General features: G+C 72.4%; 46 protein-coding genes and 2 pseudogenes (1 of these 48 only partly in view). 27 read left to right on the top strand and 21 right to left on the bottom strand.

Going from position 1 to position 57,671, the window contains the following annotated elements:
* Window positions 1-141: 141 nt before the first annotated feature.
* Window positions 142-750 carry a uridine kinase family protein gene (locus tag ACPT94_RS23340; protein WP_360346934.1) on the bottom strand — a complete coding sequence of 203 codons (609 nt, stop codon included), beginning with the start codon at window positions 748-750 and terminating at the stop codon, window positions 142-144.
* Between the two features lie 253 nt (window positions 751-1,003).
* Between ACPT94_RS23340 and ACPT94_RS23345 the strand changes: the two genes are divergently transcribed.
* The 3 genes from ACPT94_RS23345 (at window position 1,004) to ACPT94_RS23355 (ending at window position 3,427) form a co-directional block, all read left to right on the top strand.
* Entirely contained in the window at window positions 1,004-2,404 is a 1,401-nt protein-coding gene (locus ACPT94_RS23345) for a C39 family peptidase (RefSeq protein WP_425246737.1), read from the top strand.
* Between the two features lie 115 nt (window positions 2,405-2,519).
* Window positions 2,520-2,660 (top strand): SCO1431 family membrane protein, encoded by a 141-nt coding sequence (locus ACPT94_RS23350; RefSeq protein ID WP_360346938.1) that lies wholly within the window; start codon window positions 2,520-2,522, stop codon window positions 2,658-2,660.
* 107 nt (window positions 2,661-2,767) lie between these two features.
* A complete protein-coding gene (locus ACPT94_RS23355) occupies window positions 2,768-3,427 on the top strand; it encodes a TetR/AcrR family transcriptional regulator (protein WP_360346940.1) in 660 nt (219 codons plus the stop codon).
* Between the two features lie 54 nt (window positions 3,428-3,481).
* Here the strand turns inward: ACPT94_RS23355 and ACPT94_RS23360 are convergent, their stop codons facing one another.
* Entirely contained in the window at window positions 3,482-4,723 is a 1,242-nt protein-coding gene (locus ACPT94_RS23360; protein ID WP_425246738.1) for a glycoside hydrolase family 18 protein, read from the bottom strand.
* Between the two features lie 208 nt (window positions 4,724-4,931).
* On the opposite strand from ACPT94_RS23360, the gene ACPT94_RS23365 reads away from it, so the two are divergent.
* The 3 genes from ACPT94_RS23365 (at window position 4,932) to ACPT94_RS23375 (ending at window position 8,691) form a co-directional block, all read left to right on the top strand.
* Window positions 4,932-6,104 (top strand): acyl-CoA dehydrogenase family protein, encoded by a 1,173-nt coding sequence (locus ACPT94_RS23365; RefSeq protein WP_360346944.1) that lies wholly within the window; start codon window positions 4,932-4,934, stop codon window positions 6,102-6,104.
* A 371-nt stretch (window positions 6,105-6,475) separates the two neighbouring features.
* The gene (locus ACPT94_RS23370) at window positions 6,476-7,591 is read left to right on the top strand and encodes an Rv3169 family protein (protein ID WP_360346946.1); all 1,116 of its coding nucleotides are present in this window, start codon (window positions 6,476-6,478) and stop codon (window positions 7,589-7,591) included.
* A gap of 11 nt (window positions 7,592-7,602) precedes the next feature.
* On the top strand, window positions 7,603-8,691 hold the full coding sequence (locus tag ACPT94_RS23375) for a phosphotransferase family protein (protein WP_425246739.1): 1,089 nt from the start codon (window positions 7,603-7,605) through the stop codon (window positions 8,689-8,691).
* 24 nt (window positions 8,692-8,715) lie between these two features.
* Here ACPT94_RS23375 and ACPT94_RS23380 read toward each other — a convergent pair whose 3' ends face one another.
* Window positions 8,716-9,174 carry a hypothetical protein gene (locus ACPT94_RS23380; protein ID WP_425246740.1) on the bottom strand — a complete coding sequence of 153 codons (459 nt, stop codon included), beginning with the start codon at window positions 9,172-9,174 and terminating at the stop codon, window positions 8,716-8,718.
* Between the two features lie 266 nt (window positions 9,175-9,440).
* Between ACPT94_RS23380 and ACPT94_RS23385 the strand changes: the two genes are divergently transcribed.
* The 4 genes from ACPT94_RS23385 to fxsA all read left to right on the top strand — a co-directional run bounded on the left by ACPT94_RS23385 (window position 9,441) and on the right by fxsA (window position 13,570).
* Window positions 9,441-9,881 carry an Lrp/AsnC family transcriptional regulator gene (locus ACPT94_RS23385; RefSeq protein WP_360346952.1) on the top strand — a complete coding sequence of 147 codons (441 nt, stop codon included), beginning with the start codon at window positions 9,441-9,443 and terminating at the stop codon, window positions 9,879-9,881.
* Window positions 9,882-9,928: 47 nt separating this feature from the next.
* Window positions 9,929-11,539, top strand: coding sequence for an amidohydrolase (locus ACPT94_RS23390; RefSeq protein ID WP_360346954.1), 1,611 nt, complete (start codon window positions 9,929-9,931; stop codon window positions 11,537-11,539).
* Window positions 11,540-12,108: 569 nt separating this feature from the next.
* On the top strand, window positions 12,109-12,963 hold the full coding sequence (locus ACPT94_RS23395; RefSeq protein WP_360346956.1) for a polyprenol monophosphomannose synthase: 855 nt from the start codon (window positions 12,109-12,111) through the stop codon (window positions 12,961-12,963).
* 46 nt (window positions 12,964-13,009) lie between these two features.
* Window positions 13,010-13,570 carry an FxsA family membrane protein gene (gene fxsA, locus ACPT94_RS23400; protein WP_360346958.1) on the top strand — a complete coding sequence of 187 codons (561 nt, stop codon included), beginning with the start codon at window positions 13,010-13,012 and terminating at the stop codon, window positions 13,568-13,570.
* A gap of 240 nt (window positions 13,571-13,810) precedes the next feature.
* Here the strand turns inward: fxsA and ACPT94_RS23405 are convergent, their stop codons facing one another.
* The 4 genes from ACPT94_RS23405 to yczE form a co-directional block, all read right to left on the bottom strand.
* Entirely contained in the window at window positions 13,811-14,185 is a 375-nt protein-coding gene (locus ACPT94_RS23405; protein WP_010357981.1) for an RNA polymerase-binding protein RbpA, read from the bottom strand.
* A gap of 278 nt (window positions 14,186-14,463) precedes the next feature.
* Entirely contained in the window at window positions 14,464-15,810 is a 1,347-nt protein-coding gene (locus ACPT94_RS23410) for an MFS transporter (protein WP_425246741.1), read from the bottom strand.
* A gap of 67 nt (window positions 15,811-15,877) precedes the next feature.
* Window positions 15,878-16,645, bottom strand: coding sequence for a glycerophosphodiester phosphodiesterase family protein (locus ACPT94_RS23415; protein ID WP_425246742.1), 768 nt, complete (start codon window positions 16,643-16,645; stop codon window positions 15,878-15,880).
* Window positions 16,642-17,319, bottom strand: coding sequence for a membrane protein YczE (gene yczE / locus ACPT94_RS23420; RefSeq protein ID WP_360346965.1), 678 nt, complete (start codon window positions 17,317-17,319; stop codon window positions 16,642-16,644). Before yczE ends, ACPT94_RS23415 begins: the two co-directional genes overlap by 4 nt.
* Window positions 17,320-17,418: 99 nt before the next feature.
* On the opposite strand from yczE, the gene ACPT94_RS23425 reads away from it, so the two are divergent.
* Entirely contained in the window at window positions 17,419-18,927 is a 1,509-nt protein-coding gene (locus ACPT94_RS23425; protein WP_425246744.1) for an SCO1417 family PLP biosynthesis transcription factor, read from the top strand.
* Between the two features lie 77 nt (window positions 18,928-19,004).
* On the opposite strand, the gene ACPT94_RS23430 is transcribed toward ACPT94_RS23425, so the two are convergent.
* Together ACPT94_RS23430 and ACPT94_RS23435 are read right to left on the bottom strand one after the other, a co-directional pair.
* Window positions 19,005-20,573, bottom strand: a complete 1,569-nt coding sequence (locus ACPT94_RS23430; protein WP_425246745.1) for a hypothetical protein — start codon at window positions 20,571-20,573, stop codon at window positions 19,005-19,007.
* A gap of 58 nt (window positions 20,574-20,631) precedes the next feature.
* On the bottom strand, window positions 20,632-20,826 hold the full coding sequence (locus ACPT94_RS23435) for a hypothetical protein (RefSeq protein ID WP_360346971.1): 195 nt from the start codon (window positions 20,824-20,826) through the stop codon (window positions 20,632-20,634).
* Between the two features lie 262 nt (window positions 20,827-21,088).
* On the opposite strand from ACPT94_RS23435, the gene ACPT94_RS23440 reads away from it, so the two are divergent.
* From ACPT94_RS23440 to ACPT94_RS23460, 5 genes and pseudogenes are all read left to right on the top strand, one after another.
* On the top strand, window positions 21,089-21,481 hold the full coding sequence (locus ACPT94_RS23440) for an ankyrin repeat domain-containing protein (protein WP_360346973.1): 393 nt from the start codon (window positions 21,089-21,091) through the stop codon (window positions 21,479-21,481).
* 325 nt (window positions 21,482-21,806) lie between these two features.
* On the top strand, window positions 21,807-23,225 hold the full coding sequence (locus tag ACPT94_RS23445) for a HEAT repeat domain-containing protein (RefSeq protein WP_360346975.1): 1,419 nt from the start codon (window positions 21,807-21,809) through the stop codon (window positions 23,223-23,225).
* A 170-nt stretch (window positions 23,226-23,395) separates the two neighbouring features.
* Window positions 23,396-24,523 (top strand): glycosyltransferase family 4 protein, encoded by a 1,128-nt coding sequence (locus ACPT94_RS23450; RefSeq protein WP_360346977.1) that lies wholly within the window; start codon window positions 23,396-23,398, stop codon window positions 24,521-24,523.
* A pseudogene (locus ACPT94_RS23455) lies at window positions 24,520-25,683 on the top strand (glycosyltransferase); the annotation flags it as partial. The gene ACPT94_RS23450 and the pseudogene ACPT94_RS23455, both read left to right, overlap by 4 nt.
* Before the next feature lie 302 nt (window positions 25,684-25,985).
* Complete coding sequence (locus ACPT94_RS23460) at window positions 25,986-26,855, top strand: SGNH/GDSL hydrolase family protein (protein WP_425246746.1); 870 nt, start codon at window positions 25,986-25,988, stop codon at window positions 26,853-26,855.
* Window positions 26,856-26,892: 37 nt separating this feature from the next.
* Here ACPT94_RS23460 and ACPT94_RS23465 read toward each other — a convergent pair whose 3' ends face one another.
* Genes ACPT94_RS23465 through ACPT94_RS23485 form a run of 5 tightly spaced genes read right to left on the bottom strand, consistent with a single transcriptional unit; the run spans window position 26,893 to window position 31,280 of the window.
* Window positions 26,893-27,762, bottom strand: a complete 870-nt coding sequence (locus ACPT94_RS23465) for a 5-oxoprolinase subunit C family protein (RefSeq protein WP_360346981.1) — start codon at window positions 27,760-27,762, stop codon at window positions 26,893-26,895.
* Entirely contained in the window at window positions 27,759-28,376 is a 618-nt protein-coding gene (locus tag ACPT94_RS23470) for a 5-oxoprolinase subunit B family protein (RefSeq protein WP_360346983.1), read from the bottom strand. Before ACPT94_RS23470 ends, ACPT94_RS23465 begins: the two co-directional genes overlap by 4 nt.
* Entirely contained in the window at window positions 28,373-29,131 is a 759-nt protein-coding gene (locus tag ACPT94_RS23475) for a LamB/YcsF family protein (RefSeq protein WP_360346985.1), read from the bottom strand. The genes ACPT94_RS23470 and ACPT94_RS23475 overlap by 4 nt, the downstream gene beginning before the upstream one ends.
* Window positions 29,132-29,151: 20 nt before the next feature.
* Complete coding sequence (locus tag ACPT94_RS23480; RefSeq protein WP_425246756.1) at window positions 29,152-29,964, bottom strand: putative hydro-lyase; 813 nt, start codon at window positions 29,962-29,964, stop codon at window positions 29,152-29,154.
* A 14-nt stretch (window positions 29,965-29,978) separates the two neighbouring features.
* Window positions 29,979-31,280 (bottom strand): MFS transporter, encoded by a 1,302-nt coding sequence (locus tag ACPT94_RS23485; RefSeq protein ID WP_425246747.1) that lies wholly within the window; start codon window positions 31,278-31,280, stop codon window positions 29,979-29,981.
* A gap of 205 nt (window positions 31,281-31,485) precedes the next feature.
* Between ACPT94_RS23485 and ACPT94_RS23490 the strand changes: the two genes are divergently transcribed.
* From ACPT94_RS23490 to ACPT94_RS23505, 4 genes are all read left to right on the top strand, one after another.
* Complete coding sequence (locus tag ACPT94_RS23490) at window positions 31,486-32,193, top strand: GntR family transcriptional regulator (protein ID WP_360346991.1); 708 nt, start codon at window positions 31,486-31,488, stop codon at window positions 32,191-32,193.
* A gap of 98 nt (window positions 32,194-32,291) precedes the next feature.
* Window positions 32,292-33,818, top strand: coding sequence for a hypothetical protein (locus ACPT94_RS23495; RefSeq protein ID WP_360346993.1), 1,527 nt, complete (start codon window positions 32,292-32,294; stop codon window positions 33,816-33,818).
* A gap of 52 nt (window positions 33,819-33,870) precedes the next feature.
* Window positions 33,871-34,743: a hypothetical protein gene (locus ACPT94_RS23500; RefSeq protein WP_360346995.1), complete on the top strand. Its 873-nt coding sequence runs from the start codon at window positions 33,871-33,873 to the stop codon at window positions 34,741-34,743.
* Between the two features lie 47 nt (window positions 34,744-34,790).
* Window positions 34,791-39,416 carry a coiled-coil domain-containing protein gene (locus tag ACPT94_RS23505; RefSeq protein ID WP_425246748.1) on the top strand — a complete coding sequence of 1,542 codons (4,626 nt, stop codon included), beginning with the start codon at window positions 34,791-34,793 and terminating at the stop codon, window positions 39,414-39,416.
* A gap of 144 nt (window positions 39,417-39,560) precedes the next feature.
* Here ACPT94_RS23505 and ACPT94_RS23510 read toward each other — a convergent pair whose 3' ends face one another.
* A complete protein-coding gene (locus ACPT94_RS23510) occupies window positions 39,561-40,199 on the bottom strand; it encodes a hypothetical protein (RefSeq protein ID WP_360346999.1) in 639 nt (212 codons plus the stop codon).
* 420 nt (window positions 40,200-40,619) lie between these two features.
* On the opposite strand from ACPT94_RS23510, the gene ACPT94_RS23515 reads away from it, so the two are divergent.
* The 5 genes and pseudogenes from ACPT94_RS23515 to ACPT94_RS23535 all read left to right on the top strand — a co-directional run bounded on the left by ACPT94_RS23515 (window position 40,620) and on the right by ACPT94_RS23535 (window position 48,600).
* Window positions 40,620-43,514: a sensor histidine kinase gene (locus ACPT94_RS23515; RefSeq protein WP_425246757.1), complete on the top strand. Its 2,895-nt coding sequence runs from the start codon at window positions 40,620-40,622 to the stop codon at window positions 43,512-43,514.
* Window positions 43,511-43,945 carry a roadblock/LC7 domain-containing protein gene (locus ACPT94_RS23520; protein WP_360347001.1) on the top strand — a complete coding sequence of 145 codons (435 nt, stop codon included), beginning with the start codon at window positions 43,511-43,513 and terminating at the stop codon, window positions 43,943-43,945. The genes ACPT94_RS23515 and ACPT94_RS23520 overlap by 4 nt, the downstream gene beginning before the upstream one ends.
* Window positions 43,946-43,954: 9 nt before the next feature.
* Complete coding sequence (locus ACPT94_RS23525) at window positions 43,955-44,350, top strand: DUF742 domain-containing protein (protein WP_360347003.1); 396 nt, start codon at window positions 43,955-43,957, stop codon at window positions 44,348-44,350.
* A gap of 24 nt (window positions 44,351-44,374) precedes the next feature.
* Window positions 44,375-48,014, top strand: a pseudogene (locus tag ACPT94_RS23530) (hydantoinase B/oxoprolinase family protein).
* Window positions 47,995-48,600, top strand: coding sequence for a GTP-binding protein (locus ACPT94_RS23535; protein WP_360347005.1), 606 nt, complete (start codon window positions 47,995-47,997; stop codon window positions 48,598-48,600). Before ACPT94_RS23530 ends, ACPT94_RS23535 begins: the two are co-directional and overlap by 20 nt.
* A 123-nt stretch (window positions 48,601-48,723) precedes the next feature.
* Here the strand turns inward: ACPT94_RS23535 and glpK are convergent, their stop codons facing one another.
* The 5 genes from glpK to ACPT94_RS23560 form a co-directional block, all read right to left on the bottom strand.
* Window positions 48,724-50,244: a glycerol kinase GlpK gene (gene glpK, locus ACPT94_RS23540; protein ID WP_360347007.1), complete on the bottom strand. Its 1,521-nt coding sequence runs from the start codon at window positions 50,242-50,244 to the stop codon at window positions 48,724-48,726.
* 20 nt (window positions 50,245-50,264) lie between these two features.
* Window positions 50,265-51,014: an MIP/aquaporin family protein gene (locus tag ACPT94_RS23545; protein ID WP_360347009.1), complete on the bottom strand. Its 750-nt coding sequence runs from the start codon at window positions 51,012-51,014 to the stop codon at window positions 50,265-50,267.
* A 336-nt stretch (window positions 51,015-51,350) separates the two neighbouring features.
* Window positions 51,351-53,006: an EAL domain-containing protein gene (locus ACPT94_RS23550; protein ID WP_425246749.1), complete on the bottom strand. Its 1,656-nt coding sequence runs from the start codon at window positions 53,004-53,006 to the stop codon at window positions 51,351-51,353.
* A 171-nt stretch (window positions 53,007-53,177) separates the two neighbouring features.
* Window positions 53,178-54,368 carry a lipid-transfer protein gene (locus ACPT94_RS23555; RefSeq protein WP_360347013.1) on the bottom strand — a complete coding sequence of 397 codons (1,191 nt, stop codon included), beginning with the start codon at window positions 54,366-54,368 and terminating at the stop codon, window positions 53,178-53,180.
* Window positions 54,365-54,790, bottom strand: coding sequence for a Zn-ribbon domain-containing OB-fold protein (locus ACPT94_RS23560; RefSeq protein ID WP_360347031.1), 426 nt, complete (start codon window positions 54,788-54,790; stop codon window positions 54,365-54,367). The genes ACPT94_RS23555 and ACPT94_RS23560 overlap by 4 nt, the downstream gene beginning before the upstream one ends.
* 161 nt (window positions 54,791-54,951) lie before the next feature.
* On the opposite strand from ACPT94_RS23560, the gene ACPT94_RS23565 reads away from it, so the two are divergent.
* Window positions 54,952-55,761, top strand: coding sequence for a M15 family metallopeptidase (locus ACPT94_RS23565; protein WP_425246750.1), 810 nt, complete (start codon window positions 54,952-54,954; stop codon window positions 55,759-55,761).
* Between the two features lie 46 nt (window positions 55,762-55,807).
* Window positions 55,808-56,344 carry an NUDIX domain-containing protein gene (locus ACPT94_RS23570; protein ID WP_360347017.1) on the top strand — a complete coding sequence of 179 codons (537 nt, stop codon included), beginning with the start codon at window positions 55,808-55,810 and terminating at the stop codon, window positions 56,342-56,344.
* Here ACPT94_RS23570 and ACPT94_RS23575 read toward each other — a convergent pair.
* Window positions 56,335-57,671 carry the 3' portion of a glycoside hydrolase family 31 protein gene (locus ACPT94_RS23575; protein WP_425246751.1) on the bottom strand. 1,042 nt of this gene lie beyond the right edge of the window, so only the last 1,337 of its 2,379 coding nucleotides appear in the window; its start codon lies off the right edge, out of view; it ends in the stop codon at window positions 56,335-56,337. The two genes, ACPT94_RS23570 and ACPT94_RS23575, sit on opposite strands and share 10 nt — an antisense overlap.

Consider the following 57,671-nt stretch of genomic DNA (forward strand, 5'->3'; position numbering starts at 1 on the left):
TGCCGCACATTGAGAACGTAAGACCTGTACGGGGCCCCGGTCAAGCGGAGTTGAAGCACTTGGCGAAGTTCGAGCGCAAGACCCTTCACAGGTTCACCACATCGCGGGTGGTCCCTCACGGTGTGTGACGCCGCGGCGCGGTCAAGGCGTCCCCATCGGCCCCGGCAGCACCTCGTACCCCTCGGTCAACTGCCGTACCAGCAAGTCGGCGTGCGGCCTCGACGGGTCCCCGGCGAAATGTCGCAACTCCGCCTCGACCCATCCCTCCCAGAACTCCCGCTGCTCCTCCCCGTCCCGCGAGCGGCCGCGTGCCCAGGCCTGCTCCCGTGGCACGTCCATCCACAGCAGGTGCGCCAGGTACGGCCGCAGGGCGCGGCGGCCCGCGCCGACGCCCTCCATGAGGATCACGGGCGCCGGAGGGAGCGGCCGGGGCGGGCCGAAGCTGCGGGCGCGCCAGTCGTAGGGGGCGTAGTGGGCGGTCTCGCCGCGGCCGAGGGGCTCGATCACCTGGGTCAGCAGGCGTCCCGTCCACGCGAACAGTTCGTCGTGGCTCGCCAGGTCGTCGAGGTGGAGTACGGGGGCGCCGTCCAGTGCCCCGGCCAACCGCCCCGCGAACGTGGACTTCCCCGAGCCGGCGTGCCCGTCGACGCCGATCAGGCGGACCGGACCGCAGGACGCGGGGAGGCGGCACAGGCGGGAGGCGAGCTGGTGGATGGCGGTTCCTGGGGTGTGCGAAGGTGCGGCGCGCAAGTCTAGGCCCTGTCGTTCGGATCATCCCGGCGTCGGCTGCAAGGCGCCGTTCCTCGCAGCCGGACTGATCCGAAACACACGGCCAGGTGGCGCACGGCCGTCCTCCCGCCGCCGGTCCGTCAGTGGCTCATTCCCGCGTTCCCGGGCGTGGCACGGGCAAAGGTACTGGCAGGTGCGGCCGCTCGCGTCCATAGTGGGCGCACACCACGCACCGGACCCGCCCCGACCCGGACACCCTGGGGGTCTTCCACCCATGAGCACAGCCGAACATCCGTCCTCCGCGGCCGATCGGCGCCCCGGCCGCACCGATGAGCCCTCCCGCAGGAAGGTCCTCGCCTCCGTGGTCGCCGCCGCGGTCGTCGGGGGCTCGGAGCCGGCGGCCGCCGACCCGGCCGACACCGCGGCCTCCGAAGCGGCTCCGGCCCGCACCGTCGACCACCGCTCCTGGACCACGTACACCGACTGGCGGGCCGGCGCCGCCCAGGGCACCCGGCCCGTCTCGGGCGCCCGGCCGGGTCTCGTCATCGGCACCCCGCTCGGGACCGTCGACTACACCGACCCGCACACCGGCCGGACCGCCGTCTGGGAGTACGCGACCTGGACGTCCCCCGTCCACCGGCTCGCCGTCCCCTCGACCGAGGCCATCGCCTCCTGGAACGCGAGCACCCCGGCCGGCACCTGGCTCGGGATCGAGCTGAAGGGCGCCTACTCCGACGGCACGGACACCCCCTGGTACGTGATGGGGCGGTGGGCGGCCGGCGACCAGGACATCAAGCGGACCTCGGTCGACGACCAGACCGACGGCAGGAGCACCGTCCAGACGGACACCTTCGCGATCGACGACGCGTCCACCGGGCTGCGCCTCGCCTCGTACCGGCTGCGTCTGACCCTGTACCGCAGGCCCGGCACCCGGCTCACCCCGACGGTGTGGCGCGTGGGCGCGACGGGCTCGGACGTCCCGGACCGCTTCACCGTCCCGGCCTCCGTGCCCGCCCTCGCGCGGGAGCTAGGCGTCCCGCGCTACTCGCAGGAGATCCACGCGGGCCAGTACCCCGAGTACGACAACGGCGGCGAGGCCTGGTGCAGCCCCACCTCCTCGCAGATGGTCATCGAGTACTGGGGCGGCCGGCTCACCCCGGAGCAACTGGCCTGGGTCGACCCCGCGTACGCCGACCCGCAGGTCTGCCACGCGGCCCGGTCCACGTTCGACCACCAGTACAACGGCTGCGGGAACTGGCCGTTCAACGCCGCCTACGCGGCCACTTTCAAGGACCTTCAGGGCGTGGTGACCCGGCTGACCTCCCTCACCGACCTGGAGACGCTGATCGCGGCCGGGATCCCGGCCATGACGTCCCAGTCCTTCCTGAAGGAGGAGCTGACGGGTGCGGGGTACGGCACCGCCGGGCACCTGATGACGGTGATCGGCTTCACGGCGGAGGGCGACGTGATCGTCAACGATCCGGCCGCGCCGAGCAACGCGGCGGTGCGGCGCGTCTATCTGCGGCGGGAGTTCGAGAACGTCTGGCTGCGGACCAGGCGCCACAACGCGAGCGGCAAGGTCGTCTCCGGCACCGGAGGCGTCTGCTACCTCTACTTCCCGGCGCGTCCGAGCGCGCGTCAGCGCGAGGCGCTCGCGGCGGTGGGGGTGCGCTGAGGAGACGGCGGGGGCTCGGCCCTCCCGTCGTGTGAGCAAGGTCTCGGCGGCAAAAGCCCTGACCGGTGGCAAGGTGGACAGACCGGACCTGTTCGCACGACCTCAGTGAGCCACCATGACCGCACACGCAGCCACCGCCGCCCGCACCCGCACCGGCGGTCCCCAGGACGACGGCCCGAAGATCCTCGAGCACGTCATGGGCTGGGTCCTCGTCGTGGTCGTCGCGATGCTGGTGACCCGGCTCGGCCTGGTGTGAGGGACGGCGCGCGGCGGTCCCCCGGCCTGTGACCCGTGTGACATGACCCACGCTTCGACCTGACATACTGACGTCGTCCCGCCGACCGTTGGAGACCAGGGTCGAAGTTGAATATCAGTCACCAGCGTGAGGCCGCTCGCCCCCGGGCGCGCGGCACCGAGCGCTCTCTGGCACGTCGCGCCGAACTCATCGCCATCGGGCGGAAGTTGTTCGCCGACACCTCCTACGACGCGCTCTCGATGGACGACATCGCCCGGCAGGCGCACGTCGCCAAGGGGCTGATCTACTACTACTTCCAGTCCAAGCGCGGCTACTACCTGGCGATCATCCAGGACTCCGTCGCCGACCTGGTCTCCTTCGCGGCGAGCGGCCTCGAACTGCCCCAGGTGGACCGGGTGCACCGCACCATCGACAGCTATCTGCGCTTCGCCGAGCACCACCAGGCCGCCTACCGCACGATCGTCAGCGGCGGCGTCGGCTTCGACGCCGAGGTGCACGCCATCAGGGACAGTGTGCGCGAGGCGCTCGTGGCGACCATCGCCGAGGGCGCGTACGGCCGCAGCGACATTCCGTCGCTGCCGCGCATGGGCCTGCTGGCCTGGGTGTGCAGCGTGGAGGGCGCCACCCTCGACTGGATCGACCGCCCCGACCTCTCCCGCGACACCATGCGCGACCTCCTGGTGAAGACCCTGGGCGGAGCCCTGCGCGCCATCGAGGAACTGGATCCCGCGTTCCCGGCCCCCAAGCCGGCCCGCCGGGGGTTCTGACGGGCAAGGGGCGGAGGCTCGTGGTCCTCCGCCCCAAGTCTCCCGTCGGCCGGGCTACTTGATCGCCTTGATCAGCTCACCGTCCGTCGTGTCCCCGCTCAGCTCCCAGAAGAACGTCCCGCCCAGCCCCTGCTGGTCCTTGTACTTCATCTTGATCGCGAGGGTCTTCGGGGTGTCGTAACTCCACCACTCCGAGCCGCACTTGGCGTACGCGGTGCCGCCGACCGTGCCGGTCGCCGGGCACTTGGCCTTGAGGACCTTGTAGTCCTCGCTGCCGTCCTCGTACGTCCCCGGCGCCGGACCGGTGGCCGTGCCGCCCGGCTTCGCCTGGGTCACACCGGTCCAGCCGCGCCCGTAGAAGCCGATGCCGAGCAGCAACTTCCGCGACGGGATGCCCAGGCTCTTGAGCTTGGCGATCGTGGTCGCCGTGTCGTAGCCCTGCTGCGGAATGCCGGGGTACGAGTGCAGGGGCGAGTGCGGTGCCGTGGGGCCGGTGGCCGCCCAGGCGCCGAAGTAGTCGTACGTCATCGGGTTGTACCAGTCGACGTAGCGCGCAGCGCCCGCGTAGTCCGCCGCGTCGATCTTGCCGCCGCTGGTGCCGTCGGCCGTGATCGCCGCCGTGACCAGCGCGCGCTTGCCGAACTTGGCGCGCAGGGCCTTCATCAGCTCCGGGAACGCCTCCCGGCCGCTGGTGTCGCAGGTGAGACCGCAGGCGTTCGGGTATTCCCAGTCGATGTCGATGCCGTCGAAGACGTCCGCCCACCTGGAGTTCTCGACCAGGTCGTAGCAGGACTGGGCGAAGGCCGCCGGGTCCTTGGCCGCCTCGCCGAAGCCGCCCGACCAGCTCCAGCCGCCGAAGGACCAGATGACCTTGAGGTCCGGGTGGAGCCTCTTCAGCTCGCGCAGCTGGTTGAAGTTGCCGCTGAGCGGCTGGTCCGCGGTGTCGGCGACGCCGTCCACGGACTCCTCGGCGGTGAACGGCCTGTCGGTGTCGGCCCAGGAGTCGCCGAGGGCGCACTTGCCGCCGGTGACGTTGCCGAAGGCGTAGTTGATGTGGGTGAGCCTGTCCGCCGAGCCGGAGGTCTCGATGTTCCTGACGTAGTACTGGCGGTCGTAGATGCCCCAGTCGGTGAAGTAGCCCACGACCTTGGAGCCGGTCGCGGCGGTCTGGGCGGGGCCGGGCTCGTCGGCGGTGGCGGTGCCCGCGCCGGCGAGCAGGGCGGCGCCGAGGGTCGCGCAACAGCCGGCGGACAGGAGCGTCCGGAGCCGGGCGCGTGGGCGGAGCGGGGTGTGCATCGGGTGTCTCCTCGCAGGGGACAGGGAGGGGAACGCACGCCGATTGGCATGAACGCGGGGAAGCGTTGGAGCGAAACGGTAGGAGGACTAGACCAGTTCGGTCAATGGTTTGGACCAATCCGGTGGCCGGGAGCCCGTGCGGCAACGCCGTGGCGCGGGCATACTCACAGCGCGAAGCCGCTGGTCAGTCAGCGAAGTGAGGGACGCCATGCCCGACCGTGCCCCGCCGCCGGTGGACCGCCTCCTGCCCACGGAGGAGGCCCGCGACCTGCTCGCCCTCGTCCATGACATCGCCCGCCGCGAGATCGCCCCCACGGCCGCCGAGGAGGAGGACGCCGGCCGCTTCCCGCGCGAGCTGTTCACCCTCCTGTCGGAAGCGGGCCTGCTGGGCCTGCCGTACGACTCCGCGTACGGCGGCGGCGACCAGCCCTACGAGGTGTACCTCCAGGTCCTCGAGGAACTCGCCGCCGCCCGCCTCACCGTCGGGCTCGGCGTCAGCGTCCACACCCTCGCCTCCTACGCGCTCGCCACCTACGGCACCGAGGAGCAGCGGGCCGCGCACCTGCCCGGCATGCTCGGCGGCGGCCGACTCGGCGCCTACGGCCTTTCCGAACCGGCCTCCGGATCCGACGCGGCCTCGCTGCGCACGAAGGCGGTGCGGGACGGGCGGCACTGGGTGATCACCGGCACCAAGGCCTGGATCACGCACGGCGGCATCGCCGACTTCTACACGGTCCTGGCCCGCACCGGCGGCGAGGGGCCGCGCGGGATCACCGCGTTCCTGGTGCCGGGCGACGCCGAGGGCCTGAGCGCGGCGCCGCCGGAACGCAAGATGGGGCTGAAGGGCTCACCCACCGCCCAGCTCCACCTCGACGGCGTGCGGATCCCGGACGCGCGGCGTGTCGGCGGCGAGGGGGAAGGCTTCGCGATCGCCCTGGCCGCGCTGGACTCCGGGCGGCTCGGGATCGCCGCCTGCGCGATCGGCCTCGCTCGGGCGGCGCTGGACGAGGCGGTCGCCTACGCGCGGGAACGGCGGCAGTTCGGGCGGCCGATCGCCGACTTCCAGGGGATGCGCTTCCTGCTCGCCGACATGGCGACCCGGATCGAGGCGGGCCGGGCCCTGTACCTGGCCGCGGCACGCCTGCGGGACGCGGGCCGGCCGTTCGCCCCGCAGGCGGCCATGGCCAAGCTGTACTGCACCGACGCCGCGATGCAGGTCACCACCGACGCCGTGCAGGTCCTCGGCGGCTACGGCTACACCGCCGACTTCCCCGTGGAGCGCTATCTGCGCGAGGCGAAGGCGCTGCAGATCGTCGAGGGCACCAACCAGATCCAGCGCCTGGTCATCGCCCGTCACCTCGTGGGTCCGGAGAGCCGCTGAACTGCCCCGGCCGCACCAGCGGGGCCACCAGCCGCACCCACTCCGGGTCGTGCCGGCCCGGCAGGGTGCGGCCCCGGTCGGCCCAGGCGCGCACCATGTCGCGGTAGATCGGCGGGTCCTGCGGGGGAGGCGGGGCCAGCGGAACCGTTCCTGCCGACACGGGGAAGAAGAGCTGGCGGTGACGCCCGGGCGCTGCTGAAGTAGTGGGGGTCATACCGGGGGCAACGCCCACACACCGGTCCAGGTCACCGGCTCGCTCGGTCGGGCGTGCGTTCGGGATGTGCCCCGGTTTTCCGTGCGGCGGACGTCTGGCCGCCGCGCCGCTGTCTGACGTACCGTCAAATCCCGTGCGTCCAGGGAGAGGTGCGCTCATGCCCGACGACCGTCCTGTGCCGCTCGACGAGTACCCCGTCCACCAGGTGCCCCTGTCGATGAAGCACGTCGCGACGGGCGACCGCAACGCCTACGACCGCTGCATCTTCCACGTCCTCGACCACCGGGGCCGCGCCCTGCTGATCGCCGGGCTCGGCGTGTACCCCAACCTCGGTGTGATCGACGCCTTCGCGACCCTGCGCCGGGGCGACACCCTGCACGCCGTCCGCGCCTCCGACGCGCTCGGCGACGACCGGATGCGGCTGGAGGTCGGCCCGCTGCGTGTCCTGGTCGAACGGCCGCTGCGGGACTTCGTGTTGAGCTGCGCGGCCGACCCCGACGACCCGGACGGAATGTCGTACGAGATCCACTGGTCGGCGGACTTCCCGGCGCTGTGGGAGCCGCATCACCAGCAGCGGCGGGGTGGGCGGCTGACGCTGGAGGGGAAGCGGTTCGTGCAGGCGGGACGGTGCGTGGGATGGCTGCGGGCGGGCGGTGAGGAGATCCGGCTGACGGCCGGCGCGTGGACCGGCACCCGCGACCGCAGCTGGGGTGTGCGACCCGTCCCCGGCGAGGACGGCGGGCGGCTCGCACAGGACCACCCGACCGAGGGCTTCCACTGGATCTGGTGCCCCGTCCGCTTCGACGACCGCTTCCTGATGATCATCACCCAGGAGGACGCCGACGGCCACCGCTCCCTGAACGACGCCACCCTCGTCCGCCCCGGCCGCCGCGACCGCCAACTGGGCTGGCCCCAGGCCGAGATCACCTACCGCTCCGGCACCCGCCATCCCGAGCGCGCCCTCATCCACCTGGGGGACATCCGCCGCCCCCTGAAACTGGAGGTCGAGATCCTCACCTCCTCCCCGCTCGCGATCGGCGCCGGCTATCCACCCGCCGACGAATGGCAGCACGGCACCTGGCGCGGCCCCGGCTGGATCGACCGCCGCGCCTACGACCTGACGCGGCCGCACCCCCTGGCCGCCTACGGCGTCACCGACCACGCGGCCCGCTTCCGCCTCGACGGTCAGGTCGGCCACGGCGTCTTCGAACACGGCTCGTTCGGCCGCCACGACCCGAGCGGCTTCACCGGCTTCGACTCGGTCGCGCCGTAGAGGAGTCGACGATGGCACCTCGGCCCCGGACCACCACCCGTGACCCCGATGATCTCGCGCGTCGGCTGACGGCCTGGCTCGGCACCCGGCTGCCCGGTGCCAGGGCCACCGCCGTCACCGTCCCCGCCGCCAACGGCATGTCCAGCGAAACCCTGCTCTTCGACCTCGACCACCCCCAACCCCCGTACCGAGCCTGCGCGTTGAGACTGGCGGCGGACCCGTCGGCGTACACCGTCTTCCCCGTGTACGACATGGCCCGCCAGTACCGCACCATGCGCCTGGTGGCCGAGCACACGGACGTGCCCGTGCCGAGGGTCATGTGGCTGGAGGAGGACCCGGAGCCGCTGGGCGCGCCGTTCCTCGTCATGGAACGGGTCGACGGCCGTGTCCCGCCCGACGTCATGCCCTACACCTACGAGGGCAGCTGGCTGCACGCGGCGAGCGACGCGGAGCGGGAGCGGCTGGAGGCCTCCACCGTCGGTCTCCTGGCCCGACTGCACGACCAAGTACCGCTGGACGACGCCGAGTTCCTCACCCTGCCCGGCGACGGGGACGCCCTGCGGCGGCACGTGCGGGCCCAACGCGCCTACTACGACTGGGTCGTCGACGGCCTCCCCCGCTCACCGCTCATCGAGGACGCCTTCGACCGGCTCACCGACCTGTGGCCCCGCCATCCGGGCACCCCCGTGCTGAATTGGGGCGACGCCCGTATCGGGAACGTGATCTACGACGGCTTCGAGCCCGCTGCCGTCCTCGACTGGGAGATGGCCGCCCTGGCCCCGCGCGAGGTGGACCTCGGCTGGACGGTCTACCTGCACCGCTTCTTCCACGACCTCACGGTCGCCTCCGGGCAGGACGGACTTCCCGGCTTCCTGCGCCGCGACCGCGTCGAGGAGCGGTACGCGCGGCTCACCGGCCACACGCCCCGCGACATGGACTTCTACACGCTGTACGCCGCGCTGCGGCACGCGGTCGTCATGCTGCGCGTCGCCTACCGGCAGGTCCACTTCGGCGAGGTCGCCGTCCCGGCGGATCCGGACACGCTGATCCTGCACCACGGCAGCCTGCGAGCCATGGTGCAGGGCAGCTACTGGAGGTGAGCCGGCTCGGCCGAGCGGAAGCGCTCAGGCGGCGTGGCGGCGCAGCACCGGCACGCGCATCGGGCGCGAGCCCGGGCCGCCGACGTGCGAGAAGGGCTGCATGCGCCAGTCCAGCCCCTGAGGGAGCGTCAGCAGGAGCGCGGTGTCCTGCTCCTGGGGCTCGAAGGACTCGTCCGCGGGACGCGCCTCGGACGCCGCGCGTCCCGTACCGGCGCAGACCGTGAGCCCGAACGGGTTCCACGGCGAGGCGCACAGCGCGTGCTCCGGCAGGACCTCCTCGTCCGCCAGCAGGGCGATGGGCTGCGCGCAGTCCGGGCAGATCACCCGGTACATCTCGAAGGTGTCGTACGCGTCGAACTCGTCGGCGCCGCCGGTGAGGTCGGTGTCGAGGCCGTCGGGTTCGACACCCTCCGGCTCGGGCTCGACGACAACGGGCTGGAACCGCTTGGGCGCGGTGCGACCAGGGCGCTTAAGACTCTGCATGGGATTCTCCCCCTCGGGCTGGGCCGTGAAGGCGCTGCGGCCTCGACCACAGCAAGCACTTCCCAACCCGTCTCTGCGGTAATCACGAGGACATCACGAAGCCCTCACAGGGCTTGTGGCGTTCGTCACATGCCCCGCGCAGATGCCCGTCCGGCCGCCCGACCCCCCATCCGGCTCACAGATGACGCCCAGCCACATCACAAACCGGGTATGACCTGGGCTGCATAGGTATACGAGGAGGTCAGAGGCACTGTAGGTTCTTGCGCATGGAGGAGCTGGACCGGCAGATCGTACAGCTGCTCGTCACGGACGGGCGGATGAGTTACACCGACCTGGGCAAGGCCACGGGCCTGTCCACATCGGCCGTGCACCAGCGGGTGCGCCGACTGGAACAGCGGGGCGTCATCCGCGGATACGCGGCCGTCGTCGACCCCGAGGCCGTCGGGCTGCCCCTGACCGCCTTCATCTCGGTGAAACCGTTCGACCCCAGCGCTCCCGACGACATCGCCGACCGCCTCGCCGGGGTGCCCGAGATCGAGGCCTGCCACAGCGTGGCCGGCGACGAGAACTACATCCTCAAGGTGCGGGTGGCCACTCCGCACGAACTGGAGGAGCTGCTGGGCCGTCTGCGGGCGCTCGCGGGCGTCTCGACACGGACGACGGTCGTCCTGTCCACCCCGTACGAGGCCAGGCCGCCGCGGATCTGAGGGGTCCGCGTGCCGGCCGGCCGGGGTGAGGCGCGAAACTGTTCCCCATGAGTGAGCGCACCCCCGAGCCGAAGACCGTCCTGCTCCGCCGAGGAGAGGTCCACAGCCCCGCCGACCCGTTCGCGACCGCGATGGTCGTCGAGCGCGGCCAGGTCGCCTGGGTCGGCTCCGAGGGCGCGGCCGACGCCTTCGCGGACGGCGTCGACGAGGTGATCGACCTGGACGGCGCCCTGGTCACCCCCGCGTTCACCGACGCGCACGTCCACACGACGTCGACGGGCCTCGCCCTGACCGGCCTCGACCTGTCGACCGCCCCCACCTTGGAGGCGGCCCTCGCCCGCGTACGGGACTTCGCCGCCGCCCGCCCGCAGGACAAGGTCCTGCTCGGCCACGGCTGGGACGCCTCCCGCTGGCCCGGCGGTCGGCCCCCGACCCGTGCGGAGCTGGACGAGGCCACGGCCGGCCGTCCCCTGTACCTGTCCCGCATCGACGTGCACTCGGCGGTCGTCACCACCGCCCTGCTCGATCTGACCCCCGGCCTGGGCCCGGTCGACGGCCCGCTCACCGCCGACGCCCACCACGCCGTACGCGCCGCAGCGTTCGCTGCTGTGACGCCCCGGCAGCGCGCCGAGGCCCAGCGCACCGCCCTCGCGCACGCCGCCTCCCTGGGCATCGGCTCGATCCACGAGTGCGCCGGCCCGGAGATCTCCTCCGAGGACGACCTCACGGAGCTGCTGCGGCTCGCCGCGCGGGAGCCCGCACCGCGTGTCGTCGGCTACTGGGCGGAGCGGGCCGAGGAGGGCGTGGCGAAGGCGCGGGAACTCGGCGCCCTCGGCGCGGCCGGCGACCTCTTCGTCGACGGCGCCCTCGGCTCCCACACCGCCTGCCTGCACGCCCCGTACACCGACGCCGCCCACACCGGAACCGCCTATCTGAGTGCCGACGAGGTCGCCGCCCATGTCACGGCCTGCACCGAGGCCGGACTTCAGGCGGGCTTCCACGCCATCGGCGACGCCGCCGTCGCCGCCGTGGTCGAGGGCGTGCGCGCCGCCGCCGACAAACTCGGCCTGGCCCGCATCCGAGCCGCCCGGCACCGCGTCGAGCACGCCGAGATGCTCACCCCGGAGACGATCGCCGCGTTCGCCGAACTCGGTCTGACCGCCTCCGTCCAGCCCGCCTTCGACGCCCTGTGGGGCGGCGAGGACGGTATGTACGCCCAGCGCCTGGGCGCCGAGCGGGCCCGAGCCCTCAACCCCTTCGCGGCGCTGCTGCGGGCCGGCGTCCCCCTCGCCTTCGGCTCCGACAGCCCCGTCACACCCCTCGACCCGTGGGGCACGGTCCGCGCCGCCGCCTTCCACCGCACTCCCGAGCACCGCGTCTCCGTCCGCGCCGCCTTCACCGCCCACACCCGCGGCGGCTGGCGCGCGATCGGACGCGACGACGCGGGCGTCCTGGTGCCGGGAGCGCCGGCGGACTACGCGGTGTGGCGCACGGACGAGCTGATCGTCCAGGCCCCCGACGACCGGGTCGCCCGCTGGTCCACCGACCCCCGCTCCGGCACCCCCGGCCTGCCCGACCTCACACCGGGCTCCGACCTGCCCGTTTGCCTGCGCACCGTGGTCGCGGGGCGGACGGTGTTCGTACGGCCGGGCGAGTGATCTCCCGGGGCGATGCGGGGCGGATCACCCGTCCGCACGCCGTGCCGCGACCTGTCGCCGATCCCCGCCTGACCTGCGCATTGCCGGAATACCCGCAGGCCAAACAGCTGTTGACAGCCGATGGCCGGGGGCCGGTAGGTTCGGCCGAGTCCACCACAGGACGCCCCGCCGGGAACATCCGCGCACTCGCCGCGGCGCCGCTGGGTCAGGGACGGCCCGCCGCACCGGCGGACCGCCACTGGGAGCCAGGCTCAGCGCCAGCGCCACGGCGAGGGAGCGTTCCGGCCGGTCGGGGAGGTGTGACCCGGGTGGGGCCCGGGCGCTCAGTAGACAACGGCTTCAGGTCGACCCGCAGCCAGCGGGCGCCAGGTCGGCCCGAAGGGCGCCGGGCCCCCATCCGCAGCACCGCGGGAGCTCACTCGTACGCAGTAGGCTCGTCCCCACAGGCCGAAAAGAGCATGTGTACCCCGCTTTTGTGAAAACGACACCACCATACGAACGTCCCGTCACGTCACCGCAGGCGGCGGCCACTATGGTGGTCCCCTGCGTACGGACTTGAAGGGGCAGTAGTGAACGACGGCGACGTGACCTCCGCGGCACAGGACCGGGTGAGGCGGTTCGGTCCGCTCGGTAAGGCCTTGGTGATCATCCCCACCTACAACGAGGCGGAGAACATCAAGGCCATCGTCGGCCGGGTGCGCGAGGCTGTCCCCGAGGCCCATGTTCTCGTGGCCGACGACAACAGCCCCGACGGCACCGGCAAGCTCGCCGACGAGCTCGCCGCCGAGGACGACCAGGTCCAGGTGCTGCACCGCAAGGGCAAGGAGGGGCTCGGCGCCGCCTACCTGGCGGGCTTCCGCTGGGGCCTCGACCGCGGCTACGGCGTGCTGGTCGAGATGGACGCCGACGGCTCCCACCAGCCCGAGGAACTGCCCCGTCTGCTCACCGCCCTCAAGGGCGCGGACCTCGTCCTGGGCTCCCGCTGGGTGCCGGGCGGCCGCGTCGTGAACTGGCCCAGGTCCCGCGAGATCATCTCCCGCGGCGGCAGCCTCTACTCCCGCGTCGCGCTGGATCTGCCCCTGCGCGACATCACCGGCGGCTACCGGGCCTTCCGCCGCGAGACCCTCGAGGGCCTCGGTCTCGACGAGGTCGCCTCCCAGGGCTACTGCTTCCAGGTCGACCTCGCCCGGCGCGCCGTCAAGGCCGGCTTCCACGTCGTCGAGGTGCCCATCACCTTCGTCGAGCGTGAACACGGCGACTCCAAGATGAGCCGCGACATCCTCGTCGAGGCGCTGTGGCGGGTCACGGCATGGGGTGTGGGGGAGCGGGTCGGCAAGATCGCGGGCAAGGGGGGCCGGCCGGACCAGCCGCAGTCCTCGGCCCCTGCCCCGGCGTCGCCGGAACAGCCGCACAGCAACGGCTGATCGACCGCTTATGCCGCACTGAGCCGGGTCCAGGCACACTGGGGGCATGACGACTGGCGCTCCGACTCCCACCTACCCCGCCCGCCCTCGGCGCTCCCGACTGCGGACGTTCCTGCCGCTCGGCCTCGCCGCGTGGCTGGTGCTGGAGATCTGGCTGCTCACCGTGGTCGCGGGCGCGGCCGGGGGGTTCACGGTCTTCCTGCTGCTGGTCGCCGGGGTCGTTCTCGGCTCGGTGGTGATCAAGCGGGCGGGCCGGCGGGCCTTCCAGAACCTGAACGAGGCCCTCCAGCGCGGCACACCCCCGTCCCGGGGCGGCGGCAACGGACTCATGATGCTCGGCGGCCTCCTGCTGATCATCCCGGGCCTGGCCTCCGACGCGCTGGGCCTGCTCCTGCTGCTCCCACCGGTCCAGAAGGCCGTCGGCCGCTACGCGGAACGCACGGTCGACCGCACACTGCGCGAGGCCGCACCGGGTTCCCTGGGCGACGCCTTCCAGCAGGCCCGCATGCACCGCCCCGACGGGAAGGTGGTGCAGGGCGAGGTGATCAGGGACGAGGAGCGGGGGAGGGACGCGGCTGGCGAACCGCGCCCGCCGTTGACGCGCTGAGCCGTCGGCAGCCGTTGGTCGGTACTTCTCGAAAGCCGGCCGGGCATCTCAGCCTGTCCGGCGTCCGAGGACGAGGCCTTCGGGCTCAGACGAGGCCCTCGGGTTCATGGGTGCTGGGGGCGAAGCCCCCACGACCGGCGACCCACTCCGCTCCGGCCCCACACAACGACCGCGGGCGCCGTACGTGAGATCACGTACGGCGCCCGCGGTCATGTGCGTGTGTTGTGTTCCGGCTTCCCGCTACGCGGACTTGCGGCTGTCCCGGGGATGCACCGCCAGGTTCATCGCTCCGGAACGCAGAACCGCCAGCCGCTCCTCGAGGACCTCTTCGAGTTCCTCACGGGTACGCCGCTCCATCAGCATGTCCCAGTGCGTACGCGCGGGCTTGGCCTTCTTCTCCTCAGGGCCGTCGCCGTCCACGAGGAGTGCCTGGGCTCCGCAGACCTTGCACTCCCACTCCGGCGGGATCTCCGCCTCGACCGAGAAGGGCATCTCGAAGCGGTGCCCCTTCTCGCATGCGTACTCCACGGCCTGGCGCGGGGCCAGGTCGATGCCGCGGTCCGTCTCGTAGCTGGTCACCACGAGGCGCGTGCCGCGAAGAGCTCGCTCACTCATGAATCGTGCCTCCCGGGCTTGTCGCCCACAGGACAGGTGTCGCTGTCGTCGTCATCCGGTCAACGTCCGGTCGGCGGTAAAGATTCCCGTTCCGAGTCCCGTTCCGGGTCATGCGTCGCCGTCGTAGCCGCAGCCTTGTCAACCAGTGCAGTACCCACCGGCGCCCGGTTTGTCACATCTGCAAGGAGATGTCACCCAGCGTTTCGGCATCTTTGACGCGCAGTAACGGTACGCCTGGCAGGCCAAACGCGTACACTACCGCCCTTTCCCGTTGAACGCTAAATCCTTTCCGGCACCGGATTACCGGCGTCGGCGATCGCCTGCCGCACCGGAACCCGCGCGAGCAGCGCGAACCCCAGGACGAAGAAGGCCACGAGGGAGATGATCGCGTCGCGATAACTCCCGGTCAGCTGGTAGGTCAGACCGAACAGCAGGGGGCCCAGCCAGCTCATCCCGCGGTCGCTCACCTCGTACGCGGAGAAGTACTCGGCCTCCTTGCCGGGCGGGACGAGGTGGGAGAAGAGGGAGCGGGAGAGGGCCTGGCTGCCGCCCAGGACCAGGCCGATCGCGGCCGCCAGCAGGAAGAAGCCGACCGGTGCTCCGGTGGGCAGGAAGTACCCGGCGCCCAGGGTGAGCGTCCATGCCACGAGCGAGCCGAGGATCGTGCGTTTCGCGCCGTACCGGCGGGCCAGCCGCCCCATCGTCAGGGCGCCCGCGACGGCCAGCACCTGGACGAGGAGGACTGCGCCGATGAGGGTGGACTGGCCGAGGCCGAGTTCCTCGGAGCCGTAGACCGAGGCCTGGGAGATCACGGTCTGGATGCCGTCGTTGTAGACGAGGTACGCGAGGAGGAAGGCGAGCGTCAGGGGGTGGCGGCGCATGTCGCGGATCGTCGCGGCGAGCTGACGCAGGCCGGGAGCGGTCGTCTCGCGCGCGGGCGACGGGCGGTCGCGCAGTCTGAGCAGCGGGACGAGCGTGAATCCGCCCCACCACAGGCCCGCCGAGGCCAGACAGATGCGCACGGCCGTCGACTCGGAGACGCCGAAGGAGTCGTGGGCGAGGTACAGGACCAGGTTCACGACCAGGACCAGCGAGCCGGCCGCGTATCCGAAGGCCCAGCCGCGTGAGGAGACCGCGTCGCGTTCCTCGGGCGGGGCTATCTGGGGCAGGTAGGAGTTGTAGAGCATCATCGCCACCGACTGGGCCGCGTTCGCGACGACGAGCAGCGCTCCGCCGAGGAGATAGCGGTCGCCGGAGAGGAAGAACATGCCCGTCGTGGCCGCGGCTCCGGTGTAGGCGGCGGCCCCGAGCAGGGGCTTCTTGCGGCCCGTGCGGTCGGCCGCGGCGCCCACCAGCGGCATCAGCAGCACGGCCACGATCACCGACAGGGACACCGAGTACGCGAAGAAGGAGCCCGCGCGGACCGGGACGCCCAGGGGGTGGACGTACCCGCCGGCGTCCGCGGCGTCCTCGGCGACCGAGGTCAGATACGGCCCGAGGAACACGGTGAGCACGCTCGTCGAGTAGACGGAGCACGCCCAGTCGTAGAAGTACCAGCCGCGCTGTTCGCGCCGGCGCCCCGAGGCGTCGTCGGACGCCGCCGTCCGCACGGTGTCGGTGCCCACCCGTGCCCTCGCTTCCCCGCTGCAGGTGCGCGCGAGGACCGAAGCGGGTGATCGGGGACGACCGGGGTCAGACCCAGACGCCCCGGTCCTCCAAGACCTTGCGCAACGTGTCGATGTGATCGGTCATGATGCCATCGACCCCGAGGTCCAGGAGCCGGTGCATCCGGTCCGGTTCGTTGATCGTCCACACGTGTACCTGCAACCCGCGCGCGTGGGCGGCGCGGACGAAGCGACGGTCCACGACCTGGATGCCCGACTGGGCCTCGGGCACCTGGGCGGCCACGGCCGACCGGCGCAGCGCCGCGGGCACGCCCCAGGACCGCAGCCGCAGGTTCAGCACGCCCCGGGTGCCGTACGACGTCGCCAGGCGCGGTCCGGCCAGCTGCTGGGCGCGCACGACGCGGGCCTCCGAGAACGAGCCGACGCAGACGCGGTCCCAGGCGTTGGCGCGCGCGATCAGATTGAGCAGGGGGTGGAGCGCCGGCTCGGCCTTGAGGTCGACGTTCCAGCGGGCGTCGGGGAAGGTCTCGAGGAGTTCCTCGAAGAGCGGGACCGGTTCCTTGCCCGCCACGCGCGCGTGCTGAACGTCCGCCCACGGCAGGTCGCCGATGCGGCCCGCGCCGTCGGTCACCCGGTCCAGCGTCGCGTCGTGGAAGGCGACGAGCTTGCCGTCCCGCGTGGCGTGCACGTCGGTCTCCATGTAGCGGTAACCCGCCTCGACCGCGCGCCGGAACTGCGCCACGGTGTTCTCCAGACCGTCCGCGGCCCCGCCGCGGTGCGCGAACGGGATGGGCCCCGGATGGTCGAGGTACGGGTGGCGCATGAGGGTGGTCACGGACGCAGTATCGCCCCCTGGGGTGACCCCGTGGCAACGACCGGGCTGCCGCCGGATGCCGACGGGACGGCGAACACCCGCAGGAAGAACTGGGCCAGCGGGCCGATCGACACCGCGTACAGCAGGGTGCCGACGCCGATCGTGCCCCCCAGGGCGAAACCGGTCACCACGACCGCCACTTCGACGGCTGTCCGCATCAGACGGATCGAGCGGCCGGTGCGCCGGTGCAGCCCCGTCATCAGACCGTCGCGCGGGCCCGGTCCGAAACGCGCCGCTATATAGAGGCCGGTGGCCACGCCGTTGAGGACGATGCCGGCGGGCAGCAGCGGCACACGGACCGCCAGGGTGTGCGCCTCCGGGACCAGGGCGAGCGTGCCGTCCATGGCGAGGCCCACCACGAAGACGTTGGAGACCGTGCCGAGGCCCGGGCGCTGACGCAGCGGGATCCACAGGAGCAGCACCCCGGCGCCGACCACGATCGACACGACGCCGATCGTCAGGCCGGTCAGCTCGGCGAGACCCTGATGGAGCACGTTCCACGGCTCCAGACCGAGACCGGCTCGTACGAGGAGGGCGGAACTCGCGCCGTAGAGGGCGAGGCCGGCGTAGAGCTGGAGGAGTCGGCGGGTGAGGCTGCCGTGCGACGGGCTGTCCTGTGGTGGCGGCGCGGACAAGTGGTCCCCCCGGTGGTGGTAGTGGCCTGACGCATGACACTCTGTGGCTTGGAAGCAAACGTCATCCATGGCCAATTCCGGGAAGGTGGACTGGTAATCATGGCGCAGTGGACTTCCGCGGTGGGAGCCGCGCAGCTCGCACGGCTGCTCAAGTCCCAGCAGGACCGCCCGGCGGGCCCGGGGACGCGTCGGCCGCCCGCCTACCGCGCGCTCGCCGACGGCATCCGGCTGCTGGTCCTGGAAGGGCGCGTCCCCGTGGCCGCCCGGCTGCCCGCCGAACGGGAACTGGCCCTTTCTCTGTCCGTGAGCCGTACGACCGTCGCCGCCGCCTATGAGGCGCTGCGCGCCGAGGGCTTCCTGGAGTCACGGCGGGGCGCGGGCAGCTGGACCGCCGTTCCGGCGGGGAACCCGGTCCCCGCGCGCGGTCTGGAGCCGCTGCCCCCCGAGGCCCTCGGCTCGATGATCGACCTGGGCTGTGCGGCCCTGCCCGCGCCCGAGCCCTGGCTCACCCGGGCCGTGCGGGGCGCACTGGAGGAGCTGTCCCCGTACGCCCACACGCACGGCGACTATCCGGCGGGTCTGCCCGCCCTGCGGGCGATGATCGCCGAGCGCTACACCGCGCGCGGGATACCGACGATGCCCGAGCAGATCATGGTGACGACGGGTGCGATGGGCGCCATCGACGCGATCTGCCATCTCTTCGGCGGGCGCGGCGAGCGCATCGCCGTCGAATCGCCCTCCTACGCCAACATCCTCCAGCTCATGCGCGAGGCGGGCGCCCGTCTCGTGCCCGTGGCGATGGCCGAGGGGCTCGCCGGGTGGGACATGGACCGCTGGCGCCAGGTCCTGCGAGAGGCCGCGCCCCGCATCGCCTACGTCGTCGCCGACTTCCACAACCCGACGGGCGCGCTCGCCGACGAGGACCAGCGCCGCCGGCTCGTCGAGGCTGCCAGGTCGGCGGGAACCGTGCTGGTCGCCGACGAGACGATGACCGAACTGTGGCTCGACGAGGAGTTCGAGGGCGGCGCGATGCCCCGGCCCGTCTGCGGCTTCGACCCCGCCGGGTCCACGGTGATCACCGTCGGCTCGGCGAGCAAGGCCTTCTGGGCCGGGATGCGCATCGGCTGGGTGCGAGCCGCTCCGGACGTCATCCGCAGTCTGGTCGCCGCGCGCGCCTACGCGGACCTGGGGACGCCCGTGCTGGAGCAGCTGGCGGTGAACTGGCTGTTCAGCACGGGGGGTTGGGAGCAGGCGGTGGACCTGCGCCGGCAGCAGGCCCGGGAGAACCGGGACGCGCTGGTCGCCGCGGTGCGGCGGGAGCTTCCGGAGTGGGAGTTCGCCGTGCCCAAGGGCGGGCTGACGTTGTGGGTGCGCGCCGGGGGACTGTCGGGCTCGCGGCTCGCCGAGGCGGGGGAGCGGGTGGGGGTGCGGGTGCCCTCCGGGCCCCGGTTCGGCGTCGACGGCGCCTTCGAGGGGTATGTGCGGCTGCCGTTCACCGTGGGAGGTGCGGTGGCTGACGAGGCGGCGGTGCGGTTGGCCGCGGCGGCGCGGATCGTCGAGAGCGGCGGGACGGTGGGGGCGGAGGGGCTGCGGACGTTCGTCGCGTGACGCGAGGGACGTCGGCGGGGGTGGCTGGGTTCGCCCGCCCGCGCCGACGGGGCGCCGCCCGTCCGCTCCGGCGCGGCCTACGAGCTTTCCGCGGCCACCGCCTCGGCCGGCACCGGCAGCGTCTCCCCGTCCGCCGGGGCCGTCCGCGCCGGCAGCAGGTCCAGCACGGCCTGCCGGTGCGCGTCGCTCGTCGCGTCGTCGTAAGGGTCCGGGGTCGCCGGTACCTGGAGGCGGTGCACCGGTCCGGTGCCCAGGCGGGCGTACCCCCGGCCCGGCGGGACGTGGTCGACGGGAGTGGTGTGCGGGCGTGCGCCCAGGATCGCCTCCAGCAGGTCGGCCGGAGCGGGGCCGAGCACGACACGCGCGCGCGTGTGCTGTCGTACGGCCTCGCTGAGGGTGTCCAGGCTGTCGAACTGCTCGGCCACGACCACCGTCACCTGGGCCGCGCGGCCGTGCCGGAGGGGGACCTGGAGGAGGGACTGCGGGTCCTTGCGGCCGTCCGCCTCGGCGAGGTGGGTGAACGCGGTGGGGCGGTCGAGCAGGATCCACAGGGGGCGCTTGGTGTCGTCCGGCGGCGGGTGGCCCGCCTGGCGGGCCTGGTTCGCGGCGATCAGCCGGCGTTCCGTCTCCTGTGCGGCCCATTCCAGGGCGGCCAGGGCCCCGGCCAGGCCGACCTCGATGCCCAGGACGCCGTCCCGGCCGGTCAGGCAGGCGTACTCGCCGGTGCCGCCGCCGTCGACGACGAGGACGTCGCCGTACCGGAGGGACTGGAGGGCGATGGAGCGGAGCAGGGTCGAGGTGCCGCTGCCGGGCCGGCCGACCACCAGGAGGTGGGGCTCGGTGGAGCGGATGCCGGTGCGCCAGACGACCGGCGGGACGTCACGCTGTTCCTCGCCGTGGGTGAGCGGAAGCGTGCGCGGGACCTGGGAGGGGTCGGTGAAGCCCAGGACCGTCTCGCCGGGCGCGGTCACGAAGCGCTGGGCGGTGATGTCGGTGGGGAGCGGGGGGAGAACGGTCACGGTGAGTGTGTTGCCCTCCTCGTCCCAGGTGAAGTGGTACTCGCGGCCCCGGCCGGACTTGGCCGACAGCAGATGCTCGACACGCGCGCGTGCCTCGGCCTCGCCGTCCGGGAAGTAGGCGGGGTAGCGGATCTCGAGGTCGGTGATCCGGCCGGAGCCGTCGAACTCGTACGACGCGAAGGCCTTCGCCCACTCGCCGCCGTGGGCGTAGAGGGGAGCAGGGTCCTCGGTCGTCGAGAAGTACGGCACCAGGGCCTCGTACAGGGCCTGGAGTCGCTGGGTCTGCGACTCGTCGGGGCCTTCGGGGTCCGGTGGGGTGCGGTCCCGGCCCTGCCAGGCCGCGGCCGCCATCAGCGTGGTGACGCAGAGCAGCGGACCGTACGGCATGAGCGCCACGACCAGGATCATCGAGGCCATCAGGAACAGCAGCGGCCCTCGCTTGTCCCTGGGGGTCTCGGCCCACTTGCGCCGCCCGGCCGAGGCCAGCCGGCGCAGACCGCGGGTGATGGTGATCAGTGGGTGGAGGACGTCGGTGGCGCTGTCGGCCGCCGTCCGGGCCAGCTCCCGGCTCCGGGTGATCTGCGCGCTGCCTGTGCTCAGGATGCGGGGGAGGGGACGCCGGGCCACTGCGGTCTCCTGACGGTGCGTACGGAAGGGAGGGTCGGCGGGTCGGCGGGCGGCGGCGTCAGAACTTGATGCCGCCGAGCAGGCTCGCCAGGCTCTCGCCGCCCGCCTTGATGCTCGGGGCGATGGCCGTGCTCGCCAGATAGAAGCCGAACAGGGCGCAGACGCAGGCGTGCGACGCCTTGAGTCCGTCCTTCCGGAAGAACAGGAAGACGATGATGCCGAGCAGGACCACGCCTGAGATGGACAGGATCATGTGAGTTCTCCTGGTTCATGGGGACAGTCACCCTGAGTACTTCCAGGCTCACAGGATGTATCTATACGATAAAAGGTGCAACTGGGTGAAATTCCGGAGTTTTCCCTCGGGTGGCGGAAGTCCTGACGGGCTGCCTGAGCAGCGGAGTTGCGGCGAACGGGTCTGACCGTGATCTTTGCCTGCGACGGGTCCCGGTATGTGCCCGCCGAGCCAGTACCCTGGCGATTCACCTGAACGGCTGTAACGAGAGGCGGTCCGGCCGATGAGCGAAGCCCCCGACCCCGAGGTCGTGGAGCTGGCGACCAAGATCTTCGATCTGGCCCGCCGGGGGCAGACCGAGGCGCTCGTGGCGTACGTCGACGCGGGCGTTCCGGCCAACCTCACCAACGACCGCGGCGACTCGCTGGTGATGCTCGCCGCCTACCACGGCCACGCCGAGGCGGTCCGGGCCCTGCTGGCCCGCGGCGCCGAGGCCGACCGCGTCAACGACCGAGGCCAGACCCCGCTCGCCGGGGCCGCCTTCAAGGGTGAGACGGAGGTCGTCAAGGTCCTCCTGGAGGCCGGCGCCGACCCGGCCGCCGGCACGCCCTCGGCGGTCGACACGGCACGGATGTTCGGGAGGGCGGAGCTCCTGGAGTTGTTCGGCGTGCAGTGACGCCGACCGCCCTGAGCAGGTAAAACGCAGGTTCTGAGCAGGCAGATCGACGACCACGGGGGAGGCGGTACGGGGCCGCCGGAAATTTCGGTCGCGGCAGGCTGAACTGCCGGGTCATCATGACGTCGTGATTCACGGACGCGATGGCTGGGCAGGTGTTGCCGCACCGCGCGGGCCGTGATGCGGTCCGCATGGGCCACCGACGAGAGGCAGAGGAAGATGGTCTACAACAAGCAAGAGACGGCGGGCGCCCCGACGTGTTGTCACGCGGCCAGGTAATGCGTGTTCCCCGGTTGCGTCGACGCTTGATGTGAGGCTGTTTCCCATGTTCGATCCGGTCATAGCGCCCAGCGGTACGCTGCTCGGCCTGCTCCAGCGGGGCCGCGGCGACGGCACACTGCACGCGCTCACCGCCCCCCGCCCCGAGGCGCTCGCGGCACTGAACCACTGTGTGCTGCGCGACCCCCGCCACGACTGGCAGGTGGAGAACCGCTCCCTGTACTACGCCCGTCTCTACCTCGACCTGAACGGCGAGCTGGACGAGATCGAGGCGCACCTCTTCGACGTCGAGGACGCCTTCGACACCGACGAGTCCCGGACGGGCCTCGCCCTCGCCGTCCTGGGCCACCTCGCCTCCTACGGCAGGCGCGACGCCCTCGAGCTGTTGCGCAGATACGCCGCGTCCGGGTCCAACTGGGCCTGGGCCCTCGACGAGCTCGCCCTGCGCGACGACGACGCGGGCCTACGCGCCCTGGCCGCGCCTGTCCTCGCCCGGTTCGCGACCGACGCCGAGGGTGAGGCCGAGCTGGCCGCCGCCGTACGGGACGCGTTCGAGCCACGGCCCTGGCGGCTGTGGGCCGAGGATCCCCGCGAGTACATCTCCACGCGCGTGCGTGCCGCTCAGGAGACCGGCTGTTTCGACCGCTGGCAGCGGCAGCTGAGTCCCACCGGCCCCCGCCCCGGCTGGAGCGTGCAGGCCGTCTTCGAGTGGGCCCAGCAAGGCGTCGAACGAGGCGCCGCACTCCATGTACCGGCCGCCCGCTGCCTCACCGCCGTGGCAGGGCCCGAGGACCGGCCGGAGATCGTGCGAGCGGCCAAGGACGGCACCGAGGGAGCCCGGTGCACCGCCCTGCGCTACCTCGCCGACAGCAACGATCCCGACGCCCTCGACCTGATCGAACAGGCCGTGGCCACCGGCTCGACGCCCGTCGTCGAGGCCGCCGTCGACGCCTTCGAACGCATGCGCAGCGTCGCGGCCGTCGACCGTGCCCGCGGCTGGGTCCACCGGCCCGACGCCCTGGGCGCCGCAGCGGGCCGCATGCTCGCCTGCCGGGGCGCGGCCCGCGACAGCGAACTGGTCCTCGGCGCCCTGCGCGAAGCCGTACGCGGCGAAGGCTGCGACGCACCCACGCTGTGGACCCTGGTCGACGGCGCCGGACGCCTCGGCATCGTCTGCGCGGCACCCGTCCTGCGCCACATCTACCGCGAGACCGCCTCGTCCCATCTGCGCGGGCGCTGCGCCCGCGCGCTCGCCGCCACCGACCCCTCCTTCGCCACCGGCTTCGCCGTCGAGTGCCTCTGGGACTGCGAGGAGACCACCCGCGAGATCGCCGCCCGGCACGCCGAGACCGGCGACGCCCGGGTCGTGGAACGGCTGCGTCGGCTCGCCGCCGACCCGGCCGAGGAGGCGGAGGTCCAAACGGCGGTACGCAGCCGGATCGGGCCGGACGCGGCCGCGATGTGATCCCCCGGATCGCGGTGTGCCCGCCGGGTGAACACGGGATGACCCGCGGGTCAGGTGCGCATGGACGCCGTCTGACCTGCGCGGGTGTGCAGCGCAACGCTCATGGGACGTTTGTCGTCCGGAAAGATCCACGTTGACGCGGCCACGTCCAGCGCGGCGACAACACCGGTATGCGTGTCGTCATCGTGACCGAATCCTTTCCCCCCGACGTGAACGGCGTGGCCCACTGCGCGCTCCAGACCGCCCGGCACCTCGTAGATCGCGGTCACCTTCCGCTCGTCGTCGCGCCGGCCACCGCCGCCGGCAGCGGGCCCGACGCCCAGGCGCCGTGCCCCGTCGTCCGTGTCCCCTCCCTTCCGCTCCCGGGCTACCCCCAGGTGCGCGTCGCCCTCCCCAGCCGACGCGTCGCCGCCGCCATCGTCGAACACCAGGCCGACATGGTGCATCTGGCCAGCCCCTTCATCCTCGGTGTGCGCGGCATGGCCGCCGCCGCCCGGCTCGGCATCCCGGCCGTGGCCGTCTACCAGACGGACCTGGCCGGATACGCCCGCACCTATGTGCACGCGGGCGAGGCGGCCGCCTGGCGCCGCATACGATCCGTCCACGCCGCCGCCGACCTCACCCTCGCGCCCTCCAGCTCTGCCCTGCACGACCTGGAGACGCACGGAATCCCCAGGGTCAAGCTGTGGCCGCGCGGCGTGGACACCGTCCGCTTCCGCCCCGACCTGCGCGACGACGCGCTGCGCCGCGAACTCGCCCCGAACGGCGAGGCGATCGTCGGCTACGTCGGACGGCTCGCCCCCGAGAAGCAGGTCGAACTCCTGGCCGGTGCCTGCGGCCTGGAGGGCGTGCGAGTCGTGGTGGTGGGCGACGGACCCAGCCAGGCGGGACTGGCCGAGGCACTGCCCGGCGCGGTCTTCCTCGGCCGGCGGACCGGTGACGAACTCGCCCGCGTCTTCGCCTCCTTGGACGTCTTCGTGCACACGGGCCCCTTCGAGACGTTCTGCCAGACCGTGCAGGAAGCCATGGCGAGCGGGGTTCCGGTCGTCGCGCCCGCCGCGGGCGGACCGCTGGACCTGGTCGCGCACGGGCGCACCGGAGTGCTCGTGCCGCCGCGCGACGCCGCCGCCGTGCGCGACGCGGTGGCCGCGCTGGTCGCCGATCCCGCCCGACGGGCCGCCTACGGGGCCGCCGGGCGGGCGACGGTCGAGGGACGCACCTGGGCAGCCGTCGGGGACCAGCTGATCGGCCACTACGCGGACGTGCTCGCCGCGCGGCGACTGGTGGTGGCCGCATGAGCGCCGCACTGCGCGGGCCGCTGCGGATCGTCCGGCTCGCCAACTTCGTCGCCCCCGCCTCGGGCGGGCTGCGCACGGCGCTGCGCGAACTGGGCAAGGGGTACCGCGCGGCCGGCCACGAGCCGGTCCTGATCGTGCCCGGTGAGCGGGCGAGTGACCGGGAGACCGAGCAGGGCCGCGTGATCACCCTGCCCGGGCCGCTGCTGCCCGGTACCGGCGGCTACCGCGTCCTCACCGACAAGCGGCGCGTCGCCCGCCTGCTGGAGGAACTGGACCCCGACCGCCTGGAGGTCTCCGACCGTACGACCCTGCGGTGGACCGGCAAGTGGGCGCGACGGGCCCGGGTGCCCGCCGTGATGGTGTCCCACGAGACCGCCGACGGCGTGCTGCGCACCTGGGGCGTGCCGGAAGGAGCGGCGCGACGGGCCGCCGACGCGCTCAACATCCGTACGGCGCACACCTACGCGCGCGTGGTGTGCACCACCGAGTTCGCCGAGCGGGAGTTTGTGCGGATCGGGGCCCGCAACGTGGTGCGCGCGCCGCTCGGCGTCGACCTCGTCGAACGGCACCCCGCGCTGCGTGACGCGGAGCTGCGGGCGCGCTACGCGCGCACGGACGAGGCGTTGCTGGTGACGTGCACCCGGCTGTCCGTGGAGAAGCGGCCCGGTACGGCCCTGGACGCGCTCGAGGCCCTGGTACGGCGCGGCCGGCCAGTGGTGCTGGTCGTCGCCGGGGACGGGCCGCTGCGGGGCCGGCTCGAACAGCGGGCGCGTGAGCGCGGGCTGCCGGTCACCTTCCTGGGGCACGTGTCCGACCGGGGTGCGCTGGGCGCGCTGCAGGCGTCCGCGGACGTGTGCCTGGCGCCGGGGCCTGCGGAGACGTTCGGGCTCGCAGCGCTCGAGGCGATGGCCTGCGGGACGCCGGTGGTGGTGAGTGCCTCGTCGGCGCTGCCCGAGGTGATCGGAGCCGCGGGGGCTGTCGCCGCCGACACCGGGGAGGCCTTCGCGGACGCGGTGGAGATGCTCCTGGAGCGGTCTGTCGCGGAGCGGCGTGAGGAGGCACGCGCGCGTGCGGAGTGCTTCGGGTGGGGGGCGGCGGTGGAGGCGTTCCTCGACGCGCACGATGCGACGGTGCTGTGCCGTCCTGACGGGGGCGGTGGGACGGGACCGTCCCGTTCTGGTGCGGGGGAGGGGGCGGTGCTGTCCCGTTCTGGTGCGGGGGAGGGGACGGTGCTGTCCCGTTCCGGCGCGGGGGAGGGGACGGTGCTGTCCCGTTCCGGCGCGGGCGATGCGACGGTACGGTCCCGTTCCGGTGCGGGCGATGCGACGGTGCCGGCCCATTCCGGCGCGGGCGATGCGACGGTACGGTCCCGCTCCGACGCGGGCGATGCGACGGTACGGACCCGTTCTGCCGTGAGCGACGCGACGGCGCCGTCCCGTCCCTTCGTGTCCGGAGGGCTCGGATGAGACCCGTCCGCTTCGTGGCCCTCGGGGACTCGCTCACCGAGGGCGTCGGAGACCCCATGGACGACGGGTGGCGCGGCTGGGCCGCGCTGCTCGCCGGCGGACTCGTCGGGGACGCCGAGGCCACCGGGGAGTCCGTCGAGTTCACCAACCTCGCGGTCAGCGGGGCGCAGACGCGGGACGTGCTGGAACGCCAGCTCCCGGAAGCGCTGGCGCTACGGCCCGACCTCGTCTCCGTCGTGATCGGTGTCAACGACACCCTGCGCTGCACCTTCGACATCCACGCCGTCGCCGCCCGGCTCGACACGGTGTACAGCGCCCTCACGGAGCAGGGCGCGGTCCTGCTCACGGCGTGCCTGCCCGATCCGGGCGCGATGCTCGGGCTGCCGGGAGCCCTCGCCCGTCCGCTCGCCCGGCGGCAGCGTGCGGTGAACTCCGTCGTCCACGCGCTCTCCGAGCGTCACGGGGCGGTCCACCTGCACGCCTCCGAGGGCGCCTGGCTGACGGACCGCGCGATGTGGAGCGCCGACCGGCTCCACCCCGGCGAGCGGGGGCACCGGCAGCTGGCACTGCGTTTCCACGCGCTGCTGGCCCAGGCGGGCCTTGCCGCCGGGGCCGCGCCTTCGCCGGAGCCGGAGTTCCCGGCGCCCACGAAGTCGGCGAGCCTGTGGTGGCTGGCGACCGCGGGCACCGGCTGGGTGGCCCGGCGGTGCACCGACCTGCTGCCCCAGCTGCTCGCGCTGGCCATGGACGAGATGCGCCACCGCGCGCGGGGCACGAGCGCCCGGCTCGACCTGCGGGCCTCCGCGGCGGTGTCGGCGGCGCTGGCCGCGCTGTCGGTGGCGGAGCGACAGCCGGACGCGGTGTAGCTGCGGCCGACGACGACTGGCGCGTCGCCGCGGAGGCTCAGCGGCGGCGTACGGCCATGAAGCGGATCGGCGTGCCCGGGACCGCCTGTGCGGTGGACGGGAGGTCGGCCGGGCGGACGACCCCGATCACCGGGTAGCCCCCGGTGGTCGGGTGGTCGGCCAGGAAGACGACCGGTCTGCCGTCGGGGGGCACCTGGACCGCGCCCAGCACCATGCCCTCGCTGGGGAGTTCGCCGGGTCGGGCGCGCTCCAGAACGGGGCCTTCCGTGCGCAGGCCGATGCGGTTGCTCGCTGACGACACGCGGTACGCGCGCGAGGTGAACGTGCGGACGGCGTCCGGCGTGAACCAGTCGTCGCGCGGACCCAGGGTCACGCGGAGGACGAGCTCGGCCGGAGGCGCCGGCTGCGGGGCGACGTCCACGCGTGCGTGCGGGACGAGGACGGGTCCCAGTGGCAGGACCGTGCCGTCCGTGAGGGGCGCCGGACCGAGACCGGAGAGGAGGTCCGTCGAGCGGCTGCCGAGGACGGGTTCGACGGCGATGCCGCCCGCCACCGCCACGTAACTGCGCACCCCTGAGACGGCCGGCCCGACCTCCAGCAGCGCACCCGCGGGCACGTACACGGGCGCGCCCCAGGCAACCGCCCGCCCGTCCACCGTCACCGGGCAGGGCGCGCCGCCCACGGCCACGGTGACGGTCGAACGGGGGCGTACGGCACAGCCGTTGAGCGTCGTCTCCAGGACGGCCGCGTCGGCCGGGTTGCCGACCAGCCGGTTGACGAGCGCCGCCGCGGGCGCGTCCAGGGCGCCGGAGCGGGGCACGCCGAGGTGGGCATGGCCGGGGCGGCCGCCGTCCTGCACGGTGGTGAGCGCCCCGGCGCGGACGACGGCGAGTGCGCGGTCGCTCATGCGGCGCGCTCCGGAACGAACCGCACGCGCGCGCCCGGCGTGAGCAGCGCGGCCGGCACGCGCGCGTGGTCCCACAGCACCGCGTCCGTGGTGCCGATCAGATGCCAGCCGCCCGGCGACGAGCGCGGGTAGACGCCCGTGTACGGGCCCGCCAGTGCCACCGAACCGGCCGGCACGGCCGTGCGCGGAGTGGCCCGGCGCGGGACGTCGTAGCGGGGTGGCAGGCCCGTGAGGTAGCCGAAGCCGGGCGCGAAGCCGCAGAAGGCGACGCGGAACTCGGTGGCCGCGTGCACGCGGGCCACCTCCCGTTCCGGCACACCCCAGTGGGCGGCGACGTCCGCGAGGTCGGGACCGTCGTAGCGCACCGGCAGTTCGATCACCTCGTGCGTGTGCGGGGGAGCGGGCGGGAGGTCGGTCATGGTGAGTTCGGAAACCCAACGGACCGGGTCGTCCAGGCCGTCGAGGAGGACCGTACGGGCCGCCGGGACGATCTCGCGGACGGCCAGCGAGCCCTCCGCGCGCCGCCGCAGCAGCTCCGCGTGCAGGGCCTGGGCCTCCTCGCCCGAGTCCACCTCGACGAGCAGGGCGTCCTCACCCACGGGCAACGCCCTCATGCGAAGGCCTCCACCCGCACGCCCGCCTCCTCCAGGCGACGCCGTACCCGGCGGGCCAGCTCCACCGCGCCGGGCGTGTCGCCGTGCAGGCAGAGGGAACGCGCGCGTACCTCGATGCGCGCGCCGGTGTGGGAGACGACCGTGCCGGACCGAGCCAGCCCCACCGACCGTTCGACGACGGCGTCCGGGTCGGTGACCACGGCCCCGTCCTGCCCGCGCGGCACGAGCGTGCCCTGCTCGGTGTACGCGCGGTCCGCGAACGCCTCCGTGACGGCCGGCAGGCCCGCCTTCGCGGCCAGCTCCAGCAGACGCGAGCCGGGCAGCCCGAGCACGGGCAGCGCGGTGTCGGCGAGGAGCACCCCGTCGACGACCGCGCCCGCCTGCTCCTCGTCGTGCACGACCCGGTTGTACAGCGCGCCGTGCGGCTTGACGTACGCCACGCGCGCGCCCGCCGCCCGCGCGAACACCTCCAAGGCGCCGATCTGGTACGCCACCTCGGCGGCCAGTTCGGCGGGCGGCACGTCCATGGCGCGCCGCCCGAACCCGGCGAGGTCCCGGTAGGAGACCTGAGCGCCGATCGTCACACCGCGCTCGGCCGCCAGCTCGCACACCCGCCGCATGGTGGCCGCGTCCCCGGCGTGGAAGCCGCAGGCCACGTTGGCGCTGGTGACGACGGACAGGAGCTGCTCGTCGTCGGTCAGCCGCCAGCGGCCGAAGCCCTCGCCGAGGTCGGCGTTCAGATCGATCGCGGTCATGGATCCTTCGTGTCTCCTTCTCAGGCCACGCGGTACTGGTCGTCGCGGGCGTCGGTGAGGAACATCTGTCCCGGGGCGTGGGTGAGCGCGAACGGCGGGCGCGAGGCCGTCACCGCGGCCTGCGGGGTCACTCCGCAGGCCCAGAACACCGGGATGTCGTCCGGTTCGGCGTCCACCGGATCGCCGAAGTCGGGCCGGCCGAGGTCGTCGATGCCCAGTCCCGACGGATCGCCGCAGTGTACGGGGCTGCCGTGCACCGCCGGGAGCAGACTGCTCTCCCGGATCGCCGCCGCCAGGTGCTCCGGCGGCACCGGGCGCATGGACACCACCATCGGCCCGCGCAGCCGTCCGGCCGGACGGCACTGACGGTTCGTCACGTACATCGGGACGTTGCGCCCCTGCTCGACGTGGCGGACCGGAACGCCGGCCCCGGCCAGCGCCCACTCGAACGTGAAGCTGCACCCGATCAGGAACGTCACCAGGTCCTCACGCCAGTACGCGCGCACATCCGTCGGCTCGTCCACCAGCTCGCCGTCCCGCCACACCCGGTAGCGCGGCAGATCGGTGCGCAGGTCGGCCCCCTCGGCCAGCACGGTCGTCCAGGAGCCGGCGTCCGTGACGTCGAGCACCGGACACGGCTTCGGGTTGCGCTGGCAGAACAGAAGCATGTCGTACGCCCAGTCCGCGGGCACCGAGATCAGGTTGGCCTGGGTGTGGCCCGCCGCGACCCCGGCCGTGGGCCCCGTCAGCCCGTCCCGGAAGCGGGACCGGGCGGTTTTCGGGCTCCACGCGTGCGCGTGCTCGTCGACGAGGGTCAGGGGACGGTCATCCATGTAGGTGGGACGGTTCACTCCAGTTCCTTCCCGCGCGTCTCCGGAAGCCCCAGCAGCGCCAGGGCCGCGAGGCCGTAGCCGACCGCGCCGAAGACCAGCGCGCCGCCCACGCCCCAGCTGTCGGCCAGGAAGCCGACCGTGGTGGGGAAGACGGCGCCGACGGCGCGGCCGGTGTTGTACGTGAAGCCCTGGCCCGTGCCCCGCACGGCCGTCGGGTACAGCTCGCTCAGGAAGGACCCGAAGCCGCTGAAGATCGCCGACATGCAGAACCCGAGCGGGAAGCCGAGGACGAGAAGCAGGGTGTTCGCGCCGCTCGGGATGTTCGCGTACGCCAGGATGCAGACCGCCGACAGCAGGGCGAACAGCCAGATGTTGCGGCGCCGGCCCAGGCGGTCGGTGAGGTGGCCGCCGGTCAGATAGCCGAGGAAGGCGCCGGAGATCAGGAACGTCAGGTAGCCGCCCGTGTTGACCACCGACAGCCCGCGCTCCGTCTTCAGGTACGTCGGTACCCACGTCGCCAGGGTGTAGTAGCCACCCTGGACGCCGGTGGAGAGCAGGCCCGCGAAGATCGTCGTGCGCAGCAGGCGGCCCCGGAAGATCGCCCGGAACGACCCCTTCCCGGCGCTGCGCTCGCGCGCGGCGACCGCCGTCGGCGCGTCCTGCACGCGGCGCCGCAGCCACACCACGAGCAGCGCGGGCAGGGCGCCCGTCCAGAACATCACACGCCAGGCCAGGTCGTCGCCGAAGACCGAGAAGACCACCGTGTACACGACGGCCGCGAGCCCCCAGCCGACGGCCCACGAGCTCTGGATCGCGCCCAGGGTGCGGCCGCGGTGCCTCGCGCTCGCGTACTCGGCGACCAGGATCGCGCCGACCGCCCACTCGCCGCCGAAGCCGAGGCCCTGGAGGGCGCGGAAGAGCAGCAGCGTCTCGTAGGTCGGAGCGAAGCCGCAGGCGACGGTGAACACGGCGTACGTGATCACCGTGATCATCAGGGCCCTGACCCGGCCGATCCGGTCGGCCAGCACGCCCGCGACGGCGCCGCCGACCGCGGACGCGGCCAGCGTGACGGTGGTGAACAGACCGGTCTGGCCGCTGTCCAGGCTGAAGTACGCCGCCAGCGCGACCATGCTCAGCGGCAGCGTGAAGTAGTCGTAGGAGTCGAGCGCGTAGCCGCCGAACGCGCCGGCGAAGGCGCGGCGGCCGCGCGGGCCGAGGGCGCGCAGCCAGCCGAACGCGCCGTCGTCATGGGCGTGTTCGGCGGCCGAGGGGTGGGTGTCGGTGGGCAGGGCCTGCGGTGGAGGGGTCGTGCTCATGGGGCACCTCGCAGAGCGATGACGGAGGGTGCTGGGGACTGAGCCGTGCCGTGCGGAACCAGGGGGTGCGGGAACTGTGCCGTGCGGGAGCGGTGGCGCCGCGGTGGGGACGGGGCGATGCCGTGCGCAGCAAGGTAGAGGATCGTTGAACGATCCTTCAATACCCCTGTTGTTTCGTTCTCCTGTCTGCGGTTGAATTCCGGGCATGGCAGAGCAGCTGGCGGGACTGGCCGACGACCGCGCCCTCCTGGGCCGCACCAGCACGGCCGAGCGGGTCTCGGACATCCTCAGAAGCCGTATCGCCGAGGGCTATTTCCCGCCAGGCACACGCCTGTCGGAGGACAGCATCGGCGGGGCGCTCGGCGTCTCTCGCAACACGCTGCGCGAGGCGTTCCGGCTGCTCACCCACGAGCGTCTGCTCGTCCACGAGTTGAACCGGGGCGTGTTCGTCCGGGTGCTGACCGTCGAGGATGTCGAGGACATCTACCGCACCCGCACACTCGTCGAGCGCGCGGTCGTACGCGGGCTGGGGGAGCCGCCGTACGCGCTCGAGAGTCTTCAGGCAGCCGTCACGGAGGGTCAGGTGGCGGCCGTCGAGAATGACTGGAAAGGGCTGGGCACCGCCAACATCCACTTCCACCGCGAACTGGTGGCGCTCGCCGGCAGTGCCCGCACCGACGAGCTGATGCGCAGTGTCTTCGCCGAGCTGCGTCTCGCCTTCCATGTCGTCGACGACCCCCGGCGGCTGCACGAGCCGTACCTCATGCGCAACCGCCAGATCCTCCAGGCACTGCAGGCGGGCGACAAGGAAGAGGCGGAGCGGCTGCTCGTGGTCTACCTGCGGGACTCGCTGGAGCGGGTCGTCGAGGTGTACCGGCGGCGGGTGGGCGACGAGGGCCGACGCGTCGACTGAGGCCAGGGCGTCGGCCGAGGCCGTCTCGCGCCTCTGTGACGGCGGTCGCTTCTGCGTCGTTTGGGTCGATGTCAGACCGAGGACCTAGTCTGTGCACCGTGACTTCGCCTGCATCGACGGACCGTGTTCCGCCCCAGCTCAGCGCGGGGCCGCGCCCCGCCACGGGCCCGGCCGCCGACGAGGGACTGGCGCGGCGGCTGCGCGCGCTCGCCTGCACCGCCCCCCTCCACGACCTCGACGCACGCAAGGCCAACCTCGCCGGTGAGTACGCGGTGTACGGCATGGCGGAGATCGCCCTCGCCGCCATCGACCTCGTCACTCTCAACATGGACTTCGACACCGGCGCCGACCACGACCAGATAGTGGCCCGCCTCATCCCGCGCATCGCCGCCCAGGCCCCGCAGCGGCCCGCCGAGGAGCACGAGCGCGTGGCCCGCTGGGTCCTGGAGAACCTGATCAACGTCGGCAGCGTCGACCGCGGCTTCCGCGCCGTGTACGGCACCTTCGCGCCGGACGGCACCTACGTGCGCCGCGACTACGACTTCAAGCTGATCGAGGAGGTCCCCGGGTACGGCGGCGCCGTCTATCTGCGCACCACGGACGAGGCCGTCAACGTCCTCGTCGGCGCCCTCGACACCGACGTCACCAGCGCGCAGATCGCCGCCGAGGTCAAGCTGGAGGTCCTCATCCGCCGCGGCCGCCTCGCCGACGCCCAACTCGCCGCCGAACAGGCCCGCTACCGGACCGTGCAGTACTCGGAAACCCTGCGCAGAGCCCTGGAGGCGACCCGGCGCAACGTGCGTGCGGTCGACTGGCTCAACGCCGTACCCGACATGATCGCCGAGGCCCTCGACCACGTGGCCGACCGCTACCGCCACGAGAACGCGATCCTCACCAACATCCGCAAGGCCCGCGACGAGTCCGAGGACCCCGAGCACAAGCGGCGCGCCGCGGAGCTCGTCGACATCGTCAAGGACTGCATCCGGCGGCACACACAGCTCCAGTCCAGGCTGCTGGAGGCGGGGCCCCTGTTCCGCGCCGAGCAGGACCGGCAGGCCTTCGCCACGCCGATGACGACGTCGGGGATCGACCTGTACGGGCATCTGGTCGCCCCCGTGCTGCCGTTGCCGCTGGAACAGGCGGTTCGGGTGACCGACGCCTTCTTCGCGCGCGGGACCGGGATGCGCACACCCGTGTCCGTGCGGGTCGGTGATCTCGTCGACCTGTTGCTGACGCCGCCGGTCGAGCGCGAACACCTCGGGGCGGAGATGCCGGAACCGGACCTGATCGCGACACCGGACGACAGCCGGTTCAGCGAGGAGCAGCTGGCCGCGGCGATGGAGTTGCTGGATCTGCCCGCCGACGCGCCGCGGAGGTTGTCGGGGCTGCTGGCGGAGGCACGGCGTACCGATCCCGATCTGCCGTACCTGGTCGCGTTGTTGGCGGTGCACGCGGCGAGCCCGGCCGTCGGCACCGCGTACCGGCAGGGCGAGGAGAAACTGCTGTTCGCCGTGGACGACGGGACGGAGCTGGACGATCCCGAGTTCGGTGGAGCCGACCTCATAGTCGGCACGGCCCTGCTGGACGCGGCCGGTATGGCCGCCGACCGGACGGAAGCAGCATGAGCCGGGCCGGGAACCGTATGGACGAGCACGACCGCAGCAAGGAGCCGAAACCGTGACCGAGCACGTCGACCGGAGTGAGCCCGAGGCTGCCGCCGTACCGGTGGCCGCCGCCGTCACCCCCGCCGACGCCGCCGACGCGGCGCGGCTCGTCGCCCTCGGGCTGCAGCCCAAGTTGCAGCCCGCGCGTGATCAGGAGTACGCGCAGCTGCTGCGGCGGTACCGCGACGACCCGGCGTTCGCGCGGCTCGCCGACGCCGTGGCCACGGGGCTCGGGCTGGTCGTGCTGGAGGTGTCCCCGCGCGCGGGGATGGCGGTGACCGCCGCCGAGGACTCGGTGTTCGCCGTGCGCATGGGTGACTACGCGCGTCGCACGGCGGCCGACTCGGGGGACCGGTTCCTGCACGGGCTCGCGCATCTCGCCGTCGCCGCGATGGCCTTCCCGCGGCCCGAGGACCTGGCCGACGACGGATACATCGGACGGGTCAGCGTCAACGGCGTCGACGCCTTCGTACGGCAGGCCTGCCGTCGGCTGGAGGAGCGGGCGGAGGAGCAGGGTGAGAACACCGACCCGGCCAGCGACGCGCCCGGCCTGGAGGCCGCCTGGCGGATCTGGGCCAGACGCAGCGCCACCGGCGCCACCAAGGACGCGCGCAGACTCGCCGGTTCGACGACCGGCATCGTCGGCAAGGCCGTCGCCTTCCTCACCGACTCCGGGTTCCTCCAGCGGACCGGTGACGACAACGGCGGGACCTACCGGACCACGGCCCGCTACCAGCTCCAGGTGCGGGACATGGCCGGAAGCGCCGCCATGGCCGAGCTGCTCGAACTGGGCGTGGTCCCGGTCACGGACGGCACACCGACGCTGCTGCCCGCCGACGAGACCGACGAGCTCGTCGCCGACGCCGGGCTGCCGTTCCACTCCTGAGACCCCCTGATCCACCGCATCTTTCCGAAGACTTACGAGAGTCCGCCATGTACGAGCTGTCCCGGGTCCGCCTCTACTCCATCGGGCCCGCCGGTGCGCGCTACGCCGACACCGTGCTTGACCTGCGGGGCGTGGGCGACGTCGTGCCCGACCCCGCCCCCACACAGGCGGAGTTCTTCGAGGAGGAGCCCGTCGGCCCGCCGCGCCGGCCCGCGCCCGCCGGCGTGCTCTTCCTGGAGAACGGCGGCGGCAAGTCCGTCCTGCTCAAGCTGATCTTCTCCGTGATGCTGCCGGGGCACCGCAACACCCTCGGCGGCGCCAGCTCCGGCGTGCTGCGCAAGTTCCTGCTCGCCGACGACTGCGGGCACGTCGCGCTGGAGTGGCAGCACGTGCTGACCGGCGAGTGCGTGGTGGTCGGCAAGGTGAGCGAGTGGCGCGGGCGGCAGGTGTCCAACGACCCCCGGAAGTTCGCGGAGGCCTGGTACTCGTTCCGGCCCGGCCCCGGACTCACCCTCGACAACCTTCCCGTCGCCGAGTCCACCGCCGTACGGCCGCCCGTCGAGGGCCAGTCGGGGGCGCAGGGACGGCGGCGGACCATGAAGGGGTTCCGGGACGCGCTCACCGAGGCCGGCAAGGCGTATCCGCACCTGGAGGTGCACTGGGAGGAGATCCACGACCGATGGATCGAGCACCTCGGGGATCTGGGCCTCGACCCCGAACTCTTCCGCTACCAGCGGGAGATGAACGCCGACGAGGGTGAGGCCGCCGGTCTCTTCGCGGTCAAGAAGGACTCCGACTTCACCGACCTGCTGCTGCGCGCGGTGACGGACACCCGGGACACCGACGGGCTCGCCGACCTCGTCAGCGGTTTCGGCAACAAGCTGGGCCGGCGTGCCGAACTGATCGCCGAACGGGACTTCACCGCCGGTTCGGTGGACCTGCTCGGGCGGATCGTCGAGGCCGCCGACACGCGGGCACGCGCGCGGGACATCCACACCGGCGCGGAGCGGCGTACGCGCACGCTGGCGCGGCGGCTGTCCGCGCGGGGCGTGCGGGAGCGCGTGCGCGCCGCCGACCTCGCCCAGCGGGTCACGGCCGCCGCCTACGCCGTCACACACTCCGAGGGAGCACGCGAGCGCAGCGCCCTCATCGCCGCCGAACTCGCCTTCCGCCACGCCTCCCTGGCGCTGACCGCCGCCGAGAAGTCCGCCGCCGCACAGAAGCGCGAGCTTGCCGACGCACGCACCCTGCACTCCGCCTGGCAGGCCGCCGAGGCCGTCCTGCGCCACCGCGCCGCCGCCGACCGGGTCACACGCGTGTCCGCCGCCATCCAGGAAGCCGAACGGGACGCCGCCCCGGCCCTCGCCGCCCGCGCCAAGGCCGCCGTCGACCTCGTCCGGGCCCTGCACGCGGCCGCCGAGAGCGCCGAGACCCTCGCCAACGAGGAGGAGGAGCGCTCCGCCGCGCTCCAGGAGGTCAGCGAGTCCGCGTACCGGGACTCCACGTCCGCCGCCACCGAGGCGCAGCGCGCCCGCAGCGAGATCGGGCACCTGCGCCAGCGTCTGACCGAGGTCGAGCAGGAGACCGCCGAGGCCGTCCGCGCAGGCTGGCTCGACGACAGCGCCCCCGACGCCGACCCGGCGCGCGCGGCCCTCGCCGCCAGCGACGCCGAGAAGACCGCCGTCGCAGCCTGGGACACCGCCCGCGAGGCCTCCCGCAGGGCGGGCGAGCACGCGCGCGAGGCCGCCTCCGCCGAGTCACGCGCCGAGCTCACCGCGGCCCGCGCGGCGGACGCGGCGACAGCCACGCAACGGTCGTACGAGGCCGAGCGGCGGATCGCCGAGGCGCTGGCGAGCGAGGAACGGCTGGCGGAGCTGCTGAGCGTGACCGGCGGCAGCGCGCGCCCGATCATCCCGCAGCCCCGCCAGGGCAGCGAGACGGCCGACACCGGTCTGACCCCCGAGGATTTGGACCGCTACGCCGACGAGCTGCGGGAACTCCTCGACGACGCGGTGTCCTCCGCCGAGCGGCAGCTCTTCGAGCTGCGGACCGCAGCCGCCGACGACTCCCGTATCCTCGGCGCGCTCGGCGACGGGGGGCTGCTGCCGCCCGGCCCCGACGTGCTCGCAACGGTCGAGTTCCTCGGGGAGCACGGCATCCCCGCGCTGCCCGGCTGGCGCTATCTCGCCCAGGCCGTCGACCCCGCCGACCACGCGCGTGTGCTCGCCGCCCGGCCGGAACTCGTCGACGGCGTGATCATCACCGACCCCGCCTCGCACGCACGCGCGCGTGAGGCGCTCACCGACGCCGCCCTGCTGCCCCGGTCCGCCGTGGCGGTCGGCACGGCCTCCGCCCTGCTCGCCCCGACCCCCGCGCCCGACGCCGACACCGGCCGTCACCAAGACGTATTCCTCGTACCGCCGAACCCGGCCATGCACGACGAGCACGCCGCCGACGAGGAGCGGCAGGCCCTGCGGGCGCGGGCGACGGAGCGGGACGAGGAGATCCGGCGGCTCGCGGCCCGGCTCGGCAAGGACCGGGAACTGGCGGCGCGGCTCGCCTCCTGGCGCACGGGCTGTCCGGCGGGGCGGCTGGTGGAGTTGGCGGAGGCCGCTCGCGAAGCGGATTCCTTCGCCGAGGAGGCCGAGGCCGAACTGGCCGAGGCGCGGACCGCGCGGGCGGAGGCCGACGAAGCCGCCGCTGAGGCCGCGCAGGTGCGCGACGAGCACCAGGAGGCCGCACAGAAGGCCCGGCGCGCCGCCGACGCCCTCGCCGGGCTCGCCTTCCGGCTGCGCGAACGCGCCGGCTGGCAGGTCAAGCTGCGTGAACTCGCCGACGAGGCCACCGAGTCCGAGGCCCGCGCCCAGGCCTGCCTGGAGCGTGCCCGCGCCGCCGACGAGGACCGCCGCGCCGCCCAGCGCGCCGCCGACGACGCCCGCCGCACCGCGCGTGCGCTGCGCGCCGAGCGCTCCGAGATCGCAGGCGCCCCCGACGACGTACCGGAGGACGACGCGGACGCGCCCAAGGCGTCCCTGCCCGCTCTGCGGGAGGCCTATCGCGCCGCCTCACAGGTGTACGAGAAGGTCGGTGTCGGCGCCGATCTGCGGGCCGAGCAGGCGCGGGCGGAGAGCGACGAGAGTGCCGCGCGGGCCGAGCTGGACCGGCTGAGCAACAAGGTCCGCACGCGCGCGGAGCAGCTGCTCCAGTCGCCCGACGGTTCCGACGGGCCGTCCCGGCAGGCCGCCGCCGCGCGCGCGGAGGAGCTGGTCCAGCTCCTGGAGACCAGGATGTCCAGCGCCAGCGAGCAGCTCGGCCGGCTGCGCGGCGAGGCCGAGCGGCACGCACCCGAGGACGGCGAGGCCCACACCGAGCTGCCCGAGGAGCTCCAGCCGCGCGACGCCGAGCACGCGCAGGCGCTGCTGCGCACCGCCACGGCCGAACTGGCCTCCCGCACCGAGGCGTTGAGCCAGGCCCGCGAGGCGCACACCGAACTCCTCGACGCCCACCGGGCCGCCGAGGACGCGGCAGGCGGCTTCGACGAGATCGCCGCGATGCTCCGCGACCTGCTGCGCGAGCACACTCCCGAGGATGACCAGGAGGAGCCGGAACCCTACCCCGGCACCCTGGAGGAGGCCCGCCAGTCGGCAGCCGAGGCCCGGCGCGCGCTGCGCGGCTGCGCCGCCGACCTGTCCGCCGCCGAGGCCTCCGTACGAGAGGCGAGTGACGTGCTCGTCCGGCACGCCAACTCCACACGCTACGAGCAGGTCCGCACCCCCGCCCGGCAGCAGATCCGTGAGCTGCCCGCCTCCGCGCTGCCCGAGCATGCCCAGAAGTGGGCGGACGCCTTCGCGCCCCGACTACGGGTCCTCACCGACGAGTTGGAACAGCTCGAACGGAACCGCGACTCGATCGTGGACCGGCTCAGAGGGCTCGTCGAGTCCGCGCTCGCGACCCTGCGGTCCGCGCAGCGGCTGTCCCGCCTCCCCGAGGGACTCGGCGAGTGGTCGGGGCAGGAGTTCCTGCGCATCCGCTTCGAGGAACCCGACCAGGCCACCCTCACCGAGCGGCTCGGCGAGGTCATCGACGAGGCGACCCGGGCCGCCGTCAAGAAGAACTCCGACCTGCGGCGCGACGGCATGTCCCTGCTGCTGCGGGGCGTGGCGGCCGCGCTGCAGCCCAAGGGCGTCGCGGTGGAGATCCTCAAGCCGGACGCGGTGCTGCGCGCCGAGCGTGTCCCCGTCGGGCAGATGGGCGACGTGTTCTCCGGCGGTCAGCTGCTGACGGCGGCCATCGCCCTGTACTGCACGATGGCCGCGCTCCGCTCGAACGACCGAGGCCGGGACAAGCACCGGCACGCGGGCACACTGTTCCTCGACAACCCCATCGGACGCGCCAACGCCACCTACCTGCTGGAGCTCCAGCGGGCCGTCTCGGACGCCCTCGGCGTCCAGCTCCTCTACACCACAGGCCTGTTCGACACGACCGCCCTGGCGGAGTTTCCACTGGTCATCCGGCTGCGCAACGACGCCGACCTGAGGGCCGGCCTGAAGTACATCAGCGTCGAGGAACACCTCCGCCCGGGACTGCCCCAGCCGCCCCAGGCAGGCGAGGCGGTACACAGCGAGATCACGGCGACGAGGATGTTCAAGCGGCCCGCTCCGACAGCGAGTTGATCAGGATCTCCTTGCGGAGATCCGCAACGACGTACTGGCGCGGAAGGAGGGGGCGGTGGGGGTCCGGGGCGGTGTGACCCCGGAGTGCGCTGGGCTTCCTCCTCTGCCCACGTACCTTCAGGAAGTACGCCTCGGAGGCTTGCCTCAGGAGTGGGACAGTCGCCCGGCACCGCCGCCCTGCCGGCGTATCCGTTCCTGGGCGCGCTCGGCGGCCCGCGCCTGCCGGTGCGCCCGGCGCCGCTCGCGCCGCAGTGCCCGCGCGGTGCTGCTCGGAGTCGACACCACACCGTGCCGCTGGTTCCACACCTGCCGGGTCACCCAGACGTCCAGCGCACCCCAGGTCGCCACCACCGTACTGACCACGCTGCTGATCACCATGGGGAAGGCCAGCCAGGATCCGGCCAGGGTGCAGAAGAAGGCGACCATGGCCTGAAGCAGCGTCACGGCGATGATGAGCACCGCGCGCACCGCCGCCGTACGGACCGGGTCGGGGAGCCGACGCCGACGCGCGGGCTCCTCGACCCACAACGGCCGGTACGCCGCCCGCTCCTGGACGGCACTACCGCTCGCACCACTGCCTCCGACAGCGCCCACTCGCCCGGTGCCTTCGGGTGCGCCCTCGGCGGCCTTCGCAGTCGCCGGAGCCCCACGGCCGTCCGTCACGCCGCGACCGTGCGCCGCGATCTCGGGATTGCGCGCCTCGGGTACCTTGGGCTCCCGCAGCGCAGTACCGCGCACCGCCGCGCCGTCCTCGGGCGCCTCGCGCCGCTCCGCCGTGCCCATCAACGTGTCACTCCCCACCGCCGGCAAGCCGCTTGCTTCCGGCTCGAAGAACCGGCTCCCCAGTGGCTGCCCGGCTTGCGCTCTTTTACGCCGCCAAGGTGCGGCATGCGGCTCCTGTGGCCGATTCCGCCCCCGATTCCCAATGAGTAGGACGAGCAACGCGCCTGGAAGATTCCCTGGTTTGGAAAAATTCTGGCCAACTCGCCCACGGCGCCGATCCGATCCGGTCCGGCCCGGAACTGCGGATTCAAGGCGGCAATCTCCCGCAATGCCCGGACAACTGCCCTCGCCTCGACCCCGATACGGACGGGCGGGTTCCAGACGCCTCTTCGAGTTAACTTTGCGTCGGTAGTAGGCTCGCGACGTTTGTTGACGCACATGCGTACCCCCTGCCGGTGGGGGTTCGAGCTGGGGGAGGCCATGCGCTTTCGCGGGAAGTCGATCCGCCGGAAGATCGTGGCGCTGCTTCTCGTGCCGCTGGTGTCCCTGACCGCCATCTGGGGCTTCGCGATGGTGCTCACGGGCCGTGAGGCGAGCCGCCTGTTCACCGTGTCGCACGTGGTGGAGAAGGTCGGCTACCCGATAGAGGACACGGTTCGCGTCGTCCAGCAGGAGCGCCGGCAGACCCTCGTCTACCTCGCCGACCCTCGTGCCTCCGACGCGCTCTCCGCGCTGCGCCGCACCCGGACGGCCACGGACGAGGCCCTTGCGGAGATCCGTAAGAACGCCAGGGACCCCGACGTACGCGATGTCCTGGACCAGGACGACGGCGCGGGCCTGACCGCGGTACTCGACGCCTTCGACGGGGTCGACTCCCTGCGTCGCAGCGTCGAAGAGGGAACCGTGACCCGGGCACAGGCCCTGGACCTCTACAACCAGCTGATCGACCCCTGTTACACCCTGCTCGCCAAGCTGGACGTGGTCGACAGCGTGGAGATGGACAAGCAGTACCGGGCCCTCGTCAGCGTCGCCCGCGCCCGTGAACTGCTCTCCCAGGAGGACGCCCTGCTGGGCTCCGCCCTCGTCGTGGGACGGCTCACCCGTGAGGAGATACGCGACGTCTCCGACTTCGAGGCCCAGCGGAACGTCGTCTACGACATCAGCCTCGCTCAACTGCCCGTCGCGGAGCGCGAACGCTACGAGAGCTTCTGGAAGAACGCCACCACCGCCCCGCTGCGCACGGCCGAACAGGCCGTCGTCTCCACCACGCCCGGCGGCATGCCCCGAGGCGTCACCGCGCGGACCTGGGACACCGCCGCCGCGAACGTCCTGGACGAACTCGGCACCCTCGACGAACAGGCGAACGACCGCTACCAGGACCGTGTCCGTCCGGTGGCGATCGAGGTCATCGTCAAGGCGGTCGTCGCCGGTGTCCTCGGTCTGATCGCCCTGATCGCCTCCCTCGTCCTGTCGGTGCGCATCGGCCGCGGCCTCATCCGTGACCTGCGCCAGCTGCGGCTCGACGCCCACGAGGCGTCCGGTGTCCGCCTCCCCAGCGTGATGCGCCGCCTCTCCGCGGGCGAGCAGGTCGACGTCGAGACCGAGGTCCCGCGACTGGAGTACGACAAGAACGAGATGGGCGAGGTCGGCCAGGCCCTCAACACCCTCCAGCGCGCCGCCGTCGAGGCCGCCGTCAAACAGGCCGAACTCCGCGCCGGAGTCTCCGAGGTCTTCGTCAATCTGGCCCGCCGCAGCCAGGTCCTGCTGCACAAGCAGCTCACCCTGCTCGACACCATGGAGCGCCGCACCGAGGACACCGAGGAACTCGCCGACCTCTTCCGGCTCGACCACCTCACCACCCGCATGCGACGGCACGCCGAGGGCCTGGTGATCCTCTCCGGCGCAGCTCCTTCGCGGCAGTGGCGCAAGCCCATCCAGCTCATGGACATCGTGCGCGCCGCGGTCGCCGAGGTGGAGGACTACGAGCGCATCGAGGTCCGCCGCCTGCCACGCGTCGCCGTCACCGGACCGGCCGTCGCCGACCTCACCCACCTCGTGGCCGAACTCCTGGAGAACGCCACCGTGTTCTCCCCTCCGCACACCGCCGTCCACGTCCTGGGCGAGCGGGTCGCCAACGGGTTCACCCTGGAGATCCACGACCGCGGCCTCGGGATGGCACCGGAAGCGCTCCTCGAGGCCAATCTCCGGCTCGCCGAGACGCCCGAGTTCGAGCTGTCCGACACCGACCGGCTGGGACTGTTCGTGGTCAGCCGGCTCGCCCAGCGGCAGAACGTCCGGGTCTCCCTGCAGCCCTCCCCGTACGGGGGCACGACCGCGGTCGTCTTCATTCCCGACGCCCTGCTCACCGACGACGTCCCCGACACGAACGGCATCGGCTTCCGCCTCGACCGCCCCCGACCTCCCAAGGAGGGCGAGTCCGCGGAGAGCCGTAGGTCCGCGCTCTCCCAGACTCCGGTGAAACTCCCCGGCGTGCCCGCCGCGCTGCTGGACGGACCGGTCGAGCTGGAAGCCCCCGTCGACCTGGACGCCCTCGGCGAATTCCCGGCCCCCCTGGTCGAGGAGGACGGCGACCGGGACGGCCTCTTCCGCCCCCGCCGCCCCCTCACCCGCGCGGAGGACGGACCCGGCGTCGGCGAACCGCACCTGCGGCTTCCCGACTCGCCGGGCGCCCCGGACAGGACCGCCCCCGGCGACCCGGTCGCCCCCCTTTCTCTGCCGAGCCGCCGGACCCCCAAGCTGGTCAGCTCCCACGGCCGCCCCGTGACCGATCAGCGAGCCCGCCGCGCGGAAGCGGCCGAGGACCCGCCGTCGCGACCGGGGGGACGTCGGCCGGAGGACGACGTCCCCGCCCCTCTGCCCTCGCGGCGACGCGGAGCGACGGCGCACATCCCGCGGAGCATCGGTGCGGGCGAGTACCCGGGCCATGGCGCCGAGGAGCCGTCCCAGCCGCCCGCCCTTCCCCGGCGGACCCGCAAGGCCGCAGCGCTGCAGAGCGGCCCGGAGGACCCGGCCGAGCACCCCCGTGGCACGCCTCATCAGCCTGCCGACGTGGCGCAGCGCAGCCCCGAGGACTCCACCCGGCGGCCCGGAGCCGCGGCTCATGACGCCGGCTCCGGCACAGGACCCCTGCCCCGGCGCGTACGGCAGGCGAACCTGGCGCCGCAACTGCGGCAAGGTCCGGCACCGCGTACCGAGGACCACACGGACCCCGCCGACCGGGACGCCGACGAGGTACGCAGCCGCATGGCCTCGCTCCAGCGTGGCTGGCAGCGAGGTCGAGCAGAAAACGCCGCGGGCGATGACGCCCACAGCGGCACAGCACCACAAGGAACGAATGAGGGGGACGGTCGATGACCGCACCGAAGGCGACCGGCCACACCACGACCAACAACGGCGAACTGAACTGGCTCCTCGACGACCTCGTCGACCGCGTCGCCAGCATTCGCAAGGCCGTCGTGCTCTCCGGCGACGGCCTGCCGACGGGAGTGTCCAAGGACCTGACCCGGGAGGACAGCGAGCACCTGGCCGCCGTCGCCTCCGGATTCCACAGCCTCGCCAAGGGGGTCGGCCGCCACTTCGAGGCCGGCAGCGTCCGGCAGACGGTGGTCGAACTCGACGAGGCCTTCCTGTTCGTCACGGCCGCCGGTGACGGCAGCTGCCTCGCCGTCCTGGCGGACGCCGACTCGGACGTCGGGCTGGTGGCGTACGAGATGACGCTCCTCGTGAAGCGGGTCGGCGCACATCTGGGCACCGCGCCGCGCACCGATCTGCCCTCGGGCGGGTAGTGGGATGGCATGAGCACAGACGGTCAGGGAAGCAGCCACTGGTTCGACGACGAGGCCGGACCGGTCGTCCGTCCGTACGCCATGACGCGTGGCCGCACCACCAGTGCGGTCCAGCACCGTCTCGATCTGATCGCGGTGGTCGTCGCCGAGCCCCACGCCGACGACCCGGAGGCGGATCCGGCGCTGTCCCCGGAACACGTGGACATCGTGGGTCTGTGCCGGGAAGCGCCGCAGTCGGTCGCCGAGCTCGCCGCCGAGCTCGATCTGCCCATCGGCGTGGTCCGGGTCCTCGTCGGGGACCTCGTGGGCGGGGAATTCGTCCATGTGAACCGGCCCGTACCTCCGGCCGAACTGCCGGACGAGAGTATTCTTCGCGATGTGATCAACGGCCTCCGAGCGCTGTGAGCAGTACGGAAGCGAGGTGAGGACGTGACCGGCTGGCAGTTCTGGGTCGACCGGGGCGGCACCTTCACCGACATCGTGGCGCGCCGCCCCGACGGCCTGCTGCTGACCCGCAAACTGCTGTCCGACAACCCGGCCCGGTACGCCGACGCGGCCGTCGCCGGTGTCCGCGCCCTGCTGGGGGACCCACAGGAACCAGTCGAGTCCGTCCGTATGGGCACGACAGTGGCCACCAACGCCCTCCTGGAGCGCAAGGGCGAGCGCACCCTGCTCGTCGTCACCCGCGGCTTCCGCGACGCGCTGCGCATCGCCTACCAGAACCGCCCTCACATCTTCGCCCGCCGCATCGACCTCCCCGAAATGCTGTACGAGCGGGTCGTGGAGGTCGACGAGCGCATCGCCGCCGACGGCACCGTCCTGCGCGCCCCCGACCTGGACGCCCTCGCCGGGCCGCTGCAGGAGGCGTACGACGACGGCATCCGGGCCCTCGCCGTCGTCTGCATGCACAGCCACCTCCACCCGGCCCACGAACAAGCCGTCGGCAGTCTGGCCGCCCGCATCGGCTTCCCGCAGATCTCGCTGTCCAGCGAGGTCAGCCCGCTCATGAAACTCGTCCCGCGCGGGGACACCGCCGTCGTCGACGCCTACCTCTCGCCCGTACTGCGCCGCTACGTCCGGCACGTCGCCGACGAACTCCGGGGCGTCCGGCTGCTGTTCATGCAGTCCAACGGCGGGCTCGCCGAAGCGACCCAGTTCCGCGGCAAGGACGCCATCCTGTCCGGGCCCGCCGGCGGCATCGTCGGCATGGCCCGCATGTCCCAGCTCGCCGGCTTCGACCGAGTGATCGGCTTCGACATGGGCGGCACCTCCACGGACGTCTCCCACTTCGCGGGCGAGTACGAACGGGTCTTCACCACACAGATCGCGGGCGTCCGCCTGCGCGCGCCCATGCTGGACATCCACACCGTCGCCGCGGGCGGCGGCTCCGTCCTCCACTTCGACGGCACCCGCTACCGCGTGGGACCGGACTCGGCCGGCGCGGACCCGGGACCGGCCTGCTACCGAGGCGGTGGCCCGCTCGCCGTCACCGACGCCAACGTGATGCTGGGGCGCATCCAGCCCGCCCACTTCCCCCACGTGTTCGGTCCGCACGGCGACCAGCCCCTCGACGACACGCTCGTCCGTGACCGTTTCACCGCCCTCGCGCGCGAGATCCGCACGAGGACCGGCGACGATCGCACCCCGGAACAGGTCGCCGAGGGATTCCTGCAGATCGCCGTCGCCAACATCGCCAACGCCGTGAAGCGGATCTCCGTCCAGAAGGGCCACGACGTCACCCGCTACGCCCTCACCACCTTCGGTGGCGCCGGAGGCCAGCACGCGTGCCTGGTCGCCGACTCGCTCGGCATCCGCACCGTCCTCGTGCCTCCCATGGCCGGCGTCCTGTCCGCGCTCGGGATCGGTCTCGCCGATACCACGGCCATGCGCGAACAGTCCGTCGAGGCGCCCCTGGAAACCGCCTCCATGCCCGCGATCCACAAGACGGCCGACGACCTGGAGGCGGCGGCCCGCGCCGAACTCCTCGCCGAGGACGTCCCGGACGACCACGTCCAGGTCATCCGCCGCGCACAGCTCCGCTACGACGGCACCGACACCACTCTCACCGTCGAGCTGACCGAGCCCGCCGCCATGAGGCACGACTTCGAAGAACGTCATCGCGCCACGTACTCCTTCACCCTCGACCGCCCGATCGTCGTCGAAGCGCTCTCCGTCGAAGCCACCGGCATCACCGAACCCCCCGATCTCTCGGCCCTCGCCCCGTACGAAGGCCGCACCGCCGCCCCGGAGACCGTCCGCCTTCACACCGGCGGCGCCTGGCGCGACGTACCCCTCCACTGCCGCGAGGACCTTCCTCCCGGCGAGACCGTCACCGGCCCGGCGATCATTACCGAGGCCGGCGCGACGACCGTCGTCGACGACGGCTGGCGGGCCGCCGCGACCCACGACGGGCATCTGCTCATGGAACGCGCGGCGATTACGCAGAGTTCCGATCTCGACACGAAAGCCGATCCCGTCCTCCTCGAAGTCTTCAACAACCTCTTCATGTCCATCGCCGAACAGATGGGTGCCCGCCTCGAGTCGACGGCCCAGTCGGTCAACATCAAGGAACGCCTCGACTTCTCCTGCGCACTCTTCGACCCCGACGGAAACCTGGTGGCCAACGCCCCGCACATCCCCGTCCACCTGGGCTCGATGGGCACCAGCGTCAAGGAGGTCATCCGCCGCCGAGGCTCCGCGATGCGCCCCGGCGACACGTACGCGGTCAACGACCCGTACCACGGCGGCACCCACCTGCCCGATGTCACCGTCATCACCCCGGTCTTCGACAGCAAGGCCTCCCTTCCAGACACGCAGGGTGACCGGATCCTCTTCTACGTCGCCTCCCGCGGCCACCACGCCGAGATCGGCGGCATCGCCCCCGGCTCCATGCCGGCGAACAGCCGCACCATCGACGAGGAGGGCGTCCTCTTCGACAACTGGCTCCTCGCCGAGAACGGCCGCTTCCGCGAGGAGGAGACCCTCCGTCTGCTGACCGAGGCGTCCTACCCGTCCCGGAATCCGCGGACCAACCTGGCCGACCTGCGCGCCCAGATCGCCGCCAACCAGAAAGGCGTCGACGAAGTCGCTCGCATGATCGAAAACTTCGGGCTGGACGTCGTGCAGGCGTACATGAGGCACGTCCAGGACAACGCCGAGGAGGCCGTGCGCCGTGTCATCGACGCCCTCGACGACGGCGAGTACGCCTACGAGACCGACGCGGGCGCCGTCATCCGGGTACGCGTGCGCGTGGACCGCGGAAACCGCTCCGCGACCGTCGACTTCACCGGCACCTCACCCCAACTGGCGACCAACTTCAACGCCCCCTTCTCGGTCGTCAACGCGGCCGTCCTGTACGTCTTCCGCACCCTCGTCGCCGACGACATCCCGCTCAACGACGGCTGCTTGCGCCCCCTGAAGATCATCGTGCCGCGAGGCTCCCTGCTCGCGCCCGATCCGCCCGCCGCCGTCGTCGCAGGCAACGTCGAGACGTCCCAGGCGATCACCGGTGCCCTCTACGCGGCCCTCGGAGTCCAGGCCGAGGGCTCCGGCACGATGAACAACGTCACCTTCGGCAACGAACGCCACCAGTACTACGAAACCGTCGCCTCCGGATCCGGCGCCGGCGACGGCTTCCCCGGCGCGAGCGTCGTGCAGACCCACATGACCAACTCCCGCCTGACCGATCCCGAGGTCCTCGAGTGGCGGCTGCCGGTCAGGCTCGACGAGTTCGCGGTCCGGCACGGCAGCGGCGGCGCCGGACGGTGGCGCGGCGGGGACGGGGCGGTGCGCCGTATGCGCTTCCTGGAGCCCATGACCGTGTCCACCTTGTCCCAGCACCGCCGAGTGCCCCCGTACGGCATGGCCGGCGGCGCACCCGGCGCGCTGGGCGCCAACCGGGTGGAACGCGCGGACGGCACCGCCGTCGGACTCGACGGCAGCGACTCCGTGGACGTCGGCACCGACGACGTCCTCGTCATCGAAACCCCCGGCGGCGGAGGCTTCGGCCCACCGCCCCACGACCCCCCATCAAGCAGGAGAAGTGATCGATGATCTTCGGGCGTTCTGAGCGCGGCAAGCCCCCGGTCGAGCCCGTCACGCTCAAGATCCTGGTGGCCGGCGGCTTCGGCGTGGGCAAGACCACCCTCGTCGGCGCCGTCAGCGAGATCAGGCCGCTGCGCACCGAGGAGTTCCTCACCGAGGCGGGCCGCCCGGTCGACGACACCACGGGCGTCGAACGCAAGCACACCACCACCGTCGCCATGGACTTCGGACGCATCACCCTGCGCGAGGACCTGGTGCTGTACCTGTTCGGGACGCCCGGTCAGGAGCGGTTCTGGTTCATGTGGGACGAGCTCTCCGAGGGTGCGCTCGGCGCCGTCGTGCTCGCCGACACGCGCCGCCTGGAGGACTGCTTCGCCGCGATCGACTACTTCGAACGTCGCTCCATACCCTTCCTCGTCGGCGTCAACTGCTTCGAGGGCGCGGCCCGTTATCCGGTCGAGGACGTACGCGGGGCGCTCGATCTCGACGACGACGTACCGGTGGTGCTCTGCGACGCCCGCGACCGTGGTTCGGTCAAGGACGTCCTGGTCGGCGTCGTCCAGCACGCCATGGAGTACGGCACCGACCGCCGCCGGACCGTCACCACCTGAGACGCGCACGGCCCGTACCCGGACGACAGCGCCACGGGCCGCGGCTCAACGCGGACACACGCGCGCGTACGGCACATCGAGCCGCCCGCGCGTGTGCAACCCGAGGGCACGCGCGCGTGCCGCCTACCCCTCGCCGTCCGCCACCCAGCCGAGGCTCTTCTCCACCGCCCTGCGCCAGTTGTGGTACTCGCGGTCCCGTACCGACGCCTCCATCGACGGCGTCCACTCGGCGTCCTTCTGCCAGTGCGCCTTCAGCTCGTCGAGGTCGTTCCACACGCCGGTGGCCAGCCCGGCCGCGTACGCCGCGCCCAGGCAGGTCGTCTCGGAGACCCGGGGCCGGATGACGGGCACGCCGAGCACGTCTGCCTGGTGCTGCATGAGCAGGTTGTTCTTCGTCATGCCGCCGTCCACCTTCAGGGTCGTGATCCGCACCCCGGAGTCCTGGTACATGGCGTCCACGACCTCCCGCGTCTGCCAGCTCGTCGCCTCCAGCACCGCCCGCGCGAGATGCGCCTTCGTGACGTACCGTGTGAGCCCGGTGACGACACCGCGCGCGTCGGACCGCCAGTACGGCGCGAACAGCCCGGAGAACGCGGGCACGATGTACGCGCCGCCGTTGTCGTCGACGCTCGCCGCCAGCGTCTCGATCTCGTCAGCCGTACGGATGATGCCGAGTTGGTCCCGGAACCACTGCACGAGCGCGCCCGTTATGGCGATCGAACCCTCCAGGCAGTAGACGGGCGCCTCCCCGCCGATCTTGTAGCCCATCGTCGTCAGCAGCCCGCTCTTCGACGGCACCGGTCGGTCGCCGGTGTTCAGCAGCAGGAAGCTGCCCGTCCCGTACGTGTTCTTCGCCGTGCCCACGTCGTAGCAGGCCTGACCGAAGACCGCCGCCTGCTGGTCGCCCAGCGCTGAGGCGACGGGCACTCCGGAGAGCTGGCCCACTGCGGTGCCGTACACCTCGGCGGAGGACCTGATCTCGGGCAGGACGGCCTCGGGCACGCTCATCGCGGACAGGATGGACGCGTCCCACTGGAGCGTCTCCAGGTTCATCAGCATCGTGCGCCCGGCATTGGTCACGTCGGTCACGTGCCGGCCGCCGTCGACCCCGCCGGTGAGATTCCAGATGAGCCAGGAGTCGATAGTGCCGAAGGCGATCTCGCCGTGCTCGGCGCGGTCCCTGAGACCGGGCACGTTGTCGAGCAGCCACGCGGCCTTCGGCCCTGAGAAATAGCTGGCCAACGGCAGTCCGGTCTGCTCGCGGAACCTGTCTTGGCCGTCGGCGCCGCCCAACTCGTTGCAGAGCGCGGCGGTCCGGGTGTCCTGCCACACGATCGCGTTGTGCACCGGCTTGCCCGTGGCGCGGTCCCACAACACGGTCGTCTCGCGCTGGTTGGTGATGCCCAGGGCGCTGATCTGCTCGGCGCGCAGCCCGGCCTTGGCGATCGCTCCGGCGACCACAGCCTGGACCTTGGACCAGATCTCGGTGGCGTCGTGCTCCACCCAGCCGGGCCTGGGGAAGATCTGACGGTGCTCGCGCTGGTCGACGGCGACGATCGCGCCGTTCCGGTCGAAGATGATGCAGCGGCTCGAGGTGGTGCCCTGGTCGATTGCGGCGACGTACTTCTCGGCGTTGTCCGTCATGGCTACCCCTTGGGCTGGGTTCAGAAGGCTGCGTTGTAGAGGAGGCCGGCGAGCGCTCCGCCGATCAGCGGGCCGACGACCGGGATCCAGGCGTAACCCCAGTCGGAGGTGCCCTTGTTCGGGATCGGCAGGAAGGTGTGCACGATGCGGGGGCCGAGGTCGCGCGCCGGGTTGATGGCATAGCCGGTGGGCCCGCCGAGGGAGAGGCCGATGCCGACGACGAGCAGGGACACGATCAACACGAGCGTGCCGGACTGGCCGAGCCCTTTCGTCAGCCCGAAGGCGAGGATCGGCAGGACGAGTGCGACCGTCGCGATGATCTCCGTGATCAGGTTGGCGACGGGATTCCGGATCTCGGGAATGGTGGAGAAGATGCCGAGGGTCGGAGTCGGTTCCTCCGCGGTGCCCTCCGTCGTACCCGTCTGCCGTACGTTCGCCTGGAACTGCGCGAGATACACCAGGTACGCGAGGACGGCGCCGAGCATCGCGCCGACGATCTGCCCCAGCAAGTAGACCCAGACCTTCCCCCACTTGCCCGTGTCGACGGCGATCCCGATGGTCACCGCGGGATTGAGTTGCCCGCCGGACAGCGGTGCGGCGGTGTACGCCCCGGCCAGCACGCCGAACCCCCAGCCGAAGGCGATCACGATCCACCCCGAGGCCCGAGCCTTGGAGTATCTGAGGGTGACGGCGGCGCAGACGCCCGCGCCGAACAGGATGAGTATCGCGGTTCCGATGACCTCGCCGACGAATATGTCTCCGTTGCTCATGGCGGCTCCTAGGCCCGGCCCGGGGCGATCGACCCCGGTGCTCTGTGCAGGGTGCGGTTCCCGTGGCTTTTCGGCCAAGGCAGGGAGTCCCGCGCCCCGCCCGGCCTCCTTGACGAGCATGCCGTCGTAGCCGAATCGCCCGTGGGGGAGTGGGCCATGGGTCGGGGAGCCCTTTGGGGCGCAGCGCCTGGTACGTCGTGAATGTACGGCGATGTCGGCTGACACCGGGAAGTGTTCACCGGCGCCCAGGGAGCGTCAAGGAGCGTGACGGCAATGGTTGAGGAAGCCGGAGACCGGTGGGCGACCGGTAACTGGTCGCACGGAGCCAGGAATCCGTCAGCCCGCGCCCGGCTCCACCCCCACCACTCCCGGTTCCGCCCTTCCCACCGGCATCGATCCCCGCCGCACTTCGTGCCCCGGCAATCCCGCCCGCCCCACCACCCAACTCGCCCCGCGAAGCGCCTTCGCGGCCTTCTTCAGTGGCGCCAGACAGGCCGCCGCCTGGCGATGGTCCGCCACGCTGCCCGGCGGACACAGAACCGTGGCCAGCGACAGGGTGACCGGGCGCCCGCCCGCCGACCACGGCGCGTCGAGCACCGAGGCGGCCAGCGGATCCAGACCCTCCGGGTCGGCGAGGACCAGGAAGTCGTCACCGCCGATGTGCCCCACACGCGTGCTCCCGCACGCCGAGACCTGCAACGCCCGCCCCACCGACCGGATCAACTCGTCCCCGGCCGCGAACCCGGCCCCGTCGTTGACCTGCTTGAAGTGGTCGACGTCCAGCCAGCTCAGCGCGAAGGTCCGCCCGTCCGCGATCCGCCGGTCCACCTCCCCGGTGATCGCGTCCGAACCGGGCAGCCGCGTCAGCGGATTGAGTCCCGCCGCCTCCTCGACCCGCGTCTCGGCCAGTGCCCGCACGAGGTCCGCGAGCCGGACGACGCCCACACACCGCCCACAGCGGTCGACGACGGCCACATCGTCGGAGGTACGGTCCCGGCCGCCGTCCGCGACCACGTCAAGGACCTCCCACGCCGTCGCGTCGATGCCCACCGTGCGCGGCGGGTCGCCGAGCTTGGCCGCCGGCCGGTCGGCGTACAGGGCGTGTCCGTAGCGCCCCGACATCGACAGCAGGAAGCGCGACCGGTGTACCGACCGGACCGGCACGCCCTCCCGGTCGACGAGCAGCACTCCGGACACGTCCGGCGACCCCGTCAGCAGCGCGCGCACCTGACCGGCGGAGGCGCCCGCGGGCAGCAGCGCGGCCGGCCGGACGAACTCCCGCACCGACGGCCCTGACCGTGGCGCCGGCACGACGCCGAAGGAGCGCGACGGCACGTACACATCGGCTGCGGGCAGCCGGGCGGGAGGTGCGAACAGCTCCCCCTGCGCGAGCTGCGCGCCGGCCGACTGCGCCGCCGCACACTGCAGTTCGGTCTCCACGCCCTCGACCGCCAGCAGTGCTCCCAGTTCGTCGCACAGTGTCCGCATAGCCCGCACCGCCGCCGGCCGCGCCAGCAGGGACGCGTCGAGTTTCACCAGGTCCGGCCCGATGTCCGTGAGCAGCCGCAGCGGCAGGTCTCCATCTCCGACGCCGTCCGCGCTGATGCGGAAACCCTGGTCCCGCAGCGAGGCCAGCGCCTCCATCAGCGCCCGGTGCGGTACGTGCGTGTACGGCGGGACGACGTCGAGCGTCACCTCCCACGGCAGCCGTCCCGCCTCGCGCACGGCGTCGTGCAGCGGGGTGAGACCGCCGAGGTCGGCCAGGGTGCCGGCGAACACGTTCACATGCAGCGGCAGCAACGTCTCCTTGCGAACCGCGGCCCGCACCGCCAACACGGCCAGGCGGCCGTCCAGTCCGGGATCCCGCCGGGCCTCCGCCAGGATGTCGCCGGTCTCCGGGCGGGCGAGGATCTCCAGCCCGGCCACTCCTCCGGTGGTCAGGTTGACCACCGGCTGGAAGGCGAAGCGGAGAGTATCCGTCCAGGAGTGCACGGGAGCATGATGTCGCCGCGGGAGTGCGCCCAGGCCCAGTTCATGAGACGTTCACACAGCATTCCGGGGTGCTCACGGAGCGTCAGATCGTCGGCCCCGAGCACGTTCTGTGGTGCCAGTGAAGTGCTCCCAGACAGCCACTGACCCGCAGTGGACTCCTCTCTCTCCTCGTCACCGCACCGCGACCACCGCCGATCCGTGCCCGAACAGCCCCTGGTTCGCTGTGATCCCTACACGCGCGCCACGGACCTGACGCTCGCCCGCCTGCTCTCTCAACTGCCAAGTCACCTCGCAGACCTGGGCGATCGCCTGAGCCGGCACCGCCTCTCCGAACGAGGCCAGTCCGCCGCTCACGTTCACCGGTATTCGCCCGCCCGGTGCTGTCGCACCCTCCCGCAACAGCTTGGCGCCCTCACCCTCGCCGCACAGTCCGAGGTCCTCGTACCACTGCAGCTCCAGTGCCGTGGACAGGTCATAGACCTCGGCCAGGGACAGGTCCTCGGGCCCTACGCCCGCCTCCTCGTAGGCGGCCGCCGCGATCGACGCCCTGAACGGCTCGCCCTGAGGTGGCACCGCCACCGCCGAGTCGGTGGCGATGTCCGGCAGGTCCAGCACCGTGTTGGGATAACGGGGCGTCACGGTGGCCACCGCCCGGATCCGCACCGGATCGGCGGCGCCGTGCCGCCGCGCGAACTCCATGCTGGACAGCACCACCGCCGCCCCGCCGTCCGAGGTCGCGCAGATGTCCAGCAGCCGCAGTGGATCGGCGACCACCGCGGAGGCGGCGACCTCCTCGGCGGTGACCCGCGCGCGGTAGCGCGCGTTCGGATTCAGCGCCCCCATGGCGGCGTTCTTCACCTTGACCTGGGCGAAGTCCTCCAGCGTGTCCCCGTGCACCGCCATGCGCCGACGCGCGTACAGCCCGAAGTACATGGGGTTGGTCGCGCCGAGCACCCGGAACCGCAGCCAGTCGGGGTCGTCCGGACGGTCCCCGCCCGCTGGGCGGAAGAAGCCCTTCGGCGCGGCATCGGCACCCACCACCAGCACCACGTCCGCCAGACCCGCGAGTATCTGAGCCCGTGCCGCGTTGATCGCCTGCGCCCCCGACGCACACGCGGCGTACACACTCGTCACCCTGGTTCCGCGCCAGCCCAGGGCCTGCGCGAAGGTCGCCCCGGCCACATACCCCGGGTAACCGCCACGCACGGTGTCCGCGCCGACGACCGCGCCGACGTCCCGCCAGTGCAGGCCCGCGTCGTCGAGTGCCGCGCGCGCCGCCATCACGCCGTACTCGACGAAGCTGCGCCCCCATTTGCCCCACGGGTGCATCCCCACGCCGAGCACCGCCACCTCCGCTGTCATCCCCTCACCTCCGTCGGCCGCCAGTGCCAGGTCGTCCAGGTCGTCTCCGCGTCCTCCCGGAGCACTCCGGGGACGACCTCCACCTCCATGCCCACCGCCAGATCGGCGACGGTGATACCGGGAGCCGCCTGTCCCAGCACCACCATGCGCTCTGACTCCAGCTCCACAGCGATCAACGCGTACGGCTCCCATGGAAGTTCCGGATCGGTCACATAGGGTGACGGAGGCCGGTAGCGGCTGTCCGTGTACGACCAGACGCGCCCGCGCCGCGAAAGCGGGAACTCCGCCAACTCGCCACCCTCGCAGTGCGGATTGCGGCAGTGCGTGTCCTCTCGGGGGAAGAAGACCGAGCCGCACGCCGAGCACCGCGTCCCGAGCAGCCTGAAGGTGTTCCCGTGCCCGGTGAACCACCCGGGGACCACGGGTGTGCGTGTACGTGACAAGATCCCTCCCGGACACCTCATCTGACGGAACGTCAGAAGTGTGGCACGCGCACGACGAGATGGGCAGGCGTCCCACAGACGGGACCGACTGCACGCAATCGCTTCCCCACCGGAACCCGGTCCTGATAGATGCAGGAGACATGACACGACTCTCCAGTGCTGTACGCGGTGTCGTCACCGTGCTCGCCGCCCTGCTGACCGTGACCGCCACCTCCGCCACCGCCCGGGCCCGGACCGAGCCCGAGGCCCCGGCGGACTTCGTCGCCCTCAGCACCGTGGATCCGACGATCCTCCAGGAGATGCGCTACTTCACCCCGCACAACTTCGTCGGCGAACGCATCGACGGTTACCAGCAGCCGCTGTGCATCCTCACCCGCCCGGCCGCCGAAGCCCTCCACAGGGCGCAGACGAAGCTTCTGCGCCAGGGCTACACATTCAAGGTCTACGACTGCTACCGGCCGCAGCGCGCGGTGAACCACTTCGTCCGCTGGGCACAGGACCTCGACGACCAGGCCATGAAAGGGGAGTTCTACCCGAACGTCGACAAGTCCCGTCTGTTCGAGGACGGGTACATCGCCGAGAAATCCGGTCACAGCCGCGGTTCGACCCTCGATCTCACCCTGGTGAAGCTCCCGGCCCGCCCGACCAGGCCGTACATCCCCGGCGAACCCCTCGTGCCGTGCTACGCGCCGCAACAGAAGCGCTTCCCCGACAACTCCGTGGACATGGGCACCGGCTTCGACTGCTTCGACACCTTCAGTCACACGCTCGACCCGCGCATCCAGGGCGAGCAGCGCGCCAACCGGCTGCTCCTCAAGGGCACCCTGGAAGAGCTCGGCTTCGCCAACCTCGCCGAAGAGTGGTGGCACTACACCTTCAAGCCCGAGCCGTACCCGGACACCTACTTCGACTTCCCCGTCAGCGCCAAGTCGCTCACCAAGGCTTACTGAGCAGCCCGTGCGCGACGCCCTCCCATGATCGGATACAGTCCGCCGCGTGTCCGAAACTCAGCACTCCAGTTCCAACTCCGCGCGCGACTCCCACTGTTCGAGCTGTGGAGCGCTCTACGGGGAGGGCGTCACCGGCTGGCCCCGCACCTGCCCGGCCTGCGCCACCGTGGCCTACCGCAACCCGCTGCCGGTCGCGATCGCGCTCCAGCCCGTCTACGACACCAAGGGCACCGCCCTGGTCGTCATCACCCGCACCGTCGACCCCGCGCGCGGCGGCATCGCACTGCCCGGCGGCTACATCGACGACCGCGAGGACTGGCGGCAGGCCGTCGTCCGCGAACTCGAGGAAGAGACCGGCATCGACGCTCTGAGCCGCGACGTACGCCTGGTCGACGCCATGAGCTCCCCCGACGGCCACCTCCTCCTGTTCGGCCTCCTGCCGGAACGCCCCGCGGACCGTCTGCCGACGTCGGCCGCGACGGACGAGACGGAGGGTTGGCACCTCCTGCGCAGACCGCAGGAGCTGGCCTTCCCGCTGCACACGCTCGCCGCACGGGCGTTCTTCGAGGGCCGCTACGTCTGAGGCGCCCCGCCGAGCCCGCGTACGCGCACGGGAGGGGACGGCTCGCGCACGCCGTCCTCACCCTCCCGCTCGACGACGACCCTCCGGCCGCCCTCCCAGCGGGCGACGTACCGCTCGATCTCAGGCTCCTCCCAGCCGTCGCCCGCGTCTCGCACCACCAGGCCGCCCCCGGTCCGTCCGCGGGCCGGCGCCCACACCTCCAACTGCAAACTGCCGTCCTCACCACGCACCGGTATGACGGCACCCGCGCGCGCGAGCACCGGAATCCGCGCCAAGGGAGCGTCGACGAGCACCTGCCCCGACCCTTCGTACGCCTTCCCCGTCGCCGTGTCGTACCAAAGCCCCCGCGGCAACTGCACCGCCCGCCGGTCCGTGCCCGCGTCGAGCACCGGTGCCACCAGAAGACAGTCACCCAGCAGGAAGGCGTCCTCGCAGTCCCGCAGCGCCCGGTCCTCAGGCGATCCCCACCACAGCGGACGCACATAGGGAGCCCCCGTCCGCCGGGCCAGATGCGCCAGCGTCATGAAGTAGGGCAACAGCCGCGCCCGTTCGACGAGCGCCGCGCGCGCGTGCTCCAGTACCTCGGCACCGAACTCCCACGGCTCCCTGCGCCCTGCCCGCAGACCCGCGTGCGTACGGAACAGCGGCAGGTAGGCGCCCAGCTGGAACCAGCGCAGATAGAGCTCCGGAGACGGGCTGCCGTCGTAACCGCCCACGTCCGGCCCCGAGTACGGCACCCCGCACAGCCCGAGCCCCATGACCAGCGACAGGGAAGCCCGCAGCCCGGGCCAGCCCGTGGCGACGTCACCGGACCAGGTGCCGCCATAGCGCTGCAGGCCGGCCCAGCCGGAGCGGGAGAAGACGAACGGGCGCTCCTTGGGCAGCAGCTTTCGCAGCCCCTCGTGGGCCGCCTGGGCCATGCACAACCCGTAGACATTGTGCGCCTCGCGGTGATCGCCGCCTCGCCCCTCCAGGGCGTGCCGGGCCGACCGTGGCAGGGTCGACTCGCCGAAGGCGGTGAACGACGTGGGCTCGTTCATGTCGTGCCAGAAACCCGAGAACCCCTGCGCGATCCGCTCGGCGTAAAGGCCTCCCCACCACCGCCGCACGCGCGCGTGCGTGAAATCCGGGTAGACCGCCTCACCGGGCCACACCACACCCTCGACGAGCCGTCCGGAGGCGTCCCGCACGAACGCGTCCTCCGCGACCCCGCTGTCGTAGACGGCGTTGCCCGGTTCGGCCTTCACCGCCGGATCGACGATCGACACCAGACGGATCCCGTCCCGCCGCAGTTCCTCGGCGAGCACCGGCAGCTTGGGAAAGCTCT

It is taken from the genome of Streptomyces aurantiaciflavus, from assembly GCF_049808595.1.
GTDB lineage: Bacteria > Actinomycetota > Actinomycetes > Streptomycetales > Streptomycetaceae > Streptomyces.

Excerpts from the sequence above, each read along its gene's own strand:
- ACPT94_RS23345 (WP_425246737.1), top strand. The coding sequence starts at position 1,004 with ATGAGCACAGCCGAACATCCGTCCTCCGCGGCCGATCGGCGCCCCGGC.
- ACPT94_RS23350 (WP_360346938.1), top strand. The coding sequence starts at position 2,520 with ATGACCGCACACGCAGCCACCGCCGCCCGCACCCGCACCGGCGGTCCC.
- ACPT94_RS23360 (WP_425246738.1), bottom strand. The coding sequence starts at position 4,723 with ATGCACACCCCGCTCCGCCCACGCGCCCGGCTCCGGACGCTCCTGTCC.
- ACPT94_RS23365 (WP_360346944.1), top strand. The coding sequence starts at position 4,932 with ATGCCCGACCGTGCCCCGCCGCCGGTGGACCGCCTCCTGCCCACGGAG.
- ACPT94_RS23370 (WP_360346946.1), top strand. The coding sequence starts at position 6,476 with ATGCCCGACGACCGTCCTGTGCCGCTCGACGAGTACCCCGTCCACCAG.
- ACPT94_RS23375 (WP_425246739.1), top strand. The coding sequence starts at position 7,603 with ATGGCACCTCGGCCCCGGACCACCACCCGTGACCCCGATGATCTCGCG.
- ACPT94_RS23380 (WP_425246740.1), bottom strand. The coding sequence starts at position 9,174 with ATGCAGAGTCTTAAGCGCCCTGGTCGCACCGCGCCCAAGCGGTTCCAG.
- ACPT94_RS23385 (WP_360346952.1), top strand. The coding sequence starts at position 9,441 with ATGGAGGAGCTGGACCGGCAGATCGTACAGCTGCTCGTCACGGACGGG.
- ACPT94_RS23390 (WP_360346954.1), top strand. The coding sequence starts at position 9,929 with ATGAGTGAGCGCACCCCCGAGCCGAAGACCGTCCTGCTCCGCCGAGGA.
- fxsA (WP_360346958.1), top strand. The coding sequence starts at position 13,010 with ATGACGACTGGCGCTCCGACTCCCACCTACCCCGCCCGCCCTCGGCGC.
- ACPT94_RS23405 (WP_010357981.1), bottom strand. The coding sequence starts at position 14,185 with ATGAGTGAGCGAGCTCTTCGCGGCACGCGCCTCGTGGTGACCAGCTAC.
- ACPT94_RS23425 (WP_425246744.1), top strand. The coding sequence starts at position 17,419 with ATGGCGCAGTGGACTTCCGCGGTGGGAGCCGCGCAGCTCGCACGGCTG.
- ACPT94_RS23435 (WP_360346971.1), bottom strand. The coding sequence starts at position 20,826 with ATGATCCTGTCCATCTCAGGCGTGGTCCTGCTCGGCATCATCGTCTTC.
- ACPT94_RS23440 (WP_360346973.1), top strand. The coding sequence starts at position 21,089 with ATGAGCGAAGCCCCCGACCCCGAGGTCGTGGAGCTGGCGACCAAGATC.
- ACPT94_RS23445 (WP_360346975.1), top strand. The coding sequence starts at position 21,807 with ATGTTCGATCCGGTCATAGCGCCCAGCGGTACGCTGCTCGGCCTGCTC.
- ACPT94_RS23450 (WP_360346977.1), top strand. The coding sequence starts at position 23,396 with ATGCGTGTCGTCATCGTGACCGAATCCTTTCCCCCCGACGTGAACGGC.
- ACPT94_RS23460 (WP_425246746.1), top strand. The coding sequence starts at position 25,986 with ATGAGACCCGTCCGCTTCGTGGCCCTCGGGGACTCGCTCACCGAGGGC.
- ACPT94_RS23465 (WP_360346981.1), bottom strand. The coding sequence starts at position 27,762 with ATGAGCGACCGCGCACTCGCCGTCGTCCGCGCCGGGGCGCTCACCACC.
- ACPT94_RS23470 (WP_360346983.1), bottom strand. The coding sequence starts at position 28,376 with ATGAGGGCGTTGCCCGTGGGTGAGGACGCCCTGCTCGTCGAGGTGGAC.
- ACPT94_RS23475 (WP_360346985.1), bottom strand. The coding sequence starts at position 29,131 with ATGACCGCGATCGATCTGAACGCCGACCTCGGCGAGGGCTTCGGCCGC.
- ACPT94_RS23480 (WP_425246756.1), bottom strand. The coding sequence starts at position 29,964 with ATGGATGACCGTCCCCTGACCCTCGTCGACGAGCACGCGCACGCGTGG.
- ACPT94_RS23485 (WP_425246747.1), bottom strand. The coding sequence starts at position 31,280 with ATGAGCACGACCCCTCCACCGCAGGCCCTGCCCACCGACACCCACCCC.
- ACPT94_RS23490 (WP_360346991.1), top strand. The coding sequence starts at position 31,486 with ATGGCAGAGCAGCTGGCGGGACTGGCCGACGACCGCGCCCTCCTGGGC.
- ACPT94_RS23505 (WP_425246748.1), top strand. The coding sequence starts at position 34,791 with ATGTACGAGCTGTCCCGGGTCCGCCTCTACTCCATCGGGCCCGCCGGT.
- ACPT94_RS23510 (WP_360346999.1), bottom strand. The coding sequence starts at position 40,199 with ATGGGCACGGCGGAGCGGCGCGAGGCGCCCGAGGACGGCGCGGCGGTG.
- ACPT94_RS23515 (WP_425246757.1), top strand. The coding sequence starts at position 40,620 with ATGCGCTTTCGCGGGAAGTCGATCCGCCGGAAGATCGTGGCGCTGCTT.
- ACPT94_RS23520 (WP_360347001.1), top strand. The coding sequence starts at position 43,511 with ATGACCGCACCGAAGGCGACCGGCCACACCACGACCAACAACGGCGAA.
- ACPT94_RS23525 (WP_360347003.1), top strand. The coding sequence starts at position 43,955 with ATGAGCACAGACGGTCAGGGAAGCAGCCACTGGTTCGACGACGAGGCC.
- ACPT94_RS23535 (WP_360347005.1), top strand. The coding sequence starts at position 47,995 with ATGATCTTCGGGCGTTCTGAGCGCGGCAAGCCCCCGGTCGAGCCCGTC.
- glpK (WP_360347007.1), bottom strand. The coding sequence starts at position 50,244 with ATGACGGACAACGCCGAGAAGTACGTCGCCGCAATCGACCAGGGCACC.
- ACPT94_RS23545 (WP_360347009.1), bottom strand. The coding sequence starts at position 51,014 with ATGAGCAACGGAGACATATTCGTCGGCGAGGTCATCGGAACCGCGATA.
- ACPT94_RS23555 (WP_360347013.1), bottom strand. The coding sequence starts at position 54,368 with ATGACAGCGGAGGTGGCGGTGCTCGGCGTGGGGATGCACCCGTGGGGC.
- ACPT94_RS23565 (WP_425246750.1), top strand. The coding sequence starts at position 54,952 with ATGACACGACTCTCCAGTGCTGTACGCGGTGTCGTCACCGTGCTCGCC.